Here is a 55,788-nt window from a genome sequence, read left to right as displayed (position 1 = left end):
AAGTGCGCAAACAAAGATCGCCCCCACCCGCGCGGTGGAGGCGATCTCGGAGGAACGCGCCGGCTACGGCTGCTGCTTCTGCTCCTGCATGGTGACGGTGACGGTGTTCTCCTCGCCGTCACGCTGGTAGGTGATGACGACCTGCTGGCCGACCTTGAACCCGCGCACCTGGCCGACGACCGTGTCACCGCCCTGGACCGGCGTCTGGCCGATCCTGGTGATCAGGTCCCCCTGCCGCAGCCCGGCCTTCTCGGCGGGGCTGCCCGCGGTCACCTGCCGGACGAGCGCGCCGGCCACGTCGCCGCTGGCGTCGGTGACGCTCACGCCCAGGAACGCGTGGCTCACCGTGCCCTTGCTGATGAGCTGCTCGGAGACGTGCTTGGCGGTGTTAACGGGGATCGCGAAGCCGAGGTTGACGCCGTCGGCGGCGACCGCGCTGTTGATGCCGACCAGCTCGCCCGCCGCGTTCACCAGGGCGCCGCCGGAGTTGCCCGGGTTGATCGCCGCGTCGGTCTGGATCATGCCGCCGAGCGTGGTCGTCTCCTGCTGCCGCTGCTGCTCCTGCCCGCCCCAGCCCGGCGGGAGCTGCTGGTCGGGCTGGCCGCTCCCGGAGGTCACGGTACGGTCCAGCGCGCTGATGATGCCCGAGGTGACCGTGCCGTCCAGGCCCAGCGGGCTGCCGATGGCCAGCACGTCGTCGCCCACCTTGAGCTGGTCGCTGTCGCCGAGCGCCACCTTGGCCAGCCCCGACACGCCCTCGGCCTTGATCACGGCCAGGTCGGTGGCCGGGTCGGTGCCGACCACGGTCGCCTTGGCCGTCTTGCCGTCGTTGAACTTGACCGTCAGCCCGCCGTTCTGCCCCGAGACGACGTGGTTGTTGGTCAGGATGTATCCGTCCTGCGACAGCACCACACCTGAGCCCTCACCCGTCTGGCCCTGGATCATCACCACGGACGGCTGCACCTTCTCCGCGACCTGCGCCACCGTGTACTGGTCGGCCGCGGTGCGGAACACCGGGCTCGGATTGCTCGCGGTGGTGGTCACCACGGGCTGCGGGTTCGCCCCCGCCAGGTACGCGCCCATGGCCCCGCCACCCAGCGCCGCCGCCGACAGCGCGGCCACGGCGGCCACCGCCAGCCCGGCGATCGCCTTGCGGGTCAGCATGAACCCGGCGCGCCTCGGCGGCGGAGGGGGCGGCATCACCGGGTTCGGCCGGGTGAACCCTCCGGCGGCGGGCGGGGTGTCGCCGAACTGGCTCCAACCGCCGGTGCGAGGCTCGTTCGCGTCCATGTCATCTCCTAGAGTGCCGATGACACAAGAGTGAGCCATGGGGCGTAAACGCCGACTAAGCCGGGATTGCCCGGTTAGGCTCCTCCGCTGATCTCCGCCTTATCGGTGCTGGCAGCGGTGATCAGCGCGCCGGGAAAATCGCAAAAAATCAGTGAGTGTCGCCCGGCACGACGAGCCCCGTCTCGTACGCCGCGATCACCGCCTGCACCCGGTCGCGCAGCCCCAGCTTGGTCAGCACGTTGCTGACGTGCGTCTTCACCGTGTGCTCGCTGACCACCATCTCCCGCGCGATCTCCGCGTTGGACAGCCCCCTGGCCATCATGCGCAGCGTCTCCTGCTCCCGCCCGGTCAGCGCCGACAGCCGCTCCGACGGCGGCGCGACGGCGCGCGGGGCGGCCCGGGAGGTGAAGTCGGCGATGAGCCTCGTGGTGACCGAAGGGGAGAGCAGCGACTCGCCGGCCGCGACCACCCGTACGGCGTGCACCAGGTCGTCGCGCCTGACGTCCTTGAGCAGGAACCCGCTGGCCCCCGCCCGCAGCGCGTCGTAGACGTAGTCGTCCAGGTCGAACGTGGTGAGCATGAGGACCCGGCAGTCGCCGTCCGCGCAGACGGCGCGGGCGGCCTCGATGCCGTCCATGACCGGCATGCGGATGTCGAGCAGGAGCAGGTCGGGCCGGTGTTCGCGGACGGCGGCGATCGCCTGGGCCCCGTCGCCCGCCTCGGCGACGACCTCGATGTCCGGCTGGGCGTCGAGGATCATGCTGAACCCCGCGCGGACGAGCTCCTGGTCGTCCGCCACCACGACGCGGATGCTCACGACGCCGCCAGCGGGAGCCGGACGAGCACCTGGAACCCGGGCCCGCCGGCGCGCGGGCCGAGCTCGGCGGTGCCGCCGCACGCGGCGGCACGCTCGCGGATGCCGATCAGGCCGTTGCCGCCCGAGGGGAGCCTCGGGTCCCGGCCATGGCCGTCGTCCGTGATGTCGATCATGAGTGCGTGGTCCTGCCAGGTGAGGTCGATGCCGGCGCGGGTGGCGGCCGCGTGCTTGACGATGTTGGTGAGGGCTTCCTGGGTGATGCGGTACGCGGCCACCTCGGTGTCGGGCGACAGCGGCCGGGGCGAGCCCGTGGTGGAGTATGTCACGTGCAGTCCGGTTCCCCGGATCTGGTCGGCGAGGGCGGGCAGCCCGTCGATGGTGGGCTGGGGGCCGCGCGGGCCCTCGTCCTCCTTGAGCACGTTCAGCAGGCGTCGGAGCTGGTCCATGGCGTCGCGCCCGGCGCCGGCGATGGCGTCGAAGGCGGCCACGGCCCTGGCCGGGTTCGAGGTGACCGCCACCGGGCCTGCCTCGGCCTGGACGACCATGACGCTGACCGCGTGGGCGAGGATGTCGTGCATGTCGCGGGCGATCCTGGCCCGCTCCCGCTCGGCGGCGCGCTCGGCCTCGATCTCGCGCTCCCGGGCGAGTTGCACGGCCCGCTCCTCCAGCGCGGCGGCGTGGGCACGGGAGGCGGCGGCCGCGCGGCCGATGGCGTACGCGGCGACGAACTGCACGGTGCCGCGCACCCCCGACTCGGCCGAGCCGACGATGAGCAGGCCGCCCCCGAGCGTGACGGCGAACGCGATCCACCGCTTCCACCTGCTGGAGTAGGCGGCCAGCGTGTAGAGGGCCACCAGCCCCGTGTACCAGATGGGCTGGGAGGCCACCTCGTCCACGAGGTCGTAGAAGCCCGTGGGGACGCAGACGGCCAGCAGCACGATCACCGGCGCGCGGCGCCGCCAGATCAGCGGCACGGCGGAGACGACCACCACCGCGTAACCCCACCAGTGCCAGGGCCCGCCGTGCGGGTTGTCACGGGACAGGAACGGCCAGAGCTGCACGGCCAGCACCAGCGCCGCGAGCGCGCCGTCCACCAGGATCGTGGGCAGACCGCCGTACCAGCGGCGGAACCGCGCGACCAACCGTGACTCGGACATAAGCCCCAATTGTGCCCTCCGTCTCACGCGACGGCGACCGCGTGGCGGGCGGGCTCCCGGCGCGCGAGCGGCACGAACGAGATCAGCAGGCACAGGGCGCCGAGCGGGATGAGGTCCTTGTCCATGAACGGCAGGGCGAGGTCGAGCAGCACCAGCACGGGCATCCACGCCTTGACCCGGCGCATGACCGCGAGCTGCAGGACGAGGCCGAGCTGGGCCAGGTAGAACAGGAACGGGCCGCCGTCGTAGACGATCGGCGACACCCCCGGCACGCTCTGCACCTGGTCGAAGAGCACGCCCATCCCGTCGTGGTCGGCGGCCATGAACCCGACCACGATGTCGATCCCGAACTGGGCGAGCAGGGTCACGATGCCGGCGGTCCCGGCCACCGCGGTCACGGTGGACAACGTGTCGCGTCCCGCCATGGCGCGCAGCCGCCAGAAGATCTGCGCGAACAGGACAAGGGCCGCCATGAACGCGAGATGCCCGGCGGTCCAGGCGAGGCCGGGGCCACGACTGCCGTCGAACCCGTCGATGATGCGGATCACCCCGTAGGCGAAGGTGAGCAGGGGAGCGGCGATGAAGGCGATGCGGGAGTTCATGGCGGAAATCCTCGGCCCGGGGAGGGGTGCCGGGCATCGCCGGTGCGAGGGATTCGGGGGCTCCCTCGCGGGAGGGAGAGGAAATGGGTCGCGTCGGCGATCCGCGGTGAGGGTGCCGCTCAGCAGGATGGGCGTCGTTCCAGCAGCCCTGAGGAGATCACCTTGTTGAAGACCGCAGCCGCCTGCCTCGCCCTGGCCACCGTCCTCGTGGCGGCGCCCGCCCAGGCGGCCACGCCCACCCCTCGCCCCTGCCCGGCTCCCACCGTCGTCGAGCCGGACCCTGACGCCGTGATCCCGCCGGTCAACGAGGCGGCGCTCGGCCGGGCCATCGGTGACCTGCCCGCGGCCGACGCCACCGCGGCCGTGGTCCGCGTGGGCGGCACGAAGGGCTCGTGGAGGGGCGTGAGCGGCGTGGCCGACCTGAAGACGCGGCGCCCGGCCGCGGAGCACGTGCGCTTCCGCGCCGGCAGCGTGACGAAGATGTTCACCACCGCGGTCGTGCTGCAACTCGTCGCCGAGGGCCGGCTCTCCCTGGACGACGCCGTCCAGGACCATCTGCCCGGCCTGCTGCCCGCCTCCTACCCGCGCATCCAGGTGGGCCAGCTGCTGAACCACACCAGCGGCCTGCCCGCGCCCGGCCTGCCCGACGACCTCGAATACGTCTACGAGACCAGGTTCAAGCGGTGGACCCCGCGGGAGTACGTGGCCCAGGCCGTGCGCGACCCGATCGAGTTCACCCCGGGCACCAGGCAGCACTACCTGAACATCAACACGTTCGTGGCCGGCCTGCTGATCGAGCAGGTCACGGGCAGGACGTACGAGCACGAGGTGACGAGCCGCATCCTGCGCCCGGTCGGCATGCGCGACAGCTACCTGCCCGGCGCCTCGACCACCCTCAGGGGCCCGCACCACCGGGGCTACCAGAGCGTGCCCGCGGGCTTCGAGAACGCCATCGGCTACGGCGACGGGTACGTGGTGGACATGACCAGGACGAGCGTCACCTCGACCTGGGCCTCGGGCGACCTGATCTCGACGGCCGCGGACCTGGAGAAGTTCGTCAAGGCGCTGTTCTCCGGCGAGGTCGTGCCGCCGGCCCGGCTCGAGCCCATGTTCACCGTCCCGGACGTGACGATGTTCGACGAGTGCGGCAACCAGCCCGCGACCTACACCTCCGGCATGAGCAGGATGGTGCTGCCGGGCGGGATCGTGGGGTACGGCAAGACGGGGTCCCGCTACGGCTACGCCAGCGGGGTGGGCGCCACCCGGGACCTGTCGAGGACCCTGGTCTACTCGGTCAACTCCACCGACGCCAAGGCCTCCGGCCAGAACGGGCGCACGCTCGGCATCGTGGTGGCGTCCTTCTCCTGATGGGCGACCGTGAGATGTGAGGGCCGTCGGAACACACCCTCACATCTCGGACGGCGCGCGCTCAGCGGCGCCGGCGCCGACGCCTGCGGGCGCGGCCACCGCCGGCGCCTTCGCTCTGGCCCGGATACGTGGGCTCCGGTCCCGGAATTCTGAAGAAAGAGAAGAAACCCAGATATCGCTGCATCGCGGCCATGATGTCCCCCTTTATGGACTCGGGTCGCGCGCCGGACGGCTGCGCGCCCGGCGCAGCCGGGCTGACCCGCAACCCTACCCGCCGAGCAGCCGCGAAACCCTCTGACCTGGGGGTTCTCCCCTACTTGTAGGACAGCTTGCGGCGCTTGAACATCGGGTGCTTGGTCTCCCAGTAGCGCCAGCCCTCCACCCGGGAAGGCACGTTGGCGATGCCCGCGCTGACCTTGAAGCGCTCGCAGGTGCCGAGAACGTTCCAGGCCGACCAGCCCACGCGGTAACCGAAGACCCGGTACCACATGTTGCCGTACATGCCGTCGCTGATCTCCTGCGTGTACTCGTGCCCGCTGAAGACCATGTGCCGCTCCTCCAGGTGCGGCAGGCCGAGCCGGCGCAGGTTGTAGATCACTTCGCCCTTGTCGATGACCTTCTCGGCCTCGTTCTCCGTCTCCAGGAAGGCGGTGACCTCGTGCTCGCGCGTGACCGACACCGTCATCGAGCCGCCGGGGCCGTCGATGTAGCGGGTGCGAGGCACGAAGAAATTCCGCGGCGACATCTGGTGGATCCGGAAGAACGTACGCGGCCGGCAGTTCCTGCCGCCGTCGTCATCGTGATTGTGGTCGACGAAACCACGGTCGAACTTGTGGTGGTCGGGGACGTCGTCCTTGTCGCCCGCGCTCGCCGCCGGGGCCATGGTCACGGCCAGCACGGCCGCCAGAATGCCGCGCGCGACGGGCTTCGCCATTTTTCTCATTGGGGTGAGCATTTACCGTTCCTTTCGGAATGCGACCCTTAGTCGCCAGACCGGTACGATGCTTACACTTGCCGCGAGCCAGATGACAACGCCACGCCGAATGCGAATTTCTCGTACTGGGAAAGAGCCGGTGAAAGAGCGTCAATATCGCACCGCAATTTCGTAAAGCAACGGCATTCCACCTCTGGTTACGCTCCGCAATATGGCGACTTCGCCACGTGATGGCGATATATCCATTTGTGCAGGTGTTGAGGAAGATGGCGCGGTCCCTACGTACCTCCTTACGGCAGATTCCGGGTTTCGGGAGGTACGTAATGCACCGCAGAGTCAGCCTGCTCTCCGCCGTCGCCCTCGCCCTGGCAGGCGCCCTGGTACCGGCGGGAGCCGCGCGGGCCGAGGCCGCGAACGGGCTCGACCCCAGGCCCGCCGGCTGGACCGCCACGGATTCACAGGCGGAGCGCAGGACCGTCTCGCAGTACTGGACCACGCAGCGCATGCTCGCGGCACAGCCCCTGAACGCGCCCGCGCCGCGGCGTACCCAGTCGCGCGGCCCGTCCCAGGGCGAGCCCTGGGCCACCCGCGGCGCCACCATCACCCGCCGCAGCCCTTGGACCACGCGTGGCGCCGCGTGGTCGGTCGGCGGCACCGCGCCGGTCACCGCCGCGCGGCAGTCCCTGGTGCCCAACAGCCCGGGGTTGCAGTGGACGGACGGCGGCGCGATCGTGCGCACCACCGGCCGGGTCTTCTTCACCACCGCCGACGGCCGCAACTCCTCCTGCTCGGGCTCGGCCGTGACCAGCGCGAACGAGAGCGTGGTGATCACCGCCGGGCACTGCGTGAAGCTGAACGGGGCCGCGCACAGGAACTGGGTGTTCGTGCCGGCCTTCGACGACGGGCGGCGCCCGTTCGGCACCTGGGTCGCCAGCGCGATGCTCACCACCCAGCAGTGGAACGCCAGGGAGGACATCAACTTCGACGTGGCCGCCGTCGTCGTGGCGCCGCTGAACGGGCGCACGCTGACCGACGTCGTGGGCGGGCAGGGAGTCGCCTTCAACCAGGCCAGGCAGCGGCAGATGTTCGCCTTCGGGTATCCGGCGGCCGACCCGTTCGACGGGTCGGAGCTGATCTACTGCAGCGGGCGCGCGTTCAACGACACGGTCATGACCCGCGACCAGGGGCTGCGCTGCAACATGACCGGCGGGTCCAGCGGCGGGCCCTGGTTCCAGGGCTTCGACGAGGGCACCGGCCTGGGCTGGCTGAACTCCGTCAACAGCTTCACCTACAACTTCGCCCCGGGCTTCATGTTCGGCCCCTTCTTCGGCGACGAGGCCATGGCCGTCTACCGGACGGCGCAGAACACCGACGCCCTCTGAAGCGGGCCGCTGGGGCATGATGGCGGGTGATCCCTCACCCCGGGAGGCTCGCCATGCCAGACCCGCTGCCGCTGCTCGAACGCCTCATCGCCCTCGACTCCGTCAACCCCGGCCTCTCCCCCGGCGGCGCGGGGGAGCAGGCCGCCGCCGCGTTCTGCGCGCAGTGGCTGGGCGAGCGGGGGTTCGAGATCCACCGCCTGGAGCGGCGGCCCGGCCGCCCCTCCGTGGTGGCCGTGGCCCGCGGCACCGGCGGCGGGCGCTCGATCATGCTCAACGGTCACCTCGACACCGTCGCCCACGGCACGTACGACGGTGATCCTCTCGTCCCGCGCGTCGAGGACGGCAGAATCCACGGCCGGGGCGCCTTCGACATGAAGAGCGGCGTGGCCGCGATGATGGCCGCCGCCGCCCGCGCCACCGCGGGCGGCCCGCTGCGCGGCGACGTCATCGTGGCCTGCGTGGCCGACGAGGAGAACACCAGCTTCGGCACCGAGGAGGTGCTGGAGCGCTTCACCGCCGACGGCGCCGTCGTGACCGAGCCGAGCCTGCTGGAGGTGACGCTGGCGCACAAGGGCTTCGCCTGGTTCGAGGTGGAGGTGCTGGGCCGCGCCGCCCACGGCTCCCGCCCCGACCTGGGCGTGGACGCGATCGCCAAGGCCGATCACTTCCTGGTGGCGCTGGAGGCGCTCGGCCGGCGGCTGGCCGGCTCAGGCGGGCACCGGCTGCTGGGGCCGGGCACCGTCCACGCCTCGCTCATCGAGGGCGGCGAGGGCCCCTCCACCTATCCGGCCCGCTGCCGGATCACGATCGAGCGGCGCACGGTGCCCGGCGAGAGCGAGCAGGGCGTCCGCGACGAGCTGATCGGGGTTCTCGATCAGCTCGCCGCCACCGTCCCCGGCTTCGACTACCGCCTGCGCCCCGGCCTGCACCGCGAGCCCTTCGAGGCCGACCCCGACGCGGCGATCACGCGCGTGCTGCTGCGCGAGGCGGAGCGGGCGCTCGGCCGGCCGCCGGTCATCCGCGCCGAGCCCTTCTGGACGGACTGCGCCCTGCTGGCCCGGGCCGGCATCCCGTGCCTGCTCTTCGGCGCCGACGGCGGCGGCGCGCACGCCGACACGGAGTGGGCCGACATCGCCTCGGTGCACCGGGTGACCGACGTGCTGGCCGCCACGGTGACCGCGTTCTGCGGATAATTCGCTCGCGCCGGCGGACCCGCTTGGTTAGCGTGCGCCGGTGACGTACGAGCATCCCCTGGCCTACGTGCTGGGCCTCGAAGGCATGGCCCTGATGAGGGCGTTCACCGGAGAGCACGGCCGCGAGTTCGTCGAGGAGCGCATCGCCGAGATCCGCGCGCTGCTCGCCGACGAGTCGCTGGCGGAGGCGGGCGTGGAGGTGGCCCGCGTGGACACGGTGGAGGGCTATCGCATCTGGTCGCGGACGTACGACGGGCCGAACTCGACCTTCGACTACGACGAGCCCCTGGTCCACGCGATCATCGACGGGCTGCCGGCGGGCGTCGCCCTGGACGCGGCCTGCGGCACGGGCCGCTTCGCCGCGGCGCTGGCCGAGCGCGGTCACCGCGTGATCGGCGTGGACAGCTCGCCCGACATGCTGGCTCTGGCCCGCGAACGGGTTCCGGAGGGCGACTTCCGCCTCGGTGACCTCCGCGGCCTCCCGGTGCCGGACGACACCGCCGACCTGGTCGTCTGCTCGCTGGCGCTGACCCACGCGCCCTCGCTGGACCCGGTGCTCGCGGAGTTCGCCCGGGTGCTGCGGCCCGGCGGGCACGTGGTGATCGCGGACATCCATCCGGCGGGGGTGGCCCGGGGCGTCGTTCCGAACCTGCGCCTGCCGGACGGCCGGCCCGCGCGCGTGGCCACCTATCATCACCCGATCGGCGACTACGTCAGGGCCGCGCTGAGGGCGGGCCTGCGGGTGCGCCGCTGCGAGGAGCCCGCGATGCAGGCGCCGGCGCCACCCGTCCCGCGGGCCACCCCGCCGGACGGGCCGACCGCTCCGGGGCCGTGGGAGCTGTGGCCGTGGGTCCTGGTGGAGCTGGCGCCCGAGGCCGCCAGGGCGGCCGTCGAAGGCGTGCCCGCGATCGTCGTCTGGCACTTCCAGCTCGCGCCATGACAAGCCACAGATCACGAAAATCGGCCATTGACGAAAAATCCTTACATGGTACTCATAGATCAAGTCGGAAAGCTTCAACACCTTCGCCGAGATCGTCCAGAGTCCACCCAAGGAGGACGCGCATGGCGCGAAGCACGGCCACCGACCCGCCCGCCGACTTACTCGGCCCCGTCCAGGGAGAGGTCTCCTGGTTCTGCTGCGGCACCGCGTGGGGCCCCTGCAGCAGCACCGGAAAGGGAGCCTGCGGCACCTGCAACTCCGGGAGCCTCCAGCACGCCTGGCCCAACACCTCCGACGCCTGCTGGGCGATCACCCGCCCTGACAGCTGCGGCGTCAGCCTGTCCCGCAGGACCTGCGGGTTCCGCCACCGCATCACGGCGCTGTGCACCGGCACCAGCGTCGTCACCGCCATCGCCGACTGCGGCCCGCAGACCGACCTGTTCTGCGGCGAGCGGAGCTGCTGCGGCGCGACCTGCGCGAGCAACCGCCTGATCGACCTGACCCCCGCCGCCTACAGCCAGATCGCCAGCCTCTCGTCCGGCCTGCGGCCGGTGGAGATCTCGACGGCCTAGGAGGGCGAACGATGCGCAGCAGAAGGGACGTGCTCAAGTCCGCCGTGCTCGGCGGGGGCGCCGGCGTCGTCGCCGCCACCGCGCTGGGCTCGCTCGGCCCCGAGGCGGCCTTCGCCGCCCAGAAGGTGGAGCCCGGCGCCCCCGACCCGGACTTCGCCGAGGGCCGGATCCGCTCGATCAAGGACAACACCCTCCTCGTCCTGGGCTCCGACCTGGTCTTCCACACCATCAGGGTCGTGGACGGCACCAGCCTGTGGAAGCTCGGGCCGGTCCCGTTCGACCAGGCCAAGCCCGGTGACGGCCTGTACGCCAGAGGCGTGCGCATGCCCGACGGCATGCTGGCCGCCGAGGCGGTGTGGCTGAACATCGTCAACATCAAGGGCCACATCAGGAACATCACCGGCCAGACCATCCGCCTCGACCACAACGGCCACGACGTGCTGTGTCACGTCGTCGCCGGCAAGTCGGTGGCCGTCCACTCGGAGTCGCCGCCCACGGCGGACCTGTCGATGCTGAAGGTCAGCCAGCACGTGCAGATCCTGGGCGCCTGGCGGCCGGACACGAACGAGGTCGACATCGCCACGGTCTTCTCCCCGCACTAGAAGGAGGCAGTGCCATGCAGGGGATCGCCGCGTCGCAGCCGTACGTGATAGCCGTCTTCCTCCTCTGGGCCGGCCTGGTGAAGCTGTTCGGCAGGCGGATGAGGGCGCAGGCCGGGCGGACCGCCCTGGCCCGGCTGACCGGCCCGGCGCGCGCGGTCCCCGCGTTGCTGCTCGTCGGCCTGGCCGAGCTGGCCGTGGCCGCCGCGCTGCTGGCGCCGCCGCTCCACCGCGTGGACGGCGTGGCCGCCGCGCTGCTGTCCGCCGGGTTCCTGGCCTACCTGGCCTATGCCCGCGTGGCCGCGCCCGCCTCGTCGTGCGGCTGCCTGGGCACGCACTCCCGCCCCGTGGACCTGCGCGCCTTCGCCCGCGCGGGCCTGCTGCTGGCCGCATCCCTGCTCGCGGCGACGGCGCCGGCGGGCCCCGCCCTTCCCGCCGTGATCATGCTGGAGGCCGTCGTCCTGCTGGCGCTCTCGGCCGAGCTGGACCGCTACTGGCTCACCCCGCTGCGCCGCCTGCTGGTGCGGGTGCGCCGCCCGCTGGCGATCCCGCCGCCGGCGGACGTCCCGCTGGAGACCTCCCTGCACCTGCTGCGCCGCAGCCTCGCGTACTGCTCGGCCTCGGCCCAGCTCAGCTCGGACGTGCTGGAGTCGTGGGACGAGGACGGCACCCGCTTCGTGGTGTACGGGGCACGGGGCCGCACGGCCGTCTTCGCCGTCCCGCTCGCCGGCGACGACCCGGCGGACGTGCGGGTGGCGCTCGTCTAGCCGCGCCGGGCGGCCGCGTGGCTGCTGGCGATCAGCTCGTGGTGCCGGACGACCTCCGCGATGATGAAATTGAGGAATCGTTCGGCGAAGACGGGATCCAGTTTCGATTCCTCGGCCAGCGCGCGCAGGCGGCGAATTTGGGCCGCCTCCCGCGCGGGATCCGCCGGCGGAAGCTGATATTCGGCCTTCAGCCGGCCGACTTCCTGGGTGCACTTGAAACGCTCGGCGAGCAGGTGGACGAGGGCGGCGTCAAGATTGTCGATGCTGTCCCTGAGCCGCTGCAGCTCGTTCCGGACGAACATTTCAACATCAGGCTGATCTTCAGAGGTTCTTTCCATAAAAATACGCCCCCTCGACTCAACATCGCCTTAGAAGGGGAAATATTAGCAGAAAATGGACATTCGACGCCTGATCGTTTCACGCCATGAGATCGGCGAACGCCCGCGCCGCGGCGTCGGAGGCGAACAGCCGCTCCAGCCGCGCCCTGGCGAGCTGCCGCCGGAACGGCCCGGCCGGTGCGGCGTTCCCGGCCTCGTGCATCATCTCGTGCATCCACCGGGAGAACTCCTGGTGGTCCCACACCCGCTTCAGGCACGTCTCGGAGTAGGCGGCCAGCGGTCCCTCGTCACCCTCGCGCAGCGCCGCGCGCAGGCCGTGGGCCAGCACGTTCGCGTCGGCGATGGCCAGGTTCATGCCCTTGCCGCCCATCGGGGTGATGATGTGCGCGGCGTCCCCGACGAGGAAGAGCCTGCCGTAACGCATGGGGTCGGCGACGAAGCAGCGCATCTCGACGAAGAGCTTCTCCGTGATCGGCCCGGTGGCCAGGGTGGCGTCGCCGAGGCGCAGCCGTAACTGCTCCCAGATCCGCTCGTCGCCCCACTCGTCGAGACTGTCGCCCGGCGCGCATTCGAGGTAGAAGCGGCTGGCCTTGGGCCCCCTCGCGAACTGGGCCGCGAAGCCGGCCGGATGGATGCCGAAGAGCGGGTGGCGCGGCGCGGGCGCGTCGGCCAGCACCGTCAGCCAGCCGACACCGTGGTCGTAGGTGTAGGTGGTCAGCGCGCCCTCCGGCACGCCGGCGCGGCTGACGCCGTGGAAGCCGTCGCAGCCCGCGACGTACGCGCACTCGATCTCGTGCACGACGCCGTCGGCGTCCCGGTACGTGACGGTCGGCGTGGCGCCGTCGAGGCCGTGCGGGGTCACCTCGGCGGCCTCGAAGCGCAGGTCTCCCCCGCCCTCCAGGAAGGCCTTGATCAGTCGGACGACGAGGACCTGCTGCGGCACGATCCGCCCCGCCCTGCCGTCGGCCAGGGCGGCGACGTCGATGAAGCGCGGCCGGCCGTCGAGGCGGATCTCCAGCGTGCTGTCGCTCGACGTGCCGGCCAGCACGCTGCCGGCCAGCCCCCACTCCTCGAAGACGCGGGCGCCGTGGTGCTCCAGCACGCCGGCGCGCTGCCGCTGCTCGACGTACGAGCGGCTCTGCCGCTCCAGCACCACGCAGCCGACCCCGGCTCGCTGGAGCAGGTTGGCCAGGGTCAGGCCGGCCGGTCCCGATCCGATGATGACGACCTCGATGCTCTCCCGCATGCTGGGCATCCGACACCAAGATCGAAAAATGCGCAAGCCCCTTTATCGCGGGCTGATCAAGTTTGACTAGAGCCGCCGGGCATGGCTACCGTGGCCGTACTAGTCAAATTTGAAGAGCAGAGGAGAACGATGACGACCGTGACGCCGTACCTCATGGTGCACAGCGCCAGGCAGTTCACCGACTACGCCGCGCACGTCTTCGGCGCGCAGGCCAAGACCCTCATCCCGCTCGACGGCGACCCCGAGCGGGTCGTGCACGGCGAGATGCGCATCGGCGACAGCACGATCTACTTCGCCGACGCCAGGATCGACGGCGAGCAGTGCCTGCCGCCGTACCGCGAGGGGGAGGATCCCTCCCGCACGCAGATGTACGTCACGCTGCCCGACCCGGACAGGGCGTACGCCGCCGCCATCGCCAAGGGCGCCACCCCGGTCATGGAGGTGTCCGAGCAGGAGGGGACGAGGATGGGCGGCTGGGTCGACCCGTTCGGCACCCTGTGGTGGGTGACCTCGGAACCGCCGCACGGCTCCTGACGCGTCCGCCGGAGTACAGCCTGCTGTACTCTTTCGCCGCCGATCACCCGACATATCCGCGTCTGTCCTAGGGTCTGAGACCGAGGAGGAGGTGGCGCGGATGCCCACGCAGGACGCGACGCCCGCCCGCGCGCGGGCGCTGATCGCCCGTGCCCGCACCGCCCGCGCGTGGGCGCTGGTCGCCCACGCGCGGCGGCCGGTCGCCCGTGCCGCCCGTGCGCGGGTACTGGTCGCCCGTGCCCGTGCCACCCTCGACGGCCTCGAACACCTCGTCGGCGGCATGGGCACCGCCGCGCTGGCGCTGATCGCCCTGACCGGGATGCTCGGCGTCGCCGTGGCCTGCCTGTCCGGCGTCGGGCTGCGCCTGCTGCCTGCCGCCCTGCGCGGCCTGCGGGTGGTCGCCGGCAGGGAGCGGACGCGGCTGTCCCGCTGGGGGCCGCAGCTCGTCGAGCCCGAGCCGGTCCCCGGCGAGTGGCGAGCCGCCATCGGGCAGCCCGCCGCCCGCCGGGAGCTGGCCTGGATGTCGCTGCACGCCACGCTCGGCCTGCTGTACGGGCTGATCGCCCTGACGCTGCCGTTCGCCGCCGTGCGCGACCTGCTCTACCCGCTGTACTGGTGGCTGCTGCCGGCCGCGGAGACGGCCGACATGGGATTGGGCTGGCGCACCGACACCTGGCCCGGCGCGATCGCCGTCAGCCCGCTGAGCCTGGCCTGGCTCGCCCTCGCCCTGCTCTTCGTCCCGGGCCTGGCCCAGATGCAGGCCTGGCCGGGGCGCCGGTTCCTGTCCGCCGGCCCCGGCACCGACCTGGCCCTTCGGGTCGCCCAGCTCACCGCCACCCGGGCGGCGGCCCTGGACGCGCACGCCACCGAGCTGCGCAGGATCGAGCGCTCGCTGCACGACGGCGCCCAGAACCGGCTCGTGGCCGTCAACGTCCTGGTGGGCGCGGCCCGCCGCGCGCTCACCCGCGACCCGGCCACCGCCGACGAGCTGCTCGAACGCGCCCAGGACACCGCCGAGCAGGCACTGGCCGAGCTGCGCGCGGTGGTGCGCGGCATCCTGCCCCCGGTGCTGGCCGAGCGCAGCCTGGCCGGCGCGCTGAGCGGGCTGGCCGCCGCGTGCCCGGTGCCCTGCCGGATCGACGCCGAGGTGCCGGGCAGGTTCCCGGCGTCCGTCGAGGCCACCGCCTACTTCGTGGTGGCCGAGGCGCTCACCAACGTCGCCAGGCACAGCCGGGCGAGCCGGGCCGTCGTGACCGTCCGCGGGACCGGCGACCGGCTGCGCGTCCAGATCACCGACGACGGCCGCGGCGGCGCGGCCGAGGCCGGCGGCTCCGGGCTGGGCGGCATCCGCCGCCGGGCCGAGGCGCACGACGGCACGTTCGAGCTGGCCAGCCCGCCGGGCGGGCCGACGACCCTGGTGGTGAGCCTGCCATGCGGATTGTGATCGCCGAGGACGACCCGCTGCTGCGTGAGGGCCTCGCGCTGCTGCTGCGCGCGGAGGGGCTGGACGTGGTGGCCACCGCTCGCGACGCCGCCGGCTTCCTCGGCGCGGTGGACGCGTACGAGCCGGACGTCGCCATCGTGGACGTCCGCATGCCGCCCGGCCACACCGACGAGGGCATCCGGGCGGCCGTCGAGGCCAGGCGGCGGCTGCCGGAGCTGGCCGTGCTCGTGCTGTCGGCCTACGTCGAGCAGGCGTTCGCCACCGACCTGCTCGCCCACGGCAGCGCCCGCCTGGGTTACCTGCTCAAGGAGCGGGTCGGCCGGGTCCAGGAGTTCCTGGCCGCGCTGCACCGGGTGGCCGGCGGCGGCACGGCCATCGACCCGGAGGTGGTCGCGCAGCTCCTGACCAGGAGCCGCCCCGGCAACCGCCTCGACCGGCTCAGCCCGCGCGAGCGCGACGTGCTCGCCCTGATGGCCGAGGGCCTGGGCAACTCGGCCATCGCCGGGCGGCTGCACGTCACCGACGGGGCCGTGCACAAGCACATCAGGAGCATCTTCGCCAAGCTCGACCTGCAGCCCGCCGACGGCACCGACCGGCGGGTGGCGGCCGTGCTGCGCTATCTCGACAGCGTCTGACCCGTCAGGCGCCCAGGTCGCGGACGATGTTGTCCAGCCGGACGGCCAGGTCGTCGAGCATCTGGTCCGTCGGCGCGTCGTCCGGGAGCTGGGCCATCACCTCGTCACGCCGGGCGATCACCAGGCCCTTGTGGGCGTCGTCCACCTCGGCGGCGGGCAGGACGACGCAGTCTCCCCGTACGAAGACCAGCGTGGCGTCCGGGTGCTGCGAATTCAGCAACTGGCGCACGCATTCCTTGTCTACCAGCGACATCGCGGACATCGGAGCTCCTCGCTCTCGTGCTTCCCCAGCAGGCCGTTTACCCACGTGGAAGGGGTGAAACCTCAGCCGAAGGTCGGCGGGCCGCCGTTCGAGCGGGATCGCCGCACGCCGAACACGACCAGGTAGACGGCGGCGGCCAGCGCCACCACGGCGGGCGGGACGGCCAGCGGCGGCCGGCCTGCGAGCAGCGCCAGCACGGCCAGCACCACTCCGGCGAGCAGCACCAGGCCGGCCGCCAGCAGGCGCAGGCCCAGCCGGTTCGAGGGCGGCGGCTCCTGCGCCCACTGCCCGTGGCCGGCGCCGTGCACGCCCGGCACGCCGGTGTCGCTCACGTCGCCGTCGGCGGGAGGCGGCTCCCGCAGGACGGGGGCGAAGAACTCGTCGTCGTCACGGTGTTTCATCGGCTCGCCTCCAGCTCTCTCAGGAAGGGGACGACCACGGCGTTCAGCTCGGCCACGAGCGCTTCGAGCGCGGCCTGGGCGTCGTCGAGGTTGGGCAGCCCGGACGCCCGCGCCCTGGTGGGGGTGGGCAGCCGGTCGACCGGCAGCGGCACGCGCAGCTCCAGCGTGGTCAGCGCGGTCGGCCGCTCGTACGGCGGCGCCGCGTACGGCCCCTCGGCCTGCCGCTGCCACTGCGCCCACCCGTCAGGCACCCGGACCGGCGCGGGCGCGGCCAGCTCCACCACGGCCAGCATGCCCTGCGCCTCCTCCGGCCGGTGGCAGGTGGCGTCCAGCACGCGGGGGTGGCGGCACACGTACGGAGGGTCGGCCACCGGCCGGTTGGCCACCTCCCAGGCGCCCAGCGCGAAGTGCAGCGGATCCAGCGTGACGCCCGCCGCGGCCGGCTCGCCCGCCGCGGCGGCGAAGGCGTGCCGCCAGGTGCGCAGGTGCTCGCCGTAGTGCTCCTGAGTGCCGACGCGCGTGGCGTCGATCCAGAACGCCTGGGACCCGCTGCCGGACATGACTTCCCCCGAACCTCGCTCGAACGCCGTCGTCCGCTGCCCCTCTGCCCCGTGTCCGCAGGGTGTCACGTCTTCCGCTCTGACCTGCGGAAACACCGCTCCCACGCCACCACGTCGAGTTCGCGGATTATTACGGAGAGTAATCGTATGGTGTGCTCAGTGGCCCCAGCGGCCCCTCAGCAAGCGAGAGGATCGAGCATGGCGCAGGAACCGAGAATCGACGTCGAGACCAGGGCCTCGGGCATCGAGAGCAGCCTGACCTCCGAGCAGGTCGAGCGGATCGCCGACGCGCTCGGGCAGCAAGGGGTCTGGTTCGCCGCCCCGCCGGAGCGCGAGGGCGAGGCCCGCCCCGCCGACCAGATCTGGGACCTGGTCGGCGACCGCCCGCACCACGGCCAGACGGCCACCGGCCGGGCGGCCGTGCACCTGGCCGAGGGGCACGACGACCTGACCAGGCCGCTGATCCTGGCCGACGGCTTCAACTACGGGCCGAGCGACCTGGACGCGCTGTGGCGGCAGCTCAACAAGCCGTACCAGAAGGGGGTGCCCGGCTTCCTCGACCAGCTCAGGACGATGGGCATCGACGTCGTGCTGCTGGGCTTCGACCAGCGGCACATCGCGATCCAGGCCAACGCCGCCGTGGCGGTCACCGCCGTGCTGCGCGCCATCGAGGAGCGGCGGGGCGACGACCCGCTGGTCGTGGGCGGGGCCAGCATGGGCGGCATCGTCACCCGGTACGCGCTGGCGCGCATGGAGAACGAGCGCGTCGACCACCAGACCGACAAGTACTTCTCCTTCGACTCGCCGCACCTCGGCGCCTGGATCCCGCTGGTGCTCCAGCAGCTCGCGTACCTGCACGAGGCGCTGGCGCCGCGCTCGGGCGGGCCGGGGCAGGCCGAGCTGATCCGCAGCCCGGCCGCGCAGCAGCTCCTGTGGGGCTGGGTGGAGAGCGCCGACTACTCCGGCCCGGTGACCACCTCCAGCTCGCTGCGCAAGGAGTTCCTGGAGGACCTGCGCAGGGTGGGCTGGTTCCCGATGCGCCCGTACAAGCTGGGCCTGGCCAACGGCACGGGCAACGGCACCGGGCCCGACCTGCCGCCCGGCACACCGGTCTTCGACCTGCAGCACGAGGCCCTGCAGCTCACGGCCCGGATCCAGCCCGACGGCGGGGAGCTGCAGAACGTCGGCGCCGTCCGCTTCGGGGCTCCGGTGTGGACGAGCGCCACCTCGCACGTGCGCGCGTTCGACGGGGCGCCCGGCGGCACGCTCGACTCCTGGGGCAGGCTCGCCGACGCGGTCGGGCTGCCGATCCAGGACCGCTTCAGGACCAGCGCGTTCGTGCCTGCGGTCAGCGCGATCGCGCTGGCCAGGGACCCGTTCCAGTGGCAGTCCGACCTGTACCTGGACCTCGGTGACCTGCCGAAGGACGAGACGTTCCTGGACGCGTTCTGCTGCGACGCGACCAACACCGAGCACTCCTCGGTGTCGCGCCCGCTGATCGAGTGGTTCCTGGAGCAGCTCGCCGGCTGGTGATCCACGCATGAGAATGCCGGCTCGCGGATCGCGAGCCGGCATTCGCCGTTCTGACGCCGGGGTCTAGCGGATGCCCCGGTGCACGCACAGGAGCTGGTCGCGGGTGGCGTTCCTGTCGCGGTAGGCGATGATCGCCGGGGCCTCGGCGCTGTAGTGGTGGGGCAGCCGCTGGTCGGCGGTCCAGCCGGAGCCGTTGAAGCTGCTCCACCACAGGCTCGGGTCGGCGGAGCCGCGGTGCACGCAGTACAGCCGGTCCTTGTAGACGGTCAGGGCCGGGCCCTCGGTGGTGTGGTGGCCGCCCAGCTTCTGGTCCGGGCTCCACCGCGAGCCGTCCCAGCGGGTCCACCACAGCGCCGAGTCGCCGCCCGCGCCGCGGTGCACGCAGTAGAGGTGACCTCGGTAGACGGCCAGTGCCGGGTTGGCGGCGCTGAAGTGCTGCGGCAGCCGCTCGTCGGGGCTCCAGGTGGAACCGTCCCAGCGGGTCCACCACAGCGCCTGGTCGCTGCCCGCGCCGCGGTGCACGCAGAAGAGCTGCCCGTCGTAGGCGGCCAGCGCCGGGGCCGACTCGCTGAAGTGCTGCGGGAAGCGCTGGTCGGAGCTCCAGTACGAGCCGTCCCAGCGGGCCCACCACAGCGCCGTGTCACCGCGGCTGCCACGGTGCACGCAGTAGAGCCGGCCGTCGTAGGCGGCCAGCGCCGGGGCCGACTCGCTGAAGTGCCGGGGGAGCATCTGGTCGTCGCTCCAGCCCTCCTCCGCGTCGTAGCTCGTCCACCACAGGCTGGAGTCGCCGTCGGCGCCCCGGTGGGCCAGGAACAGCCGGTCCTGGAACTCGGCCAGGGCCGGGCCCGACACGCTGAAGTGGTCGACGAAGCGCTGGTCCGGGCTCCAGCCGTCGCCCGGCTCGTGGACCGTCCAGTACAGGCTCGTGTCGCCGCCGCTCTGGCGGGCCGGGACCAGCATGCCGGGGGCGGTCCACGGCGAGGCCAGCCTGACCCCGTACGGCCGGGCGATGGAGGCGATCCACTCGGCCTTGGCGCGCACCGAGCGCTCGATGAGCGGGGCCAGCCAGGAGCCCAGCACCGCGCCCGAGATCTCCCCGATGAGCTGCGGGATCTCCGCCGCCAGCAGCGCGGCCGACTCGTTGAGGTGGATCTCGTAACCCCACCACCTGGCGACCGGCCAGACGTCGGCGCCCATGGTGCGCAGCTCACGCTGGATGCCGCGGACGCGCTCCTGCTCCTTGGAGGTCAGCTCGGCGATCTGGCGCTCGCTCTCCCTGCGAGCGTCCAGCGACCCGGAGTCCTCCAGCAGCTCGGTCTCGACGGCCACGTCGACGGCGGCCGAGGCCACCGGGTCGTCCTGCGCGTGCAGGAGCGCGGCCTCGGTGTCGAGGACGTTCTCTTCTGCCCCGTTGACCCTTATCTTCGCGGCCTGCGTCTCATCGGTCATTTTCAGCCCCCTGGCGTGATGGATGCGCGAACTTCGCCATCGTAACCAGGCGTACTGATACGACTACTCTACGGCTGGATTGCTCCTGGTAAAGACAGTCATCGGCCCGGGCTCCCCCAGCCCGGGCCGTGATCTCATGGGCGCCAGCCCGCCAGATACCGCTCGACGGTGTGCCTGGCCGCCTGCCGGTCGGTGAGCTGAGGCCGGTCGGCCGTGACGGCCGCGCCCGGGCCCGTGTTGCGGTACTCGGCGAAGCGGCCCTCGCCCGCCCACGGGTCGTCCTTGACGTGCGCGCCCAGCCACGCGTCGCGGACGACGGCAGCGCCGGAGCTCCCCAGCGAGACGGTCCTGGCGGCGTCGCCCTCCAGCCGGCCGCCGTCGACCAGGACGGTGCCGCCCGCGAGCACGTTGCCGGGGCCGGTCGACCTGATCGTGCAGCCGTCCAGGACGGTCGTGCCCTGGCCGCGCACGATGTCGGCGTCGCCCTCCACGTAGCAGTCGCGCAGGTAGGCGCGAGGGCCGTCCGACTGGAGCACGCCCCCGTTGCCGAGGATCCTGGCGCCGTCGAGGGCGGTCCTGTCCCCGGCCGTGCGCACGGCGGGCGCGGGTCCGGGGTTGACCGTCTCGTCGGCGGCGTTGTGGAGCGTCAGGTCCCGCACCGTGACGCCGTCGGCGAGCACGGCGAGGGTGGCGCTCTGCGCGGCTCCCCAGGTGCCGCCGTAGAACTTCGCGGCGTCGGCGGACAGGTCGTAGGTGACGACCACGTCCTCGGGATCGCCGGTCGCTCCCTTGATCGTCAGGTCGCGGCGGCCCGCCCAGATCCGCGGCATCTCGCGGTAGACGCCCGGCTCGACGGTGATCACCGCGCCGCGCGGGGCCGCGCCCACGGCCGCCTGGATGCTGGCGTAGTCGCCGGTGCCGTCGAGCGCGACGGTGATACGCCTCGCGTTCCTCCCGGTCTCGTCGGCCCTGCCGGCCCCGTCGGTCCCGTCGGTCCCGTCGGCCCTGCCGGCCTTCGCGCCGAGCGGGCCCGCGCCTCTGGTGACGATGCCGGGCACCCGCTCGGCGGGGTCGAGCGTGTAGGCGTAGTAGGCAGACGGGTCGAACGCCGCGCCCGCGCTGTCGGAGCGGCCGGGCGAGTCGCGCAGCACGTTGCCCCGCTGCACGACCTGCGAGGCCGGGTCCTTGGCCACGATCGGGTCGGGCACGCCCTGGTAGTAGCTGTTCTCCACGACCAGCCTGCCGCCGCCGCGGATCATCGTCCCGTACATCGCGGTGTCCTGGACGTAGTTGTTGTACCAGTGCGCGGCCTCGGTGTTGTCGATGCTGGCGTTGCGCTGGTGGGTGCCGCGGATCCAGTTGTGGTGGAAGGTCACCTTGGTGACCACGTTGGAGGTCCAGCCGACGCCGACGGCCTTGTTGTGGTCGCTGAAGACGTTCCAGGAGACGGTGACGTAGTCGCTGTCCCTGCGGATGTCGAGCAGGCCGTCGCCGGTGCGGGTGAAGTGGTTGTGGTCGATCCAGACGTGGTGGGCGCCGTCCATCTGGATGCCGTCGTAGTCCTTGGTCTTGCCGTCCCAGTCGCCCGGCACGTACGTGTCGCGGATCGTCAGGTTGCGGATGATGACGTTGTGCACGCCGTTGAGGAAGAACCCGCCGTGCACGACCTCGGCGCCCGCGCCCTCGCCGACGATGCTCTTGTCGGAGGCGACCGCGATCTCCTTGCCGTACGGCTCCATCGTGATCGAGCCCCTGACCCTGATCACGTACGGCTCGGCGGCGGTGGCGTACCGCTCCAGGTCGGCCGCGTTGTCCACGGTCACGGTCTCGCCGGCCGCGCCTCCGGTGGTGCCGTCCACCCCCAGGGCGTTCAGCCCGGCGAACCCGTCGGCCCGCTCCTCGGCCTGGGCGGGCGCGGGGATCAGGAGCAGCCCCGCGACCAGGGCCAGGACCGCCGCCGCCCTCATGAGATCCTCCCGGCCCCGGCCCTCGCCTTGACCAGGGCGGGCACGGCCCGCGCGGGGTCCACACGCCCGTGCAGGCTCGGGGCCCAGCCCACGTCGGAGCCGAGATCGGGGTCCTTGACGGCGTTGTACGCCGCCAGCACGTCCACCGGCCTGCCGTTCACCAGCGTGCCCTCCTCATGGATCGCGGTGCCGCCCCAGCCGTAAATGATCTTTTCGGGCGTGGTGCCGCTGAAGGTGTTGTTCTGGGCGTAGATGGCGGAGTTGACGCCGACGCCCCACGAGTACTGGTACTCGGCGCCGGCCGGGACCACGTAGGCGTTGTTGTAGACGTGCACCTGCCCGTGGCGCACGCGCGGCGCCCGCTGGTTGAGCCCCGACAGCAGGTTGTGGTGCAGGGTGATGCGCAGCTTGCCGGCGTCGTGCTCGGGGTTGTCGGTGTTGCCCCACAGCAGAGACTTGTCGTGCCCGGCGAACACGCTCCAGGAGATCGTCACCAGGTCGCTGCCCCTGACGACGTCGAGCAGCCCGTCGTGGTGCAGGAAGCGCTTGCCGAAGTAGAACGGCTCGGCCTGGTCGGGGCGGTCGCCGTCGGTGAGCGTGACGTGGTCCACCCAGACGTGCGTGGACTCGGAGACCATCAGGTTGTCGTAGTCGGTCTTCCAGTCGCCGCCGCTCCACACGGGGAAGCAGTCGTAGGCGTCGTGGACGGCGAGGTTCCTGACGATGACGTTGTCGGCCTTGTCGATCATGAGGCCGAGGCCGGTGAGGCTCGCGCCGCGGCGGCCGACGAGCGTGGTGTTCGAGCCGATGGTGATCACCACGTCCTGCCGCTGGTTGGCGGCGGACGCCTTGCGGGCCTCCTCCAGCGGGCCCGCCGCGGGCCCCGTCCAGTGGGCCGGGTCGTAGGCCTCCAGGTACTTCTGCAGGTCGTACTCGGGGACGGCGTAGTCGGCGCAGGTCCTGGAGCCCGCGTTCAGCGAGCCCTCGACGTAGACGATCTTCGGCTCGTTCCCGGCGACGGCCGCGGCCAGCTCGTCGCGGGTGCGGACGGTGACCGCGCGCCGGTCGGCGGACCCGCCGGTGGTGCCGCCCTCGGCGGCGGCCCACCCGTCGTTCGGGGCGAGCACCTGGCGGCCCAGGTCGGGGGCGGGGTGTAACGCCGTCACCGCGGCGACGGCGAGTGCGACGACCGTGTGCATCAGCCGTTCCTCTTCTTGTACTCGGCCTGCGCCTGGGTCAGCTTGCCCGCCAGCTCGTCGAGGAAGGCCTTGGCCGTGAGCCGGCCCAGCAGCACCTTCTGGAACTGCGGCTCGGCCCACGTCTTGGTGATCTGGTTGAATTCCGGCAGGTGGTACGGCATCTGCACGACCTTGGTCGCCGGGTCGTTGAGCACCCGCTGCACCTCCAGGATGTGCGCGGCCTTGGAGGGCGGCACGTCGGTGTTGGCCGGGATGACGCCGGACTTCTCGGCGAGGTAGCCGCCCATCTCCTTCGAGGCGAAGAATTCGGCCAGTTTGGCCGCCTCCTCCTTGTGCTCGCCGGCGGAGAAGACGGCGACGCCGCCGACCGGGTTCGACAGCACGGTCTGGGGACCGCTGTCGGACTTGGGCACGGAGAAGGAGGCCACCTTCTCCTCCCCGAGCGCCTTCATGTGGTCCTGGTAGGAGCCCAGGTTGTGCTGCATGATCGCGACGCTGCCCGCGGTGTCGAACTGGGCGACCATCTTGACGTAGTCGTTCTGCAGGTCACCCTCGGGGGTGTTCTTCTTGTAGAGCCCCGCGTACTTCTCCAGCGCCGTCACGTTACGCGGGTCGTTGAGCGTGGCCTTGCCGGAGGGGTCGAAGATCTCGGTGACGCCGGACTGCCCGTAGACGACCTCCAGCATCTGCGCGACGGAGCCGGCGCCGCCGCGGATGGTGAAGCCGAAGCGGTTCTCCTCGGGCTTGGTGAACTTGTCCACCACCGTGAAGAACTCCGACCACGTCTTCGGGGCCTCCACCCCCGCCTCCTTGAACCAGTCCTCGCGGTACCAGAACGCGCCGGCGTTGGTGGAGATCGGATAGATGTACATCTTGCCGTCGGGCACGACGTTCTTGACCGTGGTCAGCAGGGCTTCGTTGAACTTGCCGTTCAGCGCGGGGTTCCTGGCGATGCGCTCGTCCACGGGTTCAAGTGCCTTCTGGGCCACCAGGCTGCCCAGCCCCGAGGTCGAGATGTCGGCCACGTCGGGGGTGCCGCCGCCCGCGATGGCCGTGTCGAGCTTCTGCGGCGCCTGCGTGATCGGGATGCCCACGTAGTTGACCTTGATCGTGGGGTTGGCCTTCTCGAACTCGGCGATGGCGTGCTGCCAGACCGGCGTGCGGGCGGGCCCTGCGTTGGTGTCCCAGAAGGTGATCTCGGTCCTGCCGTCTCCGGAACCGCCGCCCGAGCCGCAACCGGCCAGGACGGCCGTCAGCACGACGGCGGCTATCGGCGCGTGTCGTCTCATGTGCCTCTACCTCTCGATGTCCACGGTGAACGCCTCGAAGATCGCTTCGCCGGTGCCGTCCCCCGCGGCGAAGAGGCCGAGCACGGCCCCCACCCATCGGCCCTGCGTGGCCTGGAAGGGCGCGCCCACGTCCCTGCCGCCGGCCATGAACGTGATCAGCGCGCCCTCGCCGGCCCGCGCGCCGATCGTGACGGCGCCGTCCTCCTCGACCGGGACCGGCTCCGTGTCGCCGCGGACCAGGAGCAGCTTGCCGTCCGGGCCGCGCTCCAGGCCGACGAACGCGGCGGTGTCCCCCACCACGGCCAGCCCCGCCCGGCCCTCGCCCGCCAGCGTGAGGGTGACGGTGACCGTGCAGGGCGCGCCGGGCAGCCGCTGCCCCAGCACGGACGGCCGCTCGCGCAGGTCGTCGGGGCCGGGCACGCAGGCCAGCCGGAGCGTGCCGTCCCGCAGCTCCCACCAGGAGGGGTCGGGGTTGGCCTGCCAGCTCCACTGCAGCCCGAGCCCCGGTCCGGCGAAGTCGTCGGACGTCGCGGGCGCGGCCGGCTCGCAGCCGGGCACCGGCACCCGGTGCCCGGCCACGGGCTCGCCGTCGTCGCCCATGACCGGCCAGCCGTCCTCACCCCAGACCATGGGCTGCAGGTGCACGACCCGGCCGTAGGGGCCGCGGTCCTGGAAGTGCATGAACCAGTGCTCGCCGGACGGGGTGTCCACCCAGCCGCCCTGGTGCGGGCCGTTGACGTCGGTGCCGCCCTGCTCCAGCACGATGCGGTCCTCGTACGGGCCGAAGATCGACTCGGCCCGGAACACCGACTGCCAGCCCTGCTCGACGCCCCCGGCGGGCGCGAAGATCCAGTATGCGCCGTCGCGCTTGTAGAGCTTGGGCCCTTCCAGGGTCCGGTATCCCGGCAGCAGGTCGGCGTCGATGACCAGCGTGCCCTCGTCCAGCACCCTGCTGCCGTCGGGCGCCATGCGGTGCAGGGTGAGCCGGTTGTTGATGCCCGCGCGGCTCTTCGCCCAGCCGTGCACCAGGTACGCCTGCCCGTCCTCGTCCCACAGCGGGCACGCGTCGATCAGCCCGAGTCCCGGCTTGACCACGTGCGGCTCGGTCCACGGGCCTCGCGGGTCCTCGGCGCTCACCCAGCAGACGCCCACGTCCGGATCGCCCCAGAAGATCCAGAAGCGGCCGTCGTGGTGGCGCAGCGAAGGAGCCCACACCCCGCAGCCGGGCCGCACGTCGTCGTGGCCTCGGGTGTACGCGTGGCCGATGATCGTCCAGTTGACCAGGTCGCGCGAGTGCAGGATCGGCAGCCCCGGCACCTTGGTGAAGGTGGAGACCGTCAGGTAGAAGTCGTCTCCGACGCGGATGACGTCGGGGTCGGACCAGTCGGCGTTGAGCACCGGGTTGCGGTAGGTCTGGGAGCTCATCCCTTCACCGCCCCGGCGGACATCCCCTGGACGAGGTAACGCTGGATGAAGGCGAAGACGATCACGACGGGCAGTGCGGCGACGACGCCGCCGGCGGCGAGGGCGCCGAAGTCGACGCTGTTCTCGCCAAGGTTGTAGGCCAGGCCCACGGGCACGGTGAATTTCTCCTGGTCGTTGATGAACATGAGGGCGAAGAGGAAGTTGTTCCAGCTGTGGATGAAGGCGAACGAGCCGACCGCGACCAGCGCGGGCCGCAGCAGGGGCAGCACGATGGCCAGGAAGCCGCGCAGCCGGGAGCAGCCGTCCACCCAGGCGGCCTGCTCCAGCTCGTACGGGATGTTGCGGATGAAGCCGCTGATCAGGATGAGCGAGAGCGGGAGCTGGAAGACCGTCTCGGCGATGACGAGGCTCCACAGCGAGTTCGTCAGGTCCAGCGTGCGGAAGATCTCGAACAGCGGGATGATCATCAGGGCGCCGGGGATGAACTGCGTGCAGAGCATCCCGACCATGAACGCGCCCTTGCCGCGGAAGGCGTAGCGGGCCAGCGCGTACCCACCGGCCAGCGCCACCACGGTGGTCGCGACCAGCGAGGCGACGCCGACCATCAGGCTGTTCCGGAAGAAGACGGCGAACCCCATGCCGTTCCAGACCGTGTCGAAGTGCTCCAGCGTGATCGGCCAGGGGAAGATCGCCATCGAGCCGGCCGGCCGGAACGCGAAGACCAGCATCCAGTAGAACGGCACCAGCGTGAACAGCAGGTACAGGGCCAGCGGGAGGTAGATCTGCCAGCGCGGCACCCGGTTGCCCGGCGCGGCCGGGGCGGCGGTCTGCTTCGGCGGGGCGGCCACGGGGCGTTGCGTCACCATGGTCACGACTTCGCTCCGAACTTGCTCAGGCGCAGGTACGCGATCGAGAAGAAGGTCAGGATGAGGAACGCCACGGTGGTCAGCGCGGTGGCGTAACCGAAGTCGTGCGACTGGGCGGCCAGCGCTGCCACGTACAGCGGCAGCGTGGTGGTCTGGTGGGCCGGGCCGCCGCCGGTCAGCGTGTAGAGCAGGTCCACGTTGTTGAACTCCCACACGCAGCGCAGCAGCGTGGACAGGATGATCGCGTCGCGCAGGTGCGGCAGCGTGATGTGGAAGAAGCGGCGGATCCGGCTGGCGCCGTCCACGGAGGCGGCCTCGTACAGCTCCTTCGACACCGACTGCAGGTCGGCCAGGAGCAGGATCGCGAAGAACGGCACCCCGCGCCAGAGCTCGGCCACCACCGCGGCCCAGAAGACGGTGTCCGGGTTCGCCAGCGGGGCGGCGCCGTACTCCATGAGGCCCAGGTCGGCGAGGTAGCGGGACATGCCGGTGAACGGGTTGTAGAGCAGCACCCAGATCGCGGTGGTGAGCACGCCGGAGACGGCCCACGGCGAGAAGACCAGCGCCCGCGAGATCGCGCGGCCGACGAAGCTCTCGTTGACGATCAGCGCGAGCGCCAGCCCGAGCAGGAACTGCAGCACGACCTCGACGGCCACCCACTTGACGCTGAAGCCGAGGCTCTGCCAGAAGATCGGGTCCTCGAACAGCAGCCTGCGGAAGTTCTCCAGCCCGGCGAAGCCGTTGTCCCAGGGCTGGGTCACGTTGTAGTGCTGCAGGCTGTAGTACAGGACGCTGAGCATCGGGTAGACGAGGAACCCGAGCATGGCCACCACCGACGGGGCGATCAGCCAGTACGGGGTCGAAGCGCCTGCTCGGCGGGGTCTGGTGCGGGGCGGGGGCGCCGAGACGACGGCCACGTAACGGACTCCTTCGCGTGGTGCCGGTCTGCAATCGGTTGCAGGAAACGTTGCGTTAGCACGAACGCAACGTCAATGGCGGGTGAACCGGTCAGGCGCCACCATCAGGGCAAACGCCGAAATTTCGAAATTTTCGCTGGCATGGCCTGGCCTTATGCCCGCCCTTCGGAGCAGAGTGGGGACATGACGGCTCCCGACAATCCCGCCCCACTGCCGAAACTGGCAGTGATCGCCCGCGAGGCCGGGGTTTCGGTTGCAACCGTTTCCAAGGCGTTGAACGGCCGATCCGACGTCTCGCAGCACACGAGACGCCTGGTCGCGGAGGTGCTGGAGCGGCGCGGCTACCCGCGCCAGCGGGTCCGGCCCACCCGGGGCAGCATGGTGGACGTCATGCTGCAGGGGCTCGACTCGCCGTACGCGCTGGCCATCCTCGGCGGCGTGGAGGACGCGGCCTGGCGGCTCGGCGTGGACCTGATCGTCTCCGCCGTGGTCGGCCGCACCAAGAACGGCCAGCCGCCGCCGGCCTGGCTGGACCGGATCGGCGCGCGGGACAGCGCGGGCGTCCTGCTGGTGCGCACGTCGCCGACCGCCACGCAGCGGGCCTGGCTGACCGACCACGGCATCCCCGCGGTGATCGTCGACCCGCGGCGCAAGCCGCCGCCAGGGGTCTCGATCGTGGCCGCCGCCAACCGCGATGGCGCCCGCGAGGCCACCGAGCACCTGATCGGCCTCGGCCACGAGCGCATCGCGATCATGGCCGGCCGCCCCGGCGTGCCGTGCGCGATCGAGCGCCTGGCCGGCTACCGGGAGGCCATGGCCGCGGCCGGGCTGGCGATCGATCCGCGCTGGGAGGCGTGCGGCAACTTCCAGCGCGAGAGCGCGCTGGAGGCCACCCGCGAGCTGCTCTCCGCCGACGTGCCCACGGCCGTCTTCGCCTGCTCGGACGCGATGGCGGTCGGGGTCTACCAGGCGCTGAACGAGCGCGGCCTGCGAGTGCCCGACGACGTGAGCGTGATGGGCTTCGACGACTCGTGGGCCGCCGCACACGTCACGCCGGCGCTCACGACGGTCCGCCAACCCTGGCCTGACCTGGGCTCCGTCGCTCTGGGCGCGCTGCTGTCGGGCGAGGCGCCGCAGCGGGTCGAGCTGCCCACCACTCTCGTGGTGCGCTCCAGCACCGCGCCGCGATGAAAGTTTCATGCGTCACCACGGGTTTTCCGCGGCTGTGAATTTGTCTGCTTGACAGGCGTCAAGCGACTGGTGCTTCCTCTGGGGCCGAGAGGAAGGAGAGCGCGGATGCCCAAGCTCAGATCCGCGGGCGTCGCCCTGCTCGCGGCCGCCGCGGCAGTGGCTTTCTCGCCATCGTCGCAGGCCAGAGCCGATACGCCGGCGGCGGGAGGTGTGTACCAGCTCAAGGTGACCAAGAGCGGCAAGTGCCTGGACGTGGTGAACGGCTCGCTCGACAACGGGGCCCAGATGCAGCAGTGGAGCTGCTCGGGTGCCACGTGGCAGCAGTTCAGGGTCGTTTCGGCCGGGTCGGGAACCTACACGCTGCGTAACGTCAACAGCGGCCGATGTCTCGACGTGCCCAACGGAGCGGCCACCTCCGGGCTGCGGCTGCAGCAGTGGGGCTGCGGCGACGGGCTGAAGGCCAACCAGCTCTGGCGCTTCACGGCCTCGGGCAGCGGAACGTACCAGGTGATCAGCAACGCCACCGGCCTGTGCATGAGCGACGAGGGCGCCTCCACCGCCTCCGGCGCCGCGATCATCCAGGAGACCTGCACCGCCAACACCAACAAGCAGTGGGCCTTCGAGCCCCTGGCCAAGCCCACGGTGGCGGCCGACGGCAGCGGCACCCACCGCACCGTGCAGGCCGCGATCGACGCCGTGCCGGCCGGGAACGCGAGCCGGGTGACGATCACGATCGCGCCGGGGACGTACCGGGAGGTCGTCCGGATCCCCTCGAACAAGCCGTACGTCACGCTGCAGGGGCTCGGCTCTTCGGCGGCCCAGACTGTTATCGTTAACAACCACCATGCAGGCGCATACGGGACATCCGGCAGCGCCACCGCGTTCGTCGACGGCCACGACTTCGTCGCCACGAACCTGACCATCTCCAACGACTTCGACGAGACCTCGACCGCCGACGGCCACCAGGCGGTGGCGCTCAACCTGAACGCCGACCGCGCCCGCCTGACCAACGTGCGCCTGCTCGGCGACCAGGACACCTTCCTGGTCAACGACTCGACCAGGGCCTACGTGTCCGGCTCGTACGTCGAGGGCACCGTCGACTTCATCTTCGGCGGCGGCACCATCGTCTTCGACAACTGCGACATCCACGAGAAGCGCACCACGGGCGGGCCCATCACGGCCGCCAGCACGGCGGCCGCCAAGACCTACGGCTTCCTGTTCCACAAGTCGCGCATCACCGGCGCCACCTCGAACACCACCCAGCTCGGCCGCCCCTGGCGCCCCGACGCCCAGGTCCTCTACCGCGAGTCCACGCTCAGCGCGACGATCAGGACCGCCCAGCCGTGGACCGACATGTCCTCCAACTCCTGGAAGAACGCCCGTTTCTTCGAATACCGCAACACCGGGGCGGGAGCCGGGACGAACTCCAACCGGCCGCAGCTCACCGACGCCCAGGCGGCGAACTACACCCCGCAGAAGTACCTGGCCGGATCGGACGGCTGGAACCCCATCGGGTGAAAGGAAGAATCATGAAATTTCGTTCGATGTTAACTTCTCTCGCCGTCCTCGCCTCGCTCGCGGTGTCCGCCGCCCCCGCACAGGCCGCCGTCCCCGTGGCAGGCGGCGTGTACCAGCTCAAGGTGACCAAGAGCGGCAAGTGCCTGGACGTGGTGAACGGCTCGCTCGACAACGGGGCCCAGATGCAGCAGTGGGGCTGCTCCGGCTCCGCCTGGCAGCGGTTCACCGTCGTCTCGGCCGGATCCGGCCTCTACACGCTGCGCAACGTCAACAGCGGCCGGTGCCTGGACGTGCCGAACGGCGCGGCGACCTCCGGGCTGCGGCTGCAGCAGTGGGGCTGCGGCGACGGGCTGAAGGCCAACCAGCTCTGGCGCTTCACGGCCTCGGGCAGCGGGACGTACCAGGTGATCAGCAACGCCACCGGCCTGTGCATGAGCGACGAGGGCGCCTCCACCGCCGACGGCGCCGCGATCATCCAGGAGACCTGCACCGCCAACACCAACAAGCAGTGGGCCTTCGAGACCTCCGGCGGCCGGACCTGGCCGAGCACCCCCGACGGCTTCGCCTCCACCGGCGGCGGCACCACCGGCGGCGCGGCCGGCGCCACGGTCACCGTGAACAACTACGCCGACCTGGTCAGGTACGCCACCGCGAGCGCGCCGTACGTGATCAGGGTGAACGGCGCGATCACGGTCAGCCCGTACGGCACCGAGATCAGGGTCGCCTCGAACAAGACCATCGTCGGCGTCGGCACCAGCGGCCACATCGTCAACGGCGGCTTCTTCCTCGGCGCCGGCGTCAGCAACGTGATCATCCGCAACCTGACGATCCGCGACACCCGCATGGCCGACGACGACCCGGGTGACGACGCCTACGACTACGACGGCATCCAGATGGACACCGCCCACCACATCTGGATCGACCACAACCACATCGCCCGGATGAACGACGGCCTGATCGACAGCCGCAAGGACACCAGCTACCTCACGGTGTCGTGGAACATCCTGGCGGAGAACAACAAGACCTTCGGCATCGGCTGGACCGAGAACGTCACCTCCCGGATGACGATCCACCACAACTGGACCCGCAACACCAACAGCCGCAACCCCAGCACCGACAACGTGGCCTACGCCCACCTGTACAACAACTACCTGCAGAACGTCAGCGGCTACGGCAACTACGCGCGCGGCGCCTCCAAGATGGTGATCGAGAACTCCTATTACGAGAACGTCAAGGACCCCTACTACCGGGACGACGCCGCCCAGCTCCGGCAGAGCGGAAGCATCTGCGTGAGCTGCAGCGGCCAGCAGGAGACCGGCGGCTCGGCCTTCACGCCGGGCTCGTTCTACTCCTACACGCTCGACCCGGCGGCCGACGTGCCGTCGCTGCTGCGGACCTACGCGGGGCCGCAGGCCGACATCGGGCTCTGAGCACCGGGTGTCCGGGCGCCCCGCCCGGACACCCCACCCGGGACGATCTTCCAGACGTACGCTGCTGGCATCCCCTCGATCCCGGGAAGGCGCGAACCGATGACCGACCGCCCGCCCGACACCAGCGTCCCCAGCCCCGCCCGCATCTACGACCTGTGGCTCGGCGGCCACGACCACTACGAGATCGACCGCATCGTCAGCGAGCAGATCCTCGCCGCCGTCCCGGACCTGCCGGTGCTGGCGCGGGCCAACAGGGAGTTCCTCGGCCGCGCCGTGCGCCACCTGGCCGGTGAGGCGGGCGTGCGCCAGTTCCTCGACGTCGGCACCGGCATCCCGACCGCGGACAACACCCACCAGGTGGCCCAGTCGGTGGCCCCGGACAGCCGCGTCGTGTACGTCGACAACGATCCGGCGGTCCTGGCCCACGCCCGCGAGCTGCTGCGCGCCGCGCCGGCGGGCACGACCGTCTTCGTGGACGGCGACCTGCGCGATCCCGGCGGCATCCTCGCCTCGGCCGCCGAGCTGCTCGACTTCGACCGCCCGATCGGCCTGACCCTGCTCGGCGTCATCGACTTCGTCCCCGGCACCGGCGCCGCCCGCACGATCATCGGCGAGCTGATGTCCGCCATGGCTCCGGGCAGCCATCTCGTCCTCTCCCACGGGCTCGTGGGCAAGCAGCTCGAAGAGGGGGTGCGGCACTGGAACGAGAGCGGCGGCAGCCCGATGACGCTGCGCACGCTGGAGGAGGTCACCTCGTTCTTCGACGGGCTGGAGCTGCTGGAGCCGGGCGTGGTCCCGCTGCCGCGCTGGCGGCCCGTGCCGGGGACCCGCTACGCCGACCGGGAGGCCGTCTACTACGCGGGCGTCGGCCGCAAACCCTGACCGGCCCCGTCCGCCGCGTGCCCTCAGCCCTCGGGCGGGCTCACGTAGTGGTACAGCAGGGCCGGCTCACCGGCGGCGTTCAGCCAGGTGGCGCGGGTGCTGCCGACCCTGCGCCAACCGGCGCGCTCGTAGAGCCCGATGGCGGCCCGCCCCTCCGACGAGACCTCCAGCTTGAGCGGCTGCGGGGTGGCGGCGCGGACCGTGTCCAGCAGCCGGGCGGCCACGCCGCGGCCCCGGGCGGCGGGGGTGACGAACAGGCGGCTGACCTCCGCGTCCAGGGTGAGCGCCACGTGGCCGAGCACCGCGCCCGCCTCGACGGCGATCCAGGCGCCGGCCATGCGGTCGGGGGTCAGCCAGGCGCCGGGATCGTCCGGCCGGCGCACGGGGTAGCGGTCGGCGGCCTGCACCTCGGCCAGGGCCTCGACGCAGGCGGCCAGGTCGTCGGGGGTTCGAGTGCGGATGTCCACGACGAGCCAGCGTAGGAGATGGGCCGGGCGGCGCCGCCGGCCCACCCTTCCTCCGACTACTCGCGGCCGTCGTGGCGGCGCTCGTCGCGCTCCTGCTTCCTGGGGGCGACGACGGTGAACGACGCCGTGGCGGTCCTGTTGCCGACCTTGACGCTGACGGTCCTGCTGCCGGCCCGCGCCTTCGACGGCACGGTCAGCTCCTTGGTGGCGCGGCCGCCCGAGAGGGAGACCCGGTAGCTCTTGCCCTCGGGGCTGGTGACGACGGCGGTGCCGGAGGAGAGGCCCCTGGCGAGGATCGTCACGTCGTAGGAGGAGCCGGCGCGGACCCGGCTCGGGTCGACGGACACCTTGAGCGAGATCGCCTGGCGCCTTGTGTCCTGGTGCTTGTCGTCCTTGCGCACCTGCTTGGCCGGGGCCGGGTGCGAGGCCTTGGCGGTCGGGGCGGGCTGCGGCCGGGCGCCGTCCGCGAGGGCGGAGCCGGTGAAGGGCAGGGCCAGGAGGGCGGCGCCGGCGATGGTCACGGTGAAGGGCTTGGCGAAGCGCACTGGTGATAATCCAATCCTGGACAGACCTGGCCGAACCTTATGAATTCAGCCCCGAAGGTCATCCACGTCCAGCACTCTGCCGAGCGAACCTGAGAAAGGCCTGTCACGAGCTTATGAGTTGGATAAGCGCAGGCAGGGGCTCTGACCTGGGGAGAGTGAGGTGCAACACATAGATTCTCTTAGGCGATTCTCAGCTTTTCACCGGATTCGCATTCAGGATCCCCAGGGGCCTCGCGGAATGCGTACACGAAAATGATCTTACGAAGATCACGAGGAGATCACGGCGTCCTGTGCGCCCGATAAATCCGGACAAAAAGGACTTAAAGGCACGGTCAAGAGGGATACGTTCCTGCCCCATAGACGCACCGAACGCTCGACGCGTTCCCGCGACGAACAAGGAGCATTCCCTTGAAGATCAAGCACACCCTCGTCCCCCTCGGCGGCGGGCTGGCCGCCGCCGCCCTGCTCGGCGCCTCCCTCGCCGGATCCGCGCAGGCGCAGGCCGATCCGCGCTGGAAGTCGTCCGAGAGCGTCAGCGCCGCCAACGCCAAGGCGATCGCCCAGTTCTGGTTCGACAACAACGGAGCCGCGCTGGAGGCCGCCACCTACGTCGAGGAGGACACCACCAAGGTCGACAAGCTCACGTCGACCGGCACCGCCACCGCCGACACGAAGGCCGGCTCCGTGGCGCCGACCGGCACCACCACCTCCACCTCCAAGTCGAAGAACGTGAACCTGCCGAAGACCATCGGCAAGGTCTTCTTCGTCGACCAGGACGGCGAGAAGCACTGGTGCTCGGCCTCGTCGATCCAGGGCAAGTACGCCAACCTCGTGGCCACGGCCGGCCACTGCGTGTACGACACCGGCAACGACGAGCAGCTCATGGACAACTGGGTCTTCGTGCCCGGTTACTACCAGGGCAAGGCCCCGTGGGGCATCTACGTGGGCAAGCAGGCATTCGTCCACTACGACTACAGCGTCTACGAGGACTACGATCGCGACTACGCGTTCGTCTCCGTCTACAACGGCGTGACGATCTCGAAGTCGGCCGGCTCCGGCAGGCGCCACGGCTCGATCGAGGTCGAGGACGCCGGTCGCCTGGGCGACAACGTCGGCGGCCAGGGCATCGCCTGGAACCAGCCGCTCAAGAAGGCGCACTACGTCTTCGGCTACCCGCAGGCCGCGCACCCCGACGGCAACAAGCCGTTCACCGGGGTCACGCCGAAGTGGTGCTACGGCACGACCACGGCCAAGACCGTGGGCTCGGCCGCCAAGAAGATCGAGGAGCACGTCGGCCTGAAGTGCTCCATGACCGCCGGCGCGGACGGCGGCCCGTGGCTGCTCAAGTACAGCGGCTCCAAGCGGGTCGGCTACCTCAACGGTGTGACCAGCAGCTTCTACGACCAGGACGAGAACGACCGCGTGGACTACGTCAGCTCGCCGTACTTCGACGGTGAGACCTACAGCGTCTACTCCGCCGCCGCCGCGGTCTGGTCCGGGAAGCTCGTCTGACGGGAAGGGGGGTGGGCTCCGGATAGCTCTCACTGCGCTCTGAAGGGATGGGAAGGACCCGGCACGTGCCGGGTCCTTCCGCAGCTCACAGGCATTTCACAGGCCGCCCTTCATCAAACACTCATCCAGGCAGGCCATCGTCACGACCATGCACACGACCAGCGCGAACTTCAGGTCCGAGCCCGTGCGCCGGCCCGACGGCAGCTCGATCAACATCCTCGTCGTGGACGACGAGCCGTCCCTGACGGAGCTCCTGTCCATGGTCATGCGCCAGGAGTCCTGGGACGTCCGCTGCGCGCACAACGGCGGCGAGGCCATCAGAGCGGCCCGCGGGTTCCGTCCCGACGCGATCGTCCTGGACGTCATGCTGCCCGACATGGACGGGATCGAGCTGCTGCCCCGGCTGCGCGCGGTGCTGCCGGGCGTGCCGGTCCTGTTCCTGACCGCGAAGGACTCTGTGCAGGACCGGCTGATCGGCCTGCGCGCGGGCGCCGACGACTACGTCACCAAGCCGTTCAGCCTGGAGGAGGTCGTCATCAGGCTGCGCGGCCTGCTGCGCCGCGCCGGCGCGGCGCAGACGCGGGCCGACGCCGGGCTCGTGGTCGGCGACCTCACGCTGGATCAGGAGACCCACGAGGTGCGGCGGGCGGGCAAGGACATCCGGCTCACGCCGACGGAGTTCGAGCTGCTGCGCTTCCTCATGCACAACCCTGGACGGGTGCTCAGCAAGGCGCAGATCCTCGACCGGGTTTGGGCCTACGACTTCGGCGGCCAGAGCAACGTGGTCGAGCTGTACATCTCCTACCTGCGACGCAAGATCGACGCCCAGCGCAAGCCGATGATCCACACCGTGCGCGGGGTGGGATACACGCTCCGACCGGCCGGATGACGAGCCGGATCACGATGTCGCTCGAGACCAAGCTGGTGGTCTCCTCGATCGCGCTGCTGGCCGTGGTCTCGGCCGTCATCGCCACCGCGACGACGCTGTTCTTCAACGCCTTCCTCACCGACCGGCTCGATCTCCAGGTGCACGCCGCCGCCCACCGCTCCACGCGTACGGCGGGCCCGAGCAACCCGCCGTCCGAGGCCGGTGAGGTGGCGTTCCTGCTGACGCCCGGGCAGGCGATGGAGACGTTCGGCGCGCGGGTGCGGCAGGGCGTGATCCGCCGGGCCGCCGTGCTCACGGATCCGGGAACCGTGCGGGACGTGCCCGCGCCGCCCGCCGTGACCGGCGTGACAGGCGAGCCCGTGACCGTCGGCCTCGGGCCCCTGGGCGACTACCGGATGGTCGGCGCGCTCACCCGTGACGGGGACATGCTGGTCGTCGGGCTGCCGCTCACCGGCGTGCGGACCACGCTGACCAGGCTCGTCGTGGTGGAGGCCGCGGTGACGCTGGCGGGAGTGGCGCTGATGGCGATCGCGTGCACCCTGCTCGTCCGCCGCGCCGTACGCCCGCTCGGCCGCCTCGCCGCCACCGCCGCCCGGGTGTCGGAGCTGCCGCTGGCCACCGGCGACGCCGTCCGGCTGGCCCGCGTGCCCGAGGTGGACACCGATCCGCGGACCGAGGTCGGGCAGGTCGGCGGCGCGCTGAACCGCATGCTCGGGCACGTCGAGACGGCCTTCGCGGTGCGGCACGAGAGCGAGACGCGGCTGCGGCAGTTCATCGCGGACGCCAGCCACGAGCTGCGCACCCCGCTGGCCTCCATCGTCGGCTACGCGCAGCTCACGGAGCGCAGCGGCGAGCCGCACGGCCCGCAGACGGCGCACGCCCTGGGCCGCATCCGCTCCGAGGCGGGCCGGATGACCACGCTGGTGGCCGATCTGCTGCTGCTGGCCAGGCTGGACGCGGGCCGCCCGCTCGACCGGCTGGCGGTGGACCTGTCGCCGGTCGTGGTGAACGCGATCAGCGACGCGTACGCGGCCGCGCCCTCCCACCGCTGGCTGGTCAGCCTGCCCGACCAGCCCGCCCTGGTCGTCGGGGACACCGACCGGCTGCACCAGGTCATGACGAACCTGCTGGCCAACGCCCGCACCCACACCCCGCCGGGCACCACCGTGACCACGACCGTGCTGCTGTCCCCCGGCCGGGTGAGCGTGCGGGTGGCCGACGACGGGCCCGGCATCCCCGCGCACGTGCTGCCGCGCGTGTTCGGCAGGTTCGCCCGCGGCGACGGGTCGCGCTCGCGGCTCGCCGGGGGCAGCGGGCTCGGCCTGGCCATCGTGTCGGCGGTGGTGGCGGCGCACGACGGGCGGGTCGAGGTGGCCAGCGTGCCGGGGAACACGGTGTTCACGCTGCGCCTGCCCGCCGCACGCGAACAGGTCTCCCCTGGCCAGGGCGGCGGCTCAGGCGAGCAGGTCCCGCCTGGCCAGGGCGGCGGCTCACGCGAGCAGGTCCCGCCTGGCGAAGGCGGCGCCTCCAGCGGCCACGAGCCCGGCGGCGACCAGGGCGAACCCGGCGGGGGCCACGAAGCCGGGTGAGAGCGAGGGATGGCCGTACCCGAACGGGGTGAGCAGGAAGGCCGCCGAGCCGATCGTCCGGGTCTCCCACATGGCGACGCAGACGGCCGAGCCCACCACCACGGCCCAGGCCACGGGGACGGCGGCGCGGGGGCGCAGGCCGTACGCGGCGATCGCGACGCCCGCGACGGCCCAGGCGGCCGGCGCGAACAGCAGGGCCGTGCCCGTCTGGGCGAGCACCACGGAGGGGTCGCCGGTGCCGAGCGCGTGTCCCGCGCCCGTGCCCACGCCGACGGCCAGCAGCATGACGGCGGGCGCGACCAGGCCGAGCAGGAGGTGCCCCGACAGCCAGCGGGTCCGGCCGGTGGCGGTGGCCAGCAGGGCCGAGGCCCTGCCGCGGCTCTCCTCGCCGAGCGGGCGCAGCGCCCCCGTCACGGCCAGGCAGGCGATGACCATGCAGAACACGTACGTGAAGATCTCCAGCAGGCTCTCGCCGGTGAGCGTGCCGACGTCGAACGAGGCCGACACCCAGCCCACCCCCACCGAGACCACGCCCAAGGCCGTCGTCCAGGAGACCGTCTGGCCCCCGTACAACCGCCACGCCAGCCCCATCGCGCCGCGCGGCGCGGGCCGCACGGGCGGCGGGCGTTCGGGCAGCAGGCCCGCGCCCAGGTCACGGCGGGCGGAGACGGCGTACGCGGCCGAGGTGAGCACGACCGCGACCGCGAGAGGCATCAGGAGCACCCACCACTGCTCGTCCCCGTACGCGCGCGCGACCCGCGACCACCCCGCCGGCAGGCAGGCCACCACCTCCTCCGGCAGCGCCACGCCCGGCGCCAGCCCCGCCACCAGGACGCCCACACCGCCGGCCCGGGCGAGCGGCGCGCTCCGGCAGAGCTGCGCGGCCAGCAACCCGCAGGCGGCGAACACGGTCGCGCCCGCCCCGCCCACCAGCCCGAACAGCACGGACCCGCCGATCGGGTAGCCGAAGCCGAGGCCCAGCACGGCGGCCTGGAGCACGGTGACGGACAGGTTCACGGCGGCGATCACGACCACGACGGCGGTGGTGGCGGCGTGCCTGCCGACCGCGCCCGCCGCGACGAGCTCCCTGCGCCCGGCGTCCTCCTCGGCGCGGGTGTGCCTGATCGCGAACAGCAGCCCGGCGAGCCCGCCGATGAGCAGGCTCTGCACGCTCGACCGCCAGGCGACCACGGCCTCGATGGAGGTGCCGTGGACGTCGCCGAGCAGCGCGATCGTGATCGGGTTGGCGTCGGCGGCCTCGACGAAGGCCAGCCTCGCCGCCTGTGTGGGCAGCAGGGCGGCGAGCGAGTAGGCGTTGAACGCCGGCACCCCGACGGCCACCGCGATCCACGCCGCGATCAGCAGCCGGTCACGGCGCAGGACGAGACGGGCGATCAGGCTCATGAGGTGACGCTCTCGCGGTAGTGCCGCAGGAACAGCTCCTCCAGCGTGGCCGGCCGCGCCGTGAGGTCCAGCAGCCCGTACGCGGTCAGCCGGGTGAGCGCCTCCCCTGCCCGCCCGCTGTCGACGCGGAAGCTCACCTCGGTGCCGTGCACCTCCAGCCCGTGCACGCCGTCCAGGTGCTCCAGCGGCCGTTCCAGCCGGGCGGTGATCGAGGTCCAGGTGAGGTGCCGCAGCTCGGCCAGGGTGCCCGACTCGACGACGCGGCCCTGCCGGACGATGCTCACCCGGTCGCACAGGGCCTCCACCTCGGCCAGCACGTGGCTGGACAACAGGAACGCGGTCCCCTCGGCGCGCCGCTCGGCCAGGCAGCGGCGGAACTCGTCCTCCATGAGCGGGTCGAGGCCGGAGGTGGGCTCGTCCAGCAGGAGCAGCTCGGCCCGCGCCGCGAGCGCGGCGATCAGCGCGACCTTCTGCCGGTTGCCCTTGGAGTAGGTGCGGGCCTTCTTGCCCGGGTCAAGGGCGAACCGCTCGATCAGCTCGTCGCGGCGGCGCGCGTCCATGTGCCCGTGCAGCCGCCCGAGCAGGTCGATGGTCTCGCCGCCGGTCAGCTCGTCCCACAGCGTGACGTCGCCGGGGACGTAGGCCAGGCGGCGGTGCAGGCGGACGGCGTCGTACCAGGGATGGCCGCCCAGCAGCCGCACCTCGCCGGAGTCGGCGCGCAGCAGGCCCAGCAGGACGCGCAGCGTGGTCGTCTTCCCCGCGCCGTTGGGGCCGAGGAAGCCGTGGATCTCGCCGGCTCCCACCCGCAGGTCGAGCCCGTCCAGTGCCCGGGTCCGGCCGTACGACTTCACGAGGCCGGACACCGAGATGACAGCATCCATGGCTCGCAGGCTACGGAAAACTTGCAGTCCTGTAAATATGCAGTCGATGCAATATCATCGTCCTCATGTCGTTGCGCGAGCGGAAGAAGCAGCAGACCCGGCAGGCGCTCCTGGACGCCGCCGGGCGGCTGTTCGACGAGCAGGGGTACGAGACGACCACCGTCGACCAGATCGCGGCGGCGGCCGGGGTCTCCACGCGCACGTTCTTCACCTACTTCCGGCACAAGGCGGACGTGCTCCACACCAACAGCGACGACTGCCTGGACGCGGGCGTCGCGGCGATCCACGCCAGGCGGCCGGACGAGAGCCCCGCCGACCTGCTGGCCAGGGCCTTCGACGAGATGCTGGCGGAGAGCTGGACGATGGGGCTCACGGCGGGGCTGGTCGGGGAGGCGTTCGAGCTGCCCGTCCTCTCGCCCCGGGCCTCGATCGACCGCTCGAACACCCGGATGGACCGGCTGGCCACCGCGCTGGTCAGCGCCTGCGGGATCCCGCGGATGACCGCGTACGCGATGGTCGGCGCGGCGATCGGCGCCGTCAGCGGGACGGCGTCCGTCTCGATGAACGAGGGCAGGCCTGACGAGGAGACGATCGCGCTCACCTCCCGCGCCTGCCGCCAGGCCCTGTCGGGCTTTCGCTAGATCCGATCTAGCGGCCGTCTCGCGCCTCCTTGGTGAAGGGGGTGGACACCATGGCGGACCAGCCGTTGCACGTCACGGTGATCATCGGCAGCACCCGGGCGGGCCGCGTCTGCGACACGGTCGGCGCCTGGTTCGCCGAGCGGGCGCGCCTGCGTGACGACCTCGCCGTCGAGGTGCTCGACCTGGCCGCGTACGCCTTCCCTGCCTGCTACCCGGAGGAGGCCACGCCGTCCATGCGGCGCTTCGCCGACACCGTCGCCGGCGCGGACGCCTTCGTCGTGGTGACCCCCGAGTACCACCGCAGCTTCCCCGCCTCGCTCAAGCAGGCGATCGACTTCGCCTATGACGAGTGGCAGGCCAAGCCGGTCGGCATCGTCGCCTACGGCTCGGGCTCCTGCGGCCACTACGCCGTCGAGCAGCTCCGCACGGTCTTCACCGCCCTGCACGCCGTCACCATGCGCGACTGGGTGGGGATCGACCTGCTCGCCGCGGGCATCGACGAGAGCTGCCGCCCCCTCGACACCGACGACCGCCTGCGCGCCGTCGCGGCCATGCTCGACCAGCTCACCTGGTGGGGCCGCGCGCTGCGTGCGGGACGTCGCGACCAGCCCTACGTCTCCTGAAGGGATCACTCATGCCAGAACCGGCCATCCAGACCTCAGGCCTGGTCAAGGTCTTCGGCGACACGCGCGCCGTGGACGGCCTCGACCTGTCCGTGCCGGCCGGCGCCGTGTACGGGGTGCTCGGGCCCAACGGCGCCGGCAAGACCACCGCCGTACGCATGCTGGCCACGCTGCTGCGGCCGGACGGCGGCGAGGCGACGGTGTTCGGGCACGACGTGGTGCGCGAGGCCGACGCCGTCCGCTCCCGGGTCAGCCTGACCGGCCAGTACGCCTCCGTGGACGAGGAGATGACCGGCTCGGAGAACCTCGTCCTGCTGGCCCGCCTCCTCGGCCATCGCAAGCCGGCCGCCCGGGAGCGGGCAGCCGAGCTGCTGGAGGCCTTCGGGCTGACGGAGGCGGCGGGGAGGCAGGTCAAGACGTACTCCGGGGGCATGCGGCGGCGCATCGACATCGCGGCCAGCATCCTCAACACCCCCGACCTGCTCTTCCTCGACGAGCCCACCACCGGCCTCGACCCGCGCAGCCGCAACCAGGTCTGGGACATCGTCCGCATCGTCGTCGCCCACGGCACCACCGTGCTGCTGACCACGCAGTACCTGGAGGAGGCCGACCGGCTGGCGCAGCGCATCGCGGTCGTCGACCACGGCAGGGTCATCGCCGAGGGCACCCCCGGCGAGCTGAAGTCGTCGGTCGGCTCCGGCTCCATCCACGTCCGGCTGCGCGAGGCCGCCGAGCGGCCCGAGGCCGAGCGGCTGCTCGCCGAAGCCCTCAACACGCCCGTCTACCTGGAGGCGGACCCGGTGGCGCTCACCGCCCGCATCACCGGGCCCGGCGACGAGGCCGCCCAGGCCGCCCGCGCGCTGGGCCGCCTGGCTTCGGCCGGCATCGTCGTCGACGACTTCTCCCTCGGCCAGCCCAGCCTGGACGAGGTCTTCCTCGCCCTCACCGACCACCCCGCCACCACCGCCGAGACCGAGGCAGCGGCATGAGCGCCACCACCGACGCCGAGGAGGCAGCGTGACCACCACCACCGACACCGCCTACGCCCCCGCCACCGAGGCCCTGGCCACGGTCCTGGCGCCCACGGCCCGGCCGCCCCGGCCCAGCGCCTGGTCGGCGTCGATGACGTTCGGCTGGCGATCCATGCTGAAGATCAAGCACGTGCCCGAGCAGCTCTTCGACGTGACGGCGTTCCCGATCATGATGACGCTGATGTTCACGTACCTGTTCGGCGGCGCGCTGGCCGGCTCCCCCACCGAGTACCTGCAGTTCCTGCTGCCCGGCATCATGGTGACGAGCGTCGTGATGATCACCATGTACACCGGCGTGGAGGTCAACAAGGACATCGAGAAGGGCGTCTTCGACCGGTTCCGCACCCTGCCCATCTGGCGGCCGTCCACCATGGTCGGCTACCTGCTCGGCGACATCCTGCGCTACTTCATGGCCTCGACCGTCATCCTGCTGATCGGCCTGCTGCTGGGCTTCCGCCCCTCGGGCGGGGTCGCCGGAGTGCTGGGCGGGATCGCGCTGCTGCTGGTGTTCTCGTTCGCGTTCTCGTGGTTGTGGACGATGATCGGGCTGCTGATGCGGAACGAGAAGTCGGTGATGGGTGTCAGCATGCTGGTGATGATGCCGCTGACCTTCCTCAGCAACGTCTACGTGGACCCCTCCACCATGCCCGGCTGGCTCCAGGTCTTCGTCAACGCCAGCCCGATCTCCCACCTGGTCACCTCGGTGCGCTCGCTGATGGGCGGGACGCCGGACATGGGGGAGATCACCTGGGTGCTGGTGTCGTCGGCGGTGCTCGTGGTGGTCTTCGGGACGCTGACGATGCGGCTCTACAACCGGAAGTGACACTTTCCGTTACCATTCACTGACCAGGAGTGGCGGGCGGAGGGATGGATGCGCGGTCACGTACGCCGGCTCGCCGTGGAGATCGGCGCGATCGGCGGGCTCAGCGCCCTCTTCTCCGTGGCGGCCGGCGTCTTCGTCAACTTCTCCACCGACAGCGGGCCCGAGCTCAACCCGGCCCACCTCCCGCCCGCCGTGCTCTTCTCCTGCCTGGCCTCCGCGGTGCCCCTGGTCCGGGCGCGGTGGGCGGCCCGCTCGGAGACCACGACCGACCCGTACACGGCCAAGGACCTGGCCGGTTACAAGCGGCTGCTCAAGAAGCTGCGCCAGGAGAAGGGCACGCCGCAGTTCGCCGAGCTGGGCAGGCGCGCCGCCGAGCTCGGGCTCGACGTCGGGCGGGCCGACCTGGAGAAGGTCACCAAGCAGGCGCTGCGGTGGCTCGACGACGCCGGGCACGCCGAGCCGATCATCCGCGCCTTCCTCGCCGTGCACCAGGTGCCGGCCCCCACCGCCGGCACCTGGCTGGACGCCTACCGCGAGCTGGTCGCTCCCCCGCCACGGCGCAGGCGGCGCGTCAGGCCGGCCGTCCTGGTGGCGGTGCCGGTCGGGTGCGCGACCGTGGCGTCGCTGGGTTACGTGGCCTACGCCGAGAGCCGCGTCCGGGACTCGTTGTACCGCCCGAACATGGCCGTCCTCTCCCGCTACTCGCCCGGCAGATATCTGGCCGTGACCAGCTCGGAGTCCGCTCCCCCGCGTGCCAGGACCGGGCCCTCGGTCATCGGCACGAGCCCCGCGGCGCTCTACCGGTGGGACCTGTCGCCGGCCAAGCACGACGGCTCCTACCACTACGAGATCCGCAACCGCAAAACGCTGCGCTGCCTGACCCCCGAGGCGCGCGACCTCACCGAGGGCGGCCACATCACCGACGCCGCCTGCGACGGCTCCGCGGAGCAGCTCTGGCGGCTGACCGGCGACGGCGGCATCTCGCACGGCGGGATGTGCGTCGAGCCCGACCTGGGCTCCACCGACGCGGGCGCCCCGCTGGTCCTGCGGACCTGCGTCGCCGGTAAGCTCGCGCAGCGCTGGCTGGTCACCGACCGCATGCCGTCGGGTCTCGGCAGCTCGGTGGCCAGCTCGCAGAACGGCGTCTGCCTGGACGCCGCGGCCGGCATGTCGGACCTGGTCACCTGGGGGTGCCACGGCCGCGACAACCAGGCCTTCACCTACCGGCGTGACGCCCGGGGCGACTACGAGATGCAGATCTCGGGCACGTGCCTGGGCGTGTCCGGCTCGCGGGAGCGGCGGCGGCCCGTACGCCAGGCCTGCTCGGGCGGCCCCGGCCAGCTCTGGCGCTTCACCTTCCGTTCGCCGCACAACGACTGGCTCCACTGGGAGGTCAGGCACGTCGCCAGCGACCTGTGCCTGCACCTGGAGCCCGACTTCGCGACGCTCTCCATGCGCGCCTGCGACCGGTCGAACGTCCAGCAGTGGCGCACCCCCGGCTGGCTGCGGCCCCCGGACACTCCCGCCCACCCCCCGGCTCCTGACAGCGCCGGCGCGGGTGCCGCCCACCGCGGCACCCGCGCCGGCGAAGGGCGTCAGTTCACGTACGCCCACAGGTCGTAGGTGTAGTACCCCGGGTAGGTCTGCGGGTAGTGGGTGCTGCACCACCAGGTCTGCCAGCGCCCGGTCTGCACCCCGGACTGGCCGAAGGAGACGCAGACGTCATAGGGCAGGTGGCTGTAGACCATCTGGAGCGTGGGCGCGGCGTGCGCCGGGGTGCTCGTGGCCAGGGCGGGTGCCAGGGCGGTGACCGCGAGCAGGGCTAGGGCGGTGATTCTGCGACGCACCAGTTCTCCCCTCATGAAGGGCCGGACGGCGTGGGATGCGATCACCGTGCATTGCACGACGGGGGTCAACACCGCATCAAGATCGACCTTGTCGGGGCCCCGGCGACCAGCGGGGATGCGCGAGGCACGGTGAAACGTTCATTCCGGGGCCCCTTCAGCGGCGCCAGGTGATCTTCTCCTGGGGCTGGTAACGGCAGGTGGCGCCGGTCGAGACGGACGCGCGCAGGTGGGCGGCCAGCTCGGGATGGGCGTGGTCGAGCTTGCGGAGCGTGTCGCGGATGCGGGCCGTGACGGTCTTGCGGGCGCGCTCCGCCTCGTCGCCCAGCCGCCGGGTGCGCCCGCCCAGGCCCGCGGCGGCGCGCAGCTCGGCCAGCAGCGCGGCCCGCTCCCCGTCGAGCTCAGCCGCCCGGTCGTCGTCGCCCAGCTCGGCGGCGCGGTCGATCTCCTCGTCGAGCTGCGCCAGGCGGCGGCGGTAGCGGGCCCTGGCCTCGTCGTCGAGCACCTCGTCGCCGCCCATGCTCCGGGCCGCGATCACGGCCTCGCCGCCCTCGGGGTCGAGCAGCACCACGGCCGGCACGTCGTCGCCCGGGCGGCCCAGCAGGGTGTGCAGGTCGCGTAGACCTTTGGCATCGGGCATGTGCACGAGGCGGCCGGCGAAGGCCAGCGACCAGACCGCGCCGTCCCGCCGGAACTCGCCGGACGCGGGTGCGGCGCCGCCCGGCGTCCACGCGTTGCCCAGCAACCCCAGGGCGCCTTCCTGCGGCTTCCCGCCGGGCCCGAATCGCACGCCGGGCTCGGATCCCACGCCAGGCTCGAATGCCACGCCGGCCTCGGGTCGCGCGGCGGGCTCGGATCCCACGCCAGGCTCGGGTCGCGGGGTGGGCCCGGACGGCGGGGCGGGCCCGGACGGCGGCCCGGGCCGCACGTACTCCAGCACCTGCCGCATGCCCAGCTCCTCCGCCTCCCGGCGCACCTCCTCGAACAGGGCCCGCGCCGCCCGCGCGTCACCGGGCGCGGCGCGGGCGAGCAGCGTCTCGGCCAGGTGAGCGCGGGCGAGCACGGACCACGGCCGCGCCCGCATCGCGTCGGCCGCGCGGTAGGCGGCGGTGAGCTCCTCGACGGCCTCCGCCCAGCGTTCGAGCGCGGCGTCCACGCGGCCGAGCCACAGGTCGTAAGGCCCGCTGACCTCCCAGCCGAACAGCGACACCACCCACTGCCCCCGGTGCGGCGCCAGCCGGGCCCGCACCCGGGCGCACAGCTCAGGGTCCTGCGTGAGGGCGGCCAGCTCGGCCTGGAAGCGCAGCCAGATCGGCTGGATCATGCGGTCGCCGGGCTCCTCGTCGTCGAGCCGGCGCAGCGCGGTGTCCAGGTCGCCCGACTGCAGCGCGGTCAGGGCCTCCAGCAGCGGCACACAGGGGTGGGCGGAGCCCCTGAGCTCGCGCAGCAGCCGCTCCTGCCCGTCGGCCCTGCCCTGCAACGCCATCAACGCCCACTGGTGGTGCTTGAGCATGAAGACGAAGTGATCCTGCCTGGCCTCGGGATGGACGGACTCCAGCAGCGACTCGGCCTCGGCGAAGCGGCCTTGGAGGCCGGCGATGATGCTCGCGTCGACGTTGACGGACATCTCGAGGTGCGGGCGCTCGCTGCGCCGGCCCCTGGCGGCGTAGGCGTGGAACTCGCCGAGGTAGCGGGGATCTCCCCGCTCGATCATGGCCACCCACCGCAGGGCGCTGGCGAAGTGTTCGAGGTCGGGGTCGGCGGTGCGGCGGGCCACGTCGATCAGCTCGCCCGTCAGCGCCACCCGCTCCGCCGCCGTGCCCGGCCCCCAGATGATGTCGTGGTGCGCCCACAGGCTGAAGGCGAGCGCGTCGTCGTCGCCGCCCTGCCTGGCCCGCCTGGCCAGGTGCAGCACCAGGGCGGTCGCGAGCCCGTCGGCCGGCACCGGGGGGCCGCCGACGAGCCTGCGGTGGGCGTCCCTGAGCAGGTCGAGCGAGGCGTCGCGGCCGTAGTGGCTGTGGTGGACCAGCGCGACGCGGGCGGGCAGCTCGGGGTCGTCGGTGTCGCGGGCGATGGCCGCGGCCTCCTCGAACAGCCGCCTGGCCTCCTCGCGCGCGCCGTCGTGGTGCAGCTCCCTGCCCAGGTCGAGCGCGATCACGCCGCGCCGGTGCGGGCTCGCGGCGGCGCTCAGCTCGTACGCCCTGCGCAGGTGCGCCAGCTGCTCCTCCGCCGCGAAGCGCCCCCTGGCCTCGCGGGCGGCGTCGAGCAGCAGGCCGATGGCGTGCTCGGGGCCGAGCCTGTCTCCGGCGAGGTAGGCGTGCCTGGCCAGGTCGCTGGGCGGCAGCCGGCCGGCCAGGGCGGGCGAGCTCTCCACGGCGGAGACCACGGCGGCGTGGCGGTCGCGCGGGTCGTCGAGCGAGTCGTACAGCGTCTCGCGCACCAGGTCGTGGGCGAACGCGAACACGCCGCCGCCCCTGGTCACCACGAGCTTGGCCACCACCGCCAGCTCCAGCAGCCGATCGACGTGCGCGACCGGCTGCGCGATGGCGGCGGCCAGCACCTGGCGGTGGAACTCCCGGCCCAGCACCGCCGCGGCGGGCAGCAGCTCGGCCACCTGGCGCGGCAGCAGGGACAGCCGCCTCAGCAGCGCGTCGCGCACGCCGGGCGCGACGGCGCCGGCCGAGCCGCCGCTGCGCCACAGCCGGGAGGTCTGCTCGACGAAGAACGGGTTTCCGCCCGTGCGCAGGTGGACCTCCGCCACCAGCTCGGGCGGCGGCTCCTGGCCGGCGGTGCGGGCCATGAGCGCGGCGACGCCCGCCTGGTCGAGGCCGGTGAGCGTGATCGTGGTGGCCTTGGCCACGAGCGGCGACAGCAGGTCGCGCAGCGGGTGCTCGACCGGCTCCACCTCGGCGTCGCGGTAGGTGCCGATCAGCAGCAGCCGCTCGAACCACGTCTGGCGCGCCGCGAACTCCAGCAGCCGCAGGGAGGCGGGGTCGGCGGCGTGCAGGTCGTCGATGACGACCAGGACCGGGCGCCGCTGGGAGATCGCGACCAGGGCGGAGGTGACCGCGTCGTAGAGCTGGAAGGCGTCGGAGGGCCGCTCGCCTACCGCGTCGAAACGCTGGAACGCGTCGGAAGGCCGTTCGCCCGCCGCGTCGGAGCGCTGGAGGCCGTCAGCGGTCGCCCGCGCCTCGCCCAGCAGGGTCGTCAGGCTGCCGCCCGCGGACTCCTCGGCCGCCGCCCACTCCTCCGGCGTGGCGGCGCGCCGCAACGCCCTGATGACCTGCACCCACGGCCAGTAGCCCGGGGCTCCGCCGGAATCCCAGCAGGCGCCGCCCACCACCAGCGCGCCACACCGCCTGGCCTCACCGGCCGCGTCGGCGACGAGCGTGGTCTTGCCGATGCCCGCCTCGCCGGTGACCAGCACCAGGCCGCCGTGGCTGCCGACGAGCCTGGCGATCTCGGCGCGCAGCAGCGCGGCCGGGTGCTCCCTGCCGATCAGCTCGTGCGCCGCGACGTCGATAGGCATGACGCTTGCACGTTATCCGGCCTGACCGACATTTTCCCAGAGCGACCAGCCCCGCCCAGAGCGCCCAGGCCCCGCCCGGAGCGACGGGCCGCCGCAAGCGTCAGCGCTGGTCGAGGCGCAGCTTCCACCTCGTGAGCTGTCCGGCGGCCCGCTGCCGGTCCACCCTGGCCGCCACCCGGGACTGGGCGGCGTGCCTCCGGTCGCCCGCGCTGGCCGTCCTGTCGCGGGCGCTGGCCTCCCGGTCATGCCCGCTGGCCAGTCGATCGGCGGCGTCGACGCGCTCGTCCCGCACGTGCTCCTGCTCCGTCCTCAGCCGGTCGGACCGCAGCGCCGCCAGCTCCACGCGGAGGGCGGCGCGGTCCATGCGGCTCCGCTCCCGGTCGGCGGCCGCCAGCGTCCTGGCCTCGGCCAGCAGCCGCAGTTCCTCGCGCACGGCGGGCGACGGGTCGCGCAGCGCGGCCTGGCGGCGGGCGGCCGCCTCGTCGCGCTCCTCGGCGGCCCTGTCCCTGGCTTCCGCCGCCCACAGCAGGTCGTGCAGGCGGCGATCGCGGGCGTCCTCGGTCTCCCGCACCTGCTCCAGGTACCGCCGGCGCAGCTGCGCCGCCCTGTCGCGGGCGTCGGCCAGGTCGTCGCGGCTCCGCGCGACCCGGTCACGCTCCTCCGCGGCGCGATCCCGGGCCCTGCCCGCGAGCTCTCTGCCCTCCGCGGCGGCCTCGCGCGCGATGGCCGCCACCGCTTCCTGTTGGTCGTGCTCCCACGTATCAGGCTGCTCGTCGCTCTGAACGTCCTCGCTCGCCATAGCCGTCTCCACTGCTGGCCGTAACGGCTTCCAGTGTGCCCCCGGCCGGCGGGCCACGGCCAACACTTCGCGGATCGCCCTACCAGGTCACCTCCAGGGAGCTGAGCCCGTACACCACGGAGGACGCGCGGAACTGCGGCTGCGCGTCCGCCACGCGCAGGCCGGGGAAGCGCTTGAGCAGGGCGGGGAAGGCGATGCGCAGCTCCATGCGGGCCAGCGGGGCGCCCAGGCAGTGGTGCACGCCGTGGCCGAAGGCGAGGTGGCCGGGCGCGCCGCGGCCGAGATCGAAGCGGTCCGCGTCCGCCAGGAACGACGGGTCGCGGTTCGCGGCGGGCAGGGTGACGAGCACCTGCTCGCCCTCCTGGATGCGCTGGCCGCCGATCTCGGTGTCGCGGGTCGCGACCTTGGTGGTGCCCGAGTTGACGATGCTGAGCCAGCGCAGCAGCTCCTCCACCGTGGCGTCGATCCGCTCCGGCTCCTTCCTGAGCAGGTCGAGCTGCTCGGGGTGGCGCAGCAGGGCGAGCGTGCCGAGGGAGAGCATGTTGGAGGTGGTCTCGTGCCCGGCGAACAGCAGCAACCCGCCGATCCCGACCAGCTCGTCGGTGGACAGGTCGTCGCCGTGCTCGCGCACGAGCATGCCGAGCAGCTCCTCGCCGGGGTCGGCCTGGATGCGGGCGATCAGGCCCTCCATGTACGCGCGCTGCTCGAACTGGAGCATCATGCGCTGCTCGCCCGGCAGGCTCATGTCGAGCATCCTGGCGGTGCGCTGCTGGAAGCCCTCGCGGTCCTCGTACGGCACCCCGAGCAGCTCGCAGATCACCAGCGACGGGATCGGCAGCGCGAACGACGGCACCAGGTCGGCGGGCGCGCCCGTGGCTTCGAGCGCGTCCAGGTGCTCCTCGACGATGCGCCGGATCCTGGGCTCCAGCCTGTCGATCCGGCGGATGGTGAACTCCGGCGTGAGCATCCGGCGCAGCCGCGTGTGCTCGGGCGGGTCCACGCCCAGCAGGTTGCCCGCGCGTACCTTGGCGAGCTGCTCCTCCGTCATGGGCGGCGCTCCTGGCAGCCGCGCGATGTTCGTGGGGGCGATCTTGAAGCGCTCGGCGTCGCCCAGCACCTCCCGCACGTCGGCGTAGCGCGTCACGAGCCAGGCTTCGGTGCCGAACGCCGTCGTGACCCGCTTGACCCGATCCTCGTCCCGCGCGGCCGCCAGCTCCGGTGCCGGATGGAACTCCACCCGCCGCATGTGCAACGGCATCGTCGAGGTCTCGCTCATATGCAACCCCTGGGTGATCGTCAATTTTTGGTAGCACCGTACTGAGCCGGGCGGCCGTCCACTAGTTGCGATCATCAATTGTTGCGAGCTCGTACCATGACCACGACCACGGCGGCCACGGGGCTCCTTGACGCTGGCTGAACGGGGCCAGGACTATACCTGCGTTCATATGACGAAGAGGACTTCCATGGATCTGGTAAGGCAAGTTCCCGACTCCGTTCCCGTGCTGATCGCCGGAGGCGGGCCCGTCGGCCTGGCGACCGCCGTGGAGCTGGCCCACCACGGCGTGCGCTGCCTGGTGGTCGAGCCGCGGGAGACGGTGTCGTGGCTGCGCCCGCGTGCGAAGACCACCTCGGCCCGCTCGATGGAGCTGCTGCGCAGGTGGGGGCTGGCGCAGACGTTACGCTCACGGGCGCCGCTGGCGGTGTCGTGGTCGAACGAGGCGGTGTTCGTCACCGGGCTGCTCGGGCGCGAGATCACCCGCATCAGCGGCTGCTTCGGCCTCGACCTGGTCGGCTCCGACCTCGCCGCCGAGCCGGGCCAGCAGGTGCCGCAGCCGCTGGTGGAGGAGGTGCTGCGGGAGGCCGTCGGCGACGCGCTGCTCACCGGCTGGCAGGTGGCCGGCCTGCGGGAGGACGCCGACGGGGTCACCGTGCGCATCACGTCAGGCGACCAGGAGCGCGAGGTCCGCGCCCAGTACGTCGTCGGCTGCGACGGCCCGCGCAGCGTGACCAGGGCCGCCATCGGCTCGAAGTACGAGGGCCGTCAGGACGCCCGCCCCAACTTCAACATCGTCTTCCGCGCCCCGGGGCTGGCCGAGCGCATGCCGCACGGGCCCGCCGTGCACTACTGGGTGCTGAACCCGGCCCAGCCCGGCATGCTCGGCCGTCTCGACCTGAAGGACACCTGGTGGTGCATCGCCCAGGGGGTGCGGGCGGAGGACGCCGACCCCGTACAGCTGGTGCGCAACCTCGCGGGCGCCGACATCGAGGTGGAGGTCCTGGCCACCGACCCGTGGACGGCGCGGATGTTGCTGGCGGACCGGTACGCCGGCGACCGGGTCTTCCTGGCGGGCGACGCGGCGCACCAGAACCCGCCCTACGGGGGCCACGGCTTCAACACCGGCATCGGCGACGCGGTCAACATCGGCTGGAAGCTGGCCGCCGTGCTGCTGGGGTGGGCGCCGCCGAGCCTGCTGGCCACGTACGAGAGCGAGCGCCGCCCCATCGCCGCCGACACCATCGAGGCCGCCGCCTCGAACATGGCCACCCTCGCCCCCGAGCTGGCGGATCCGGCGCTGATGGGCGACGAGGCCGAGTTCGAGAAGGTGCGGCCCGCGGTGGCGGAGGCGGTGCTGCGGACCAAGGACAGCGAGTTCCACAGCCTGGACCTGGTGCTCGGCTACACCTACGCAGGGTCCTCCATCGTCGCCTCCGGGGCCGGGGAGCGGCTGCCGCACCGCTGGCTGGCTCCCGGGGAGTCCCTGTACGACCGGCTGGGGCCCGCCTTCAGCCTCGTCGGTGACCAGCGCTCCCCCGCGTCCGCCGTGCTGGTCGCGGAGGCGGCGGAGCTGGGGGTGCCGTTGCGGGTCGTCGATCTGCCCGGTGAGCCGCTGTCGCTCGTCCGGCCCGACCAGCATGTCGCCTGGCGCGGCGGCGACCCCGCGGGCGCGCTGCGGACGGCGCTCGCCCACGACCGTTAGTCATTCGAGTACCTGAATCAGTCAACCGCCTAGATGGCACAATGCCGGTCATGACGTCTGAGGACAAGGCCTCGAGGAGCCGCCGCCGGGCGCCCGCCCCCCACGAGCGGCAACGCGATCCCGAACGCACGAAGGCGCGCATCCTCGAGGCCGCGATCGAGGAGTTCTCCGCCAAGGGCGTCGCCGGGGCCAGGGTCGCCGAGATCGCCGCGCGCGCCGGCGTGAACCAGCAGCTCATCGCGTACTACTTCGACGGCAAGGAAGGGCTGTACCGCGCGGTCGGGCGGCGGTGGCGGGCGTACGAGGCGGAGAACGTCCCCGCCGACGCGAGCCTGCCCGAGCTGGTCAGGCACTACGTGCGGATCGGCGCCGGCCCCCGGCTCGGCGGCCGGCTGCTCGCCTGGGAGGGCCTCCAGGACACCGGCGAGGACGGCGAGGAGGGCCAGGAGCGCAACGAGCGGCTCCGCCAGGAGGTGGAGCAGCTCCGGGAGCGGCAGCGCGCCGGCGAGCTCGACGACCGTATCGACCCGGCCGCGCTGCTGCTGATCGCCATGAGCGCCGGCAACGCGCTCGCGGTGTACCCGCAACTCGCCCGCGGGCTCCTCGGATCCGGCGGGAGCTCGGCCGAGACCGTCGAGCGGTACGCGGAGCAACTCGCCTTCCTGATCGGGCTGCTCGAACGGCGGCCGACCCCGCCACCGCCTTGAGCCGGGCCGCGCCTGCCCTCGACCGCCTGCCCGATGAGTTTGCGACGCGACGGAAGTCTTCCCTGCTGAGGGCCATACCCTTCTCGTTCCACGACCTCAGGGGAGACATCCCGTCATGACAGACGCAGTCCGGGCACTGATCCACGCCGAGCGCGCCGCCCTGGCCACCGACCTGGCCGGCCTGGCGGAGGAGCGGTGGGCGGCGCCGTCGTTGTGCGCCGGGCTCTCGGTCCGCGAGGTGCTCGCCCACCTGACCGCCGGCGCCAGCCTCAGCCCGCTGCGGTGGCTGGCGGGCGTGATCCGCTGCCGGTTCGACTTCGACAAGCAGGTGGCCATGCGGCTGGCCGAGCACCTGGGCGCCGACGGGGCCGAGACCCTGCGGCGGTTCGAGCGCGTCGTCACCAGTACGACCTCGCCGCCCCTGCCCGCGGTGGCGATGCTCGGGGAGACGATCGTGCACGGGGAGGACATCCGCCGCCCCCTGGGCATCCGCCGCGACTACCCGATCGGGACCGTCACGCGGGTGGCCGAGTACTACCGGAGGTCGGACCTGGTCGTGCAGGCCAAGGGGCGGATCGGCGGGCTGCGGCTCGTCGCCTCCGACGGGCCGTTCGAGACCGGCTCGGGAGCGGTCGTCTCCGGGCGCACCGTCGCCCTGGTCATGGCGATGACCGGACGCGTGGCGCACTGCGACGAGCTGGAAGGGGACGGAGTCCCGATCCTGCGCGCGCGTTGCGGGCCGGCCTGATGAGGTTACGCTGAGCCCATGCGTGTTGTGGTGATCGGCGGCAGTGGACATATCGGGACGTATCTCATCCCCCGCCTGGTCGCGGCCGGGCATGAGGTCGTCAACGTGAGCCGGGGGAAGCGGGAGCCGTACACGCCTCACGGCGCGTGGCAGCGGGTCGCCACCGTCGTCGCCGACCGGGAGGCCGAGGAGGCGGACGGCACCTTCGGGCGGCGGATCGCCGGGCTCGGCGGCGACGTGGTCATCGACCTCATCTGCTTCACCGAGGCGAGCGCCCGGGCGATCGCCGACGCGCTCGCCGGCCGGGTGCGGCAGTTCCTGCACTGCGGGACGATCTGGGTGCACGGGCCGAGCGCGCAGGTGCCGACGACCGAGGCTGCCAGGCGGACGCCGTTCGGCGAGTACGGCGTCCAGAAGGCGGCCATCGAGGCTCACCTGCTCGACCGGGCCCACCGCGAGGGGTTCCCCGTCACGATCATCCATCCGGGGCACATCACCGGGCCCGGGTGGGTGCCGGTGAACCCGGCCGGGAACGTCAACCCCGAGGTGTTCCAGCAGCTCGCCGAGGGGAGCGAGGTCGCGCTGCCCAACCTGGGCATGGAGACCGTGCAGCACGTGCACGCCGACGACGTCGCGCGGCTGTTCATGGACGCCATGGCCGCCCCGTCCGCGGCCGTCGGCGAGAGCTTCCACTCCGTCGCCACCACCGCCCTGACGTTGCGCGGGTTCGCCGAGGCGGTGGCGGGATGGTTCGGGCAGGAGGCGCGGCTGGCGTTCCTGCCATGGGAGGAGTGGAAGGCCACGGTGCCGGAGTTCGACGCGAAGCTCACCTACGACCACATCCTGCACAGCCCGCACTGCAGCATGGAGAAGGCCGAGCGGCTGCTGGGGCACCGGCCCCGGTACACCTCGCTGGAGGCCGTCTCCGAGGCGGTCGACTGGCTGGTACGGGCGGGGACCGTCAAGCCCTGAGGCCGGGGACCGTCAAGCCCTGAGGCCGGGGTCCCCGGTCCGTCACGTCAGCCGCCCAGCGGGCCGAACTCCTTGCGGGTGTCGATCACGTCCCCGAACAGCTCCCACCGCTCTCCCTTGAACGTCATGAGCTGCATCGACTCGATCGGGAACCCGTCCCCCTGCGCGGTGTCCAGCGTCACCCCGGGCAGCAGCATGTCCACCTTCACCCCCTTGAGGTTGCGCACGGAGTCGCGCAGGCCCTCGCGGGTCGGGCAGGCCGCCGCCTCCATGGCCTTGTGGAAGCTGCTGGCCGCCGCCCAGCCGAAGGTGTGGTACGGCACGTTGGCGTCGGCCCCGGGCGCGTACTGCTGCATCTTCTGCTTGTAGAGCTGCATCTCGGCGTCGTTCGCCCACGTCGGGTCGTTCGGGTCCTTGTAGTACGTGGCCGACACGACCCCCTGCACGTTCGCGAACCCGACCGGCTTGAGCACCGTGATGGAGGCGGCGACGTTGTTGACGATGTGCAGCGGGTTCCACTTCGTGTTCTTGGCGTCGGCGGCCAGCGCCTGGGAGCCGAACTTCGGCGTGGTGATGTTGAGGAAGACGTCGGCCTTGGAGTCGGCGAGGTTGCGCATCTGCGGGTCGATGCTGGGGTCGGTGACCTCGTAGCTCTGCTCGGCCACGACCTGCACCTGGGTGCCTTCGAGAGCGCGCTTGAAGCCGCCGAACAGGTCCTTGCCGAAGTCGTCGTTCTGGTAGAGCACGGCGACCTTGGCGTCCGGCTTCTCCTTCTTCAGGTAGGCCGCGTAGACGCGGGCCTCGGAGATGTAGTTGGGCTGCCAGCCGATCGTCCACGGGTGGGCGGTGTCGGTGCCCCAGATGGAGGCGCCGGTGGCCACGAAGACCTGCGGCACCTTGCGCTGGTTGGTGTAGTCCCAGGTGGCGGCGGTGGAGGGGGTGCCGAGCGTCTGGAACAGGGCGAAGACCTGCTCCTGCTCCACCAGCCTGCGGGCCTCCTCGACGGCCTTGGGCGGCGAGTAGCCGTCGTCGCGGACGACGAACTCGACCTTGCGCCCGCCGATGCCGCCCTTCTCGGCGTTGACGTAGTCGAAGTAGG

The 55,788-nt window shown here is 72.0% G+C and carries 53 protein-coding genes (1 of these 53 only partly in view); 27 read left to right on the top strand and 26 right to left on the bottom strand.

All coding sequences use genetic code 11. The features are described 5' to 3' along the window. Positions 1–63: 63 nt before the first annotated feature. From HD597_RS53575 to HD597_RS53560, 4 genes are all read right to left on the bottom strand, one after another. The gene (locus tag HD597_RS53575; RefSeq protein ID WP_253755628.1) at positions 64–1,290 is read right to left on the bottom strand and encodes a S1C family serine protease; all 1,227 of its coding nucleotides are present in this window, start codon (positions 1,288–1,290) and stop codon (positions 64–66) included. A 148-nt stretch (positions 1,291–1,438) separates the two neighbouring features. Next, entirely contained in the window at positions 1,439–2,107 is a 669-nt protein-coding gene (locus HD597_RS53570) for a response regulator (protein WP_308210890.1), read from the bottom strand. Then, positions 2,104–3,264 (bottom strand): sensor histidine kinase, encoded by a 1,161-nt coding sequence (locus tag HD597_RS53565; RefSeq protein WP_253755626.1) that lies wholly within the window; start codon positions 3,262–3,264, stop codon positions 2,104–2,106. Before HD597_RS53565 ends, HD597_RS53570 begins: the two co-directional genes overlap by 4 nt. Positions 3,265–3,287: 23 nt before the next feature. Further along, a complete protein-coding gene (locus HD597_RS53560) occupies positions 3,288–3,866 on the bottom strand; it encodes a hypothetical protein (RefSeq protein WP_253755624.1) in 579 nt (192 codons plus the stop codon). Between the two features lie 162 nt (positions 3,867–4,028). Between HD597_RS53560 and HD597_RS53555 the strand changes: the two genes are divergently transcribed. Further along, positions 4,029–5,234, top strand: coding sequence for a serine hydrolase domain-containing protein (locus tag HD597_RS53555; RefSeq protein ID WP_253755622.1), 1,206 nt, complete (start codon positions 4,029–4,031; stop codon positions 5,232–5,234). Between the two features lie 313 nt (positions 5,235–5,547). Here the strand turns inward: HD597_RS53555 and HD597_RS53550 are convergent, their stop codons facing one another. Next, complete coding sequence (locus HD597_RS53550) at positions 5,548–6,168, bottom strand: hypothetical protein (protein ID WP_253755620.1); 621 nt, start codon at positions 6,166–6,168, stop codon at positions 5,548–5,550. Between the two features lie 323 nt (positions 6,169–6,491). On the opposite strand from HD597_RS53550, the gene HD597_RS53545 reads away from it, so the two are divergent. From HD597_RS53545 to HD597_RS53520, 6 genes are all read left to right on the top strand, one after another. Beyond that, entirely contained in the window at positions 6,492–7,550 is a 1,059-nt protein-coding gene (locus HD597_RS53545; protein ID WP_253755618.1) for a trypsin-like serine peptidase, read from the top strand. Between the two features lie 53 nt (positions 7,551–7,603). Beyond that, positions 7,604–8,743 (top strand): M20/M25/M40 family metallo-hydrolase, encoded by a 1,140-nt coding sequence (locus HD597_RS53540; protein ID WP_253755616.1) that lies wholly within the window; start codon positions 7,604–7,606, stop codon positions 8,741–8,743. Positions 8,744–8,783: 40 nt separating this feature from the next. Then, positions 8,784–9,683, top strand: coding sequence for a class I SAM-dependent methyltransferase (locus HD597_RS53535; protein ID WP_253755614.1), 900 nt, complete (start codon positions 8,784–8,786; stop codon positions 9,681–9,683). Between the two features lie 122 nt (positions 9,684–9,805). Then, positions 9,806–10,255: an RlpA-like double-psi beta-barrel domain-containing protein gene (locus HD597_RS53530; protein WP_253755612.1), complete on the top strand. Its 450-nt coding sequence runs from the start codon at positions 9,806–9,808 to the stop codon at positions 10,253–10,255. Between the two features lie 11 nt (positions 10,256–10,266). Next, the gene (locus HD597_RS53525; RefSeq protein WP_253755610.1) at positions 10,267–10,857 is read left to right on the top strand and encodes a cell wall protein; all 591 of its coding nucleotides are present in this window, start codon (positions 10,267–10,269) and stop codon (positions 10,855–10,857) included. A gap of 14 nt (positions 10,858–10,871) precedes the next feature. Further along, positions 10,872–11,621 carry a MauE/DoxX family redox-associated membrane protein gene (locus HD597_RS53520; protein WP_253755608.1) on the top strand — a complete coding sequence of 250 codons (750 nt, stop codon included), beginning with the start codon at positions 10,872–10,874 and terminating at the stop codon, positions 11,619–11,621. Here the strand turns inward: HD597_RS53520 and HD597_RS53515 are convergent. After that, positions 11,618–11,923 (bottom strand): chorismate mutase, encoded by a 306-nt coding sequence (locus HD597_RS53515; protein ID WP_253755606.1) that lies wholly within the window; start codon positions 11,921–11,923, stop codon positions 11,618–11,620. The two genes, HD597_RS53520 and HD597_RS53515, sit on opposite strands and share 4 nt — an antisense overlap. A gap of 115 nt (positions 11,924–12,038) precedes the next feature. Continuing rightward, positions 12,039–13,205: a 4-hydroxybenzoate 3-monooxygenase gene (locus tag HD597_RS53510; RefSeq protein ID WP_253755604.1), complete on the bottom strand. Its 1,167-nt coding sequence runs from the start codon at positions 13,203–13,205 to the stop codon at positions 12,039–12,041. Between the two features lie 129 nt (positions 13,206–13,334). Between HD597_RS53510 and HD597_RS53505 the strand changes: the two genes are divergently transcribed. The 3 genes from HD597_RS53505 to HD597_RS53495 all read left to right on the top strand — a co-directional run bounded on the left by HD597_RS53505 (position 13,335) and on the right by HD597_RS53495 (position 15,818). After that, a complete protein-coding gene (locus HD597_RS53505) occupies positions 13,335–13,739 on the top strand; it encodes a VOC family protein (RefSeq protein ID WP_253755602.1) in 405 nt (134 codons plus the stop codon). A gap of 100 nt (positions 13,740–13,839) precedes the next feature. After that, on the top strand, positions 13,840–15,183 hold the full coding sequence (locus tag HD597_RS53500; protein ID WP_253755600.1) for a sensor histidine kinase: 1,344 nt from the start codon (positions 13,840–13,842) through the stop codon (positions 15,181–15,183). Then, positions 15,171–15,818: a response regulator gene (locus HD597_RS53495; RefSeq protein ID WP_253755598.1), complete on the top strand. Its 648-nt coding sequence runs from the start codon at positions 15,171–15,173 to the stop codon at positions 15,816–15,818. Before HD597_RS53500 ends, HD597_RS53495 begins: the two co-directional genes overlap by 13 nt. 4 nt (positions 15,819–15,822) lie before the next feature. Here the strand turns inward: HD597_RS53495 and HD597_RS53490 are convergent, their stop codons facing one another. The 3 genes from HD597_RS53490 to HD597_RS53480 form a co-directional block, all read right to left on the bottom strand. Continuing rightward, the gene (locus tag HD597_RS53490; protein ID WP_253755596.1) at positions 15,823–16,080 is read right to left on the bottom strand and encodes a hypothetical protein; all 258 of its coding nucleotides are present in this window, start codon (positions 16,078–16,080) and stop codon (positions 15,823–15,825) included. 62 nt (positions 16,081–16,142) lie between these two features. After that, positions 16,143–16,481, bottom strand: coding sequence for a hypothetical protein (locus HD597_RS53485; protein ID WP_253755594.1), 339 nt, complete (start codon positions 16,479–16,481; stop codon positions 16,143–16,145). Next, the gene (locus HD597_RS53480; RefSeq protein ID WP_253755592.1) at positions 16,478–17,041 is read right to left on the bottom strand and encodes a hypothetical protein; all 564 of its coding nucleotides are present in this window, start codon (positions 17,039–17,041) and stop codon (positions 16,478–16,480) included. Before HD597_RS53480 ends, HD597_RS53485 begins: the two co-directional genes overlap by 4 nt. Positions 17,042–17,239: 198 nt before the next feature. Between HD597_RS53480 and HD597_RS53475 the strand changes: the two genes are divergently transcribed. Beyond that, positions 17,240–18,574 carry a hypothetical protein gene (locus HD597_RS53475; protein WP_253755590.1) on the top strand — a complete coding sequence of 445 codons (1,335 nt, stop codon included), beginning with the start codon at positions 17,240–17,242 and terminating at the stop codon, positions 18,572–18,574. A 63-nt stretch (positions 18,575–18,637) separates the two neighbouring features. Here the strand turns inward: HD597_RS53475 and HD597_RS53470 are convergent, their stop codons facing one another. The 7 genes from HD597_RS53470 to HD597_RS53440 form a co-directional block, all read right to left on the bottom strand. After that, positions 18,638–20,023: a PLL family lectin gene (locus HD597_RS53470; protein ID WP_253755588.1), complete on the bottom strand. Its 1,386-nt coding sequence runs from the start codon at positions 20,021–20,023 to the stop codon at positions 18,638–18,640. Positions 20,024–20,157: 134 nt separating this feature from the next. After that, positions 20,158–21,990: a pectinesterase family protein gene (locus tag HD597_RS53465; protein ID WP_253755586.1), complete on the bottom strand. Its 1,833-nt coding sequence runs from the start codon at positions 21,988–21,990 to the stop codon at positions 20,158–20,160. Next, the gene (locus HD597_RS53460) at positions 21,987–23,189 is read right to left on the bottom strand and encodes a pectate lyase family protein (protein ID WP_253755584.1); all 1,203 of its coding nucleotides are present in this window, start codon (positions 23,187–23,189) and stop codon (positions 21,987–21,989) included. The genes HD597_RS53465 and HD597_RS53460 overlap by 4 nt, the downstream gene beginning before the upstream one ends. Continuing rightward, positions 23,189–24,478, bottom strand: a complete 1,290-nt coding sequence (locus HD597_RS53455) for an ABC transporter substrate-binding protein (RefSeq protein ID WP_253755582.1) — start codon at positions 24,476–24,478, stop codon at positions 23,189–23,191. The genes HD597_RS53460 and HD597_RS53455 overlap by 1 nt, the downstream gene beginning before the upstream one ends. 6 nt (positions 24,479–24,484) lie before the next feature. Continuing rightward, positions 24,485–25,903: a glycoside hydrolase family 43 protein gene (locus HD597_RS53450; protein WP_253755581.1), complete on the bottom strand. Its 1,419-nt coding sequence runs from the start codon at positions 25,901–25,903 to the stop codon at positions 24,485–24,487. Next, positions 25,900–26,769, bottom strand: coding sequence for a carbohydrate ABC transporter permease (locus HD597_RS53445; protein ID WP_253759856.1), 870 nt, complete (start codon positions 26,767–26,769; stop codon positions 25,900–25,902). The genes HD597_RS53450 and HD597_RS53445 overlap by 4 nt, the downstream gene beginning before the upstream one ends. Before the next feature lie 2 nt (positions 26,770–26,771). Continuing rightward, positions 26,772–27,686: a carbohydrate ABC transporter permease gene (locus HD597_RS53440; protein WP_253755579.1), complete on the bottom strand. Its 915-nt coding sequence runs from the start codon at positions 27,684–27,686 to the stop codon at positions 26,772–26,774. A 75-nt stretch (positions 27,687–27,761) separates the two neighbouring features. Between HD597_RS53440 and HD597_RS53435 the strand changes: the two genes are divergently transcribed. The 4 genes from HD597_RS53435 (at position 27,762) to HD597_RS53420 (ending at position 32,707) form a co-directional block, all read left to right on the top strand. After that, on the top strand, positions 27,762–28,877 hold the full coding sequence (locus HD597_RS53435; protein WP_308210887.1) for a LacI family DNA-binding transcriptional regulator: 1,116 nt from the start codon (positions 27,762–27,764) through the stop codon (positions 28,875–28,877). A 105-nt stretch (positions 28,878–28,982) separates the two neighbouring features. Beyond that, the gene (locus HD597_RS53430; RefSeq protein WP_253755575.1) at positions 28,983–30,395 is read left to right on the top strand and encodes a pectinesterase family protein; all 1,413 of its coding nucleotides are present in this window, start codon (positions 28,983–28,985) and stop codon (positions 30,393–30,395) included. Between the two features lie 26 nt (positions 30,396–30,421). After that, positions 30,422–31,825, top strand: coding sequence for an RICIN domain-containing protein (locus tag HD597_RS53425; RefSeq protein ID WP_253755573.1), 1,404 nt, complete (start codon positions 30,422–30,424; stop codon positions 31,823–31,825). A 99-nt stretch (positions 31,826–31,924) separates the two neighbouring features. Continuing rightward, positions 31,925–32,707, top strand: coding sequence for an SAM-dependent methyltransferase (locus HD597_RS53420; RefSeq protein WP_253755571.1), 783 nt, complete (start codon positions 31,925–31,927; stop codon positions 32,705–32,707). Between the two features lie 23 nt (positions 32,708–32,730). Here HD597_RS53420 and HD597_RS53415 read toward each other — a convergent pair whose 3' ends face one another. Then, entirely contained in the window at positions 32,731–33,174 is a 444-nt protein-coding gene (locus HD597_RS53415) for a GNAT family N-acetyltransferase (RefSeq protein WP_253755569.1), read from the bottom strand. Between the two features lie 56 nt (positions 33,175–33,230). Beyond that, entirely contained in the window at positions 33,231–33,719 is a 489-nt protein-coding gene (locus HD597_RS53410; RefSeq protein WP_253755567.1) for a hypothetical protein, read from the bottom strand. A gap of 408 nt (positions 33,720–34,127) precedes the next feature. Here HD597_RS53410 and HD597_RS53405 point away from each other — a divergent pair, with 408 nt between their 5' ends. From HD597_RS53405 to HD597_RS53395, 3 genes are all read left to right on the top strand, one after another. Then, positions 34,128–35,231 carry a trypsin-like serine peptidase gene (locus HD597_RS53405; protein WP_253755565.1) on the top strand — a complete coding sequence of 368 codons (1,104 nt, stop codon included), beginning with the start codon at positions 34,128–34,130 and terminating at the stop codon, positions 35,229–35,231. A gap of 148 nt (positions 35,232–35,379) precedes the next feature. Continuing rightward, positions 35,380–36,120 (top strand): response regulator transcription factor, encoded by a 741-nt coding sequence (locus HD597_RS53400; protein WP_276083258.1) that lies wholly within the window; start codon positions 35,380–35,382, stop codon positions 36,118–36,120. A 14-nt stretch (positions 36,121–36,134) separates the two neighbouring features. Then, a complete protein-coding gene (locus HD597_RS53395) occupies positions 36,135–37,709 on the top strand; it encodes a sensor histidine kinase (RefSeq protein ID WP_253755563.1) in 1,575 nt (524 codons plus the stop codon). Here the strand turns inward: HD597_RS53395 and HD597_RS53390 are convergent. Both HD597_RS53390 and HD597_RS53385 read right to left on the bottom strand, forming a co-directional pair. Continuing rightward, on the bottom strand, positions 37,611–39,113 hold the full coding sequence (locus HD597_RS53390; RefSeq protein WP_253755561.1) for an efflux permease Rv1217c-related protein: 1,503 nt from the start codon (positions 39,111–39,113) through the stop codon (positions 37,611–37,613). The two genes, HD597_RS53395 and HD597_RS53390, sit on opposite strands and share 99 nt — an antisense overlap. Further along, positions 39,110–39,994, bottom strand: a complete 885-nt coding sequence (locus HD597_RS53385; protein ID WP_253755559.1) for an ABC transporter ATP-binding protein — start codon at positions 39,992–39,994, stop codon at positions 39,110–39,112. The genes HD597_RS53390 and HD597_RS53385 overlap by 4 nt, the downstream gene beginning before the upstream one ends. Before the next feature lie 65 nt (positions 39,995–40,059). Between HD597_RS53385 and HD597_RS53380 the strand changes: the two genes are divergently transcribed. From HD597_RS53380 to HD597_RS53360, 5 genes are read left to right on the top strand one after another with little or no spacing between them, the layout of a single operon-like run. Then, the gene (locus HD597_RS53380; protein WP_253755557.1) at positions 40,060–40,635 is read left to right on the top strand and encodes a TetR/AcrR family transcriptional regulator; all 576 of its coding nucleotides are present in this window, start codon (positions 40,060–40,062) and stop codon (positions 40,633–40,635) included. A 50-nt stretch (positions 40,636–40,685) separates the two neighbouring features. Further along, positions 40,686–41,258, top strand: coding sequence for an NADPH-dependent FMN reductase (locus HD597_RS53375; RefSeq protein ID WP_253759852.1), 573 nt, complete (start codon positions 40,686–40,688; stop codon positions 41,256–41,258). Positions 41,259–41,269: 11 nt separating this feature from the next. Then, positions 41,270–42,247 carry an ATP-binding cassette domain-containing protein gene (locus tag HD597_RS53370; RefSeq protein ID WP_253755555.1) on the top strand — a complete coding sequence of 326 codons (978 nt, stop codon included), beginning with the start codon at positions 41,270–41,272 and terminating at the stop codon, positions 42,245–42,247. Between the two features lie 28 nt (positions 42,248–42,275). Next, positions 42,276–43,112 carry an ABC transporter permease gene (locus HD597_RS53365; RefSeq protein WP_253755553.1) on the top strand — a complete coding sequence of 279 codons (837 nt, stop codon included), beginning with the start codon at positions 42,276–42,278 and terminating at the stop codon, positions 43,110–43,112. A 48-nt stretch (positions 43,113–43,160) separates the two neighbouring features. Beyond that, positions 43,161–44,735, top strand: a complete 1,575-nt coding sequence (locus HD597_RS53360; RefSeq protein ID WP_253755552.1) for an RICIN domain-containing protein — start codon at positions 43,161–43,163, stop codon at positions 44,733–44,735. Here HD597_RS53360 and HD597_RS53355 read toward each other — a convergent pair. The 4 genes from HD597_RS53355 to HD597_RS53340 all read right to left on the bottom strand — a co-directional run bounded on the left by HD597_RS53355 (position 44,708) and on the right by HD597_RS53340 (position 50,560). Beyond that, entirely contained in the window at positions 44,708–44,959 is a 252-nt protein-coding gene (locus tag HD597_RS53355; RefSeq protein WP_253755550.1) for a hypothetical protein, read from the bottom strand. The genes HD597_RS53360 and HD597_RS53355 overlap by 28 nt on opposite strands. Positions 44,960–45,113: 154 nt before the next feature. After that, the gene (locus HD597_RS53350; protein WP_253755548.1) at positions 45,114–48,485 is read right to left on the bottom strand and encodes an ATP-binding protein; all 3,372 of its coding nucleotides are present in this window, start codon (positions 48,483–48,485) and stop codon (positions 45,114–45,116) included. Positions 48,486–48,585: 100 nt separating this feature from the next. Further along, positions 48,586–49,284 carry a hypothetical protein gene (locus HD597_RS53345; protein WP_253755546.1) on the bottom strand — a complete coding sequence of 233 codons (699 nt, stop codon included), beginning with the start codon at positions 49,282–49,284 and terminating at the stop codon, positions 48,586–48,588. Between the two features lie 79 nt (positions 49,285–49,363). Then, the gene (locus HD597_RS53340; RefSeq protein ID WP_253755544.1) at positions 49,364–50,560 is read right to left on the bottom strand and encodes a cytochrome P450; all 1,197 of its coding nucleotides are present in this window, start codon (positions 50,558–50,560) and stop codon (positions 49,364–49,366) included. 187 nt (positions 50,561–50,747) lie between these two features. Here HD597_RS53340 and HD597_RS53335 point away from each other — a divergent pair, with 187 nt between their 5' ends. From HD597_RS53335 to HD597_RS53320, 4 genes are all read left to right on the top strand, one after another. Beyond that, positions 50,748–52,262 carry an FAD-dependent monooxygenase gene (locus tag HD597_RS53335; protein WP_253755542.1) on the top strand — a complete coding sequence of 505 codons (1,515 nt, stop codon included), beginning with the start codon at positions 50,748–50,750 and terminating at the stop codon, positions 52,260–52,262. Positions 52,263–52,312: 50 nt separating this feature from the next. After that, positions 52,313–52,969, top strand: coding sequence for a TetR/AcrR family transcriptional regulator (locus HD597_RS53330; protein WP_253755540.1), 657 nt, complete (start codon positions 52,313–52,315; stop codon positions 52,967–52,969). A gap of 115 nt (positions 52,970–53,084) precedes the next feature. Then, a complete protein-coding gene (locus tag HD597_RS53325) occupies positions 53,085–53,717 on the top strand; it encodes a maleylpyruvate isomerase family mycothiol-dependent enzyme (RefSeq protein ID WP_253755538.1) in 633 nt (210 codons plus the stop codon). An 18-nt stretch (positions 53,718–53,735) separates the two neighbouring features. Beyond that, positions 53,736–54,689 carry an NAD-dependent epimerase/dehydratase family protein gene (locus HD597_RS53320; protein WP_253755536.1) on the top strand — a complete coding sequence of 318 codons (954 nt, stop codon included), beginning with the start codon at positions 53,736–53,738 and terminating at the stop codon, positions 54,687–54,689. A 47-nt stretch (positions 54,690–54,736) separates the two neighbouring features. Here HD597_RS53320 and HD597_RS53315 read toward each other — a convergent pair whose 3' ends face one another. Next, a protein-coding gene (locus tag HD597_RS53315) for an ABC transporter substrate-binding protein (RefSeq protein ID WP_253755534.1) crosses the window boundary here: on the bottom strand, positions 54,737–55,788 show its 3' portion. Its footprint extends 235 nt past the window's final position; the window shows 1,052 of its 1,287 coding nt (coding positions 236–1,287); the start codon falls outside the window, past its right edge; it ends in the stop codon at positions 54,737–54,739.

Source organism: Nonomuraea thailandensis (genome assembly GCF_024172165.1).
In the GTDB taxonomy this organism is placed as follows: Bacteria; Actinomycetota; Actinomycetes; order Streptosporangiales; family Streptosporangiaceae; genus Nonomuraea; species Nonomuraea thailandensis.
The sequence above is the reverse complement of the archived record's forward strand: the minus strand, read 5'-3'. Positions and strand labels throughout refer to the sequence as shown.

Coding starts and splice junctions, on each gene's coding strand:
- HD597_RS53575 (WP_253755628.1), bottom strand. CDS start 1,290: ATGGACGCGAACGAGCCTCGCACCGGCGGTTGGAGCCAGTTCGGCGAC.
- HD597_RS53565 (WP_253755626.1), bottom strand. CDS start 3,264: ATGTCCGAGTCACGGTTGGTCGCGCGGTTCCGCCGCTGGTACGGCGGT.
- HD597_RS53560 (WP_253755624.1), bottom strand. CDS start 3,866: ATGAACTCCCGCATCGCCTTCATCGCCGCTCCCCTGCTCACCTTCGCC.
- HD597_RS53550 (WP_253755620.1), bottom strand. CDS start 6,168: ATGGCGAAGCCCGTCGCGCGCGGCATTCTGGCGGCCGTGCTGGCCGTG.
- HD597_RS53545 (WP_253755618.1), top strand. CDS start 6,492: ATGCACCGCAGAGTCAGCCTGCTCTCCGCCGTCGCCCTCGCCCTGGCA.
- HD597_RS53540 (WP_253755616.1), top strand. CDS start 7,604: ATGCCAGACCCGCTGCCGCTGCTCGAACGCCTCATCGCCCTCGACTCC.
- HD597_RS53530 (WP_253755612.1), top strand. CDS start 9,806: ATGGCGCGAAGCACGGCCACCGACCCGCCCGCCGACTTACTCGGCCCC.
- HD597_RS53525 (WP_253755610.1), top strand. CDS start 10,267: ATGCGCAGCAGAAGGGACGTGCTCAAGTCCGCCGTGCTCGGCGGGGGC.
- HD597_RS53520 (WP_253755608.1), top strand. CDS start 10,872: ATGCAGGGGATCGCCGCGTCGCAGCCGTACGTGATAGCCGTCTTCCTC.
- HD597_RS53515 (WP_253755606.1), bottom strand. CDS start 11,923: ATGTTCGTCCGGAACGAGCTGCAGCGGCTCAGGGACAGCATCGACAAT.
- HD597_RS53510 (WP_253755604.1), bottom strand. CDS start 13,205: ATGCGGGAGAGCATCGAGGTCGTCATCATCGGATCGGGACCGGCCGGC.
- HD597_RS53505 (WP_253755602.1), top strand. CDS start 13,335: ATGACGACCGTGACGCCGTACCTCATGGTGCACAGCGCCAGGCAGTTC.
- HD597_RS53500 (WP_253755600.1), top strand. CDS start 13,840: ATGCCCACGCAGGACGCGACGCCCGCCCGCGCGCGGGCGCTGATCGCC.
- HD597_RS53495 (WP_253755598.1), top strand. CDS start 15,171: ATGCGGATTGTGATCGCCGAGGACGACCCGCTGCTGCGTGAGGGCCTC.
- HD597_RS53490 (WP_253755596.1), bottom strand. CDS start 16,080: ATGTCCGCGATGTCGCTGGTAGACAAGGAATGCGTGCGCCAGTTGCTG.
- HD597_RS53485 (WP_253755594.1), bottom strand. CDS start 16,481: ATGAAACACCGTGACGACGACGAGTTCTTCGCCCCCGTCCTGCGGGAG.
- HD597_RS53480 (WP_253755592.1), bottom strand. CDS start 17,041: ATGTCCGGCAGCGGGTCCCAGGCGTTCTGGATCGACGCCACGCGCGTC.
- HD597_RS53475 (WP_253755590.1), top strand. CDS start 17,240: ATGGCGCAGGAACCGAGAATCGACGTCGAGACCAGGGCCTCGGGCATC.
- HD597_RS53470 (WP_253755588.1), bottom strand. CDS start 20,023: ATGACCGATGAGACGCAGGCCGCGAAGATAAGGGTCAACGGGGCAGAA.
- HD597_RS53465 (WP_253755586.1), bottom strand. CDS start 21,990: ATGAGGGCGGCGGCGGTCCTGGCCCTGGTCGCGGGGCTGCTCCTGATC.
- HD597_RS53460 (WP_253755584.1), bottom strand. CDS start 23,189: ATGCACACGGTCGTCGCACTCGCCGTCGCCGCGGTGACGGCGTTACAC.
- HD597_RS53455 (WP_253755582.1), bottom strand. CDS start 24,478: ATGAGACGACACGCGCCGATAGCCGCCGTCGTGCTGACGGCCGTCCTG.
- HD597_RS53450 (WP_253755581.1), bottom strand. CDS start 25,903: ATGAGCTCCCAGACCTACCGCAACCCGGTGCTCAACGCCGACTGGTCC.
- HD597_RS53445 (WP_253759856.1), bottom strand. CDS start 26,769: ATGGTGACGCAACGCCCCGTGGCCGCCCCGCCGAAGCAGACCGCCGCC.
- HD597_RS53435 (WP_308210887.1), top strand. CDS start 27,762: ATGGCGGGTGAACCGGTCAGGCGCCACCATCAGGGCAAACGCCGAAAT.
- HD597_RS53430 (WP_253755575.1), top strand. CDS start 28,983: ATGCCCAAGCTCAGATCCGCGGGCGTCGCCCTGCTCGCGGCCGCCGCG.
- HD597_RS53425 (WP_253755573.1), top strand. CDS start 30,422: ATGTTAACTTCTCTCGCCGTCCTCGCCTCGCTCGCGGTGTCCGCCGCC.
- HD597_RS53420 (WP_253755571.1), top strand. CDS start 31,925: ATGACCGACCGCCCGCCCGACACCAGCGTCCCCAGCCCCGCCCGCATC.
- HD597_RS53400 (WP_276083258.1), top strand. CDS start 35,380: ATGCACACGACCAGCGCGAACTTCAGGTCCGAGCCCGTGCGCCGGCCC.
- HD597_RS53395 (WP_253755563.1), top strand. CDS start 36,135: ATGTCGCTCGAGACCAAGCTGGTGGTCTCCTCGATCGCGCTGCTGGCC.
- HD597_RS53390 (WP_253755561.1), bottom strand. CDS start 39,113: ATGAGCCTGATCGCCCGTCTCGTCCTGCGCCGTGACCGGCTGCTGATC.
- HD597_RS53385 (WP_253755559.1), bottom strand. CDS start 39,994: ATGGATGCTGTCATCTCGGTGTCCGGCCTCGTGAAGTCGTACGGCCGG.
- HD597_RS53380 (WP_253755557.1), top strand. CDS start 40,060: ATGTCGTTGCGCGAGCGGAAGAAGCAGCAGACCCGGCAGGCGCTCCTG.
- HD597_RS53375 (WP_253759852.1), top strand. CDS start 40,686: ATGGCGGACCAGCCGTTGCACGTCACGGTGATCATCGGCAGCACCCGG.
- HD597_RS53370 (WP_253755555.1), top strand. CDS start 41,270: ATGCCAGAACCGGCCATCCAGACCTCAGGCCTGGTCAAGGTCTTCGGC.
- HD597_RS53360 (WP_253755552.1), top strand. CDS start 43,161: ATGCGCGGTCACGTACGCCGGCTCGCCGTGGAGATCGGCGCGATCGGC.
- HD597_RS53350 (WP_253755548.1), bottom strand. CDS start 48,485: ATGCCTATCGACGTCGCGGCGCACGAGCTGATCGGCAGGGAGCACCCG.
- HD597_RS53345 (WP_253755546.1), bottom strand. CDS start 49,284: ATGGCGAGCGAGGACGTTCAGAGCGACGAGCAGCCTGATACGTGGGAG.
- HD597_RS53340 (WP_253755544.1), bottom strand. CDS start 50,560: ATGAGCGAGACCTCGACGATGCCGTTGCACATGCGGCGGGTGGAGTTC.
- HD597_RS53335 (WP_253755542.1), top strand. CDS start 50,748: ATGGATCTGGTAAGGCAAGTTCCCGACTCCGTTCCCGTGCTGATCGCC.
- HD597_RS53330 (WP_253755540.1), top strand. CDS start 52,313: ATGACGTCTGAGGACAAGGCCTCGAGGAGCCGCCGCCGGGCGCCCGCC.
- HD597_RS53325 (WP_253755538.1), top strand. CDS start 53,085: ATGACAGACGCAGTCCGGGCACTGATCCACGCCGAGCGCGCCGCCCTG.
- HD597_RS53320 (WP_253755536.1), top strand. CDS start 53,736: ATGCGTGTTGTGGTGATCGGCGGCAGTGGACATATCGGGACGTATCTC.